57 protein-coding genes and 1 tRNA gene (2 of these 58 cut by a window edge) are annotated in these 57,671 nt (G+C 33.1%); 41 read left to right on the top strand and 17 right to left on the bottom strand.

The genetic code is table 11. The features are described from left to right. On the bottom strand, window positions 1-736 hold the 5' portion of the coding sequence (locus NQQ59_RS09405; protein WP_144217935.1) for an MFS transporter. Its footprint begins 431 nt before the window's first position; the window shows 736 of its 1,167 coding nt (coding positions 1-736); its start codon is at window positions 734-736; its stop codon lies beyond the left edge, outside the window. Window positions 737-839: 103 nt separating this feature from the next. Between NQQ59_RS09405 and NQQ59_RS09400 the strand changes: the two genes are divergently transcribed. From NQQ59_RS09400 to NQQ59_RS09355, 10 genes are all read left to right on the top strand, one after another. Beyond that, complete coding sequence (locus NQQ59_RS09400; RefSeq protein ID WP_144217933.1) at window positions 840-1,673, top strand: AraC family transcriptional regulator; 834 nt, start codon at window positions 840-842, stop codon at window positions 1,671-1,673. 70 nt (window positions 1,674-1,743) lie between these two features. Then, window positions 1,744-2,103, top strand: coding sequence for a hypothetical protein (locus NQQ59_RS09395; protein WP_257698179.1), 360 nt, complete (start codon window positions 1,744-1,746; stop codon window positions 2,101-2,103). A 98-nt stretch (window positions 2,104-2,201) separates the two neighbouring features. Then, window positions 2,202-2,732, top strand: a complete 531-nt coding sequence (locus tag NQQ59_RS09390; protein WP_144217931.1) for a DUF3347 domain-containing protein — start codon at window positions 2,202-2,204, stop codon at window positions 2,730-2,732. Between the two features lie 2 nt (window positions 2,733-2,734). After that, window positions 2,735-3,295: an AraC family transcriptional regulator gene (locus NQQ59_RS09385; RefSeq protein ID WP_144217929.1), complete on the top strand. Its 561-nt coding sequence runs from the start codon at window positions 2,735-2,737 to the stop codon at window positions 3,293-3,295. Window positions 3,296-3,652: 357 nt separating this feature from the next. Continuing rightward, entirely contained in the window at window positions 3,653-6,187 is a 2,535-nt protein-coding gene (locus tag NQQ59_RS09380) for a heavy metal translocating P-type ATPase (RefSeq protein ID WP_144217927.1), read from the top strand. A gap of 200 nt (window positions 6,188-6,387) precedes the next feature. After that, window positions 6,388-8,628 (top strand): multicopper oxidase family protein, encoded by a 2,241-nt coding sequence (locus NQQ59_RS09375; RefSeq protein ID WP_144217925.1) that lies wholly within the window; start codon window positions 6,388-6,390, stop codon window positions 8,626-8,628. A 463-nt stretch (window positions 8,629-9,091) separates the two neighbouring features. Then, complete coding sequence (locus tag NQQ59_RS09370; RefSeq protein WP_144217921.1) at window positions 9,092-9,514, top strand: hypothetical protein; 423 nt, start codon at window positions 9,092-9,094, stop codon at window positions 9,512-9,514. A gap of 11 nt (window positions 9,515-9,525) precedes the next feature. Beyond that, a complete protein-coding gene (locus NQQ59_RS09365; protein WP_144217919.1) occupies window positions 9,526-10,209 on the top strand; it encodes a hypothetical protein in 684 nt (227 codons plus the stop codon). A gap of 111 nt (window positions 10,210-10,320) precedes the next feature. Then, a complete protein-coding gene (locus tag NQQ59_RS09360; RefSeq protein WP_186296624.1) occupies window positions 10,321-10,476 on the top strand; it encodes a hypothetical protein in 156 nt (51 codons plus the stop codon). A gap of 222 nt (window positions 10,477-10,698) precedes the next feature. Continuing rightward, a complete protein-coding gene (locus NQQ59_RS09355; RefSeq protein ID WP_144217917.1) occupies window positions 10,699-12,516 on the top strand; it encodes a family 10 glycosylhydrolase in 1,818 nt (605 codons plus the stop codon). 44 nt (window positions 12,517-12,560) lie between these two features. Here the strand turns inward: NQQ59_RS09355 and NQQ59_RS09350 are convergent, their stop codons facing one another. Beyond that, window positions 12,561-13,013, bottom strand: coding sequence for a DUF4442 domain-containing protein (locus NQQ59_RS09350; RefSeq protein ID WP_144217915.1), 453 nt, complete (start codon window positions 13,011-13,013; stop codon window positions 12,561-12,563). Between the two features lie 231 nt (window positions 13,014-13,244). On the opposite strand from NQQ59_RS09350, the gene NQQ59_RS09345 reads away from it, so the two are divergent. From NQQ59_RS09345 to NQQ59_RS09325, 5 genes are all read left to right on the top strand, one after another. Beyond that, on the top strand, window positions 13,245-13,724 hold the full coding sequence (locus tag NQQ59_RS09345) for a DUF4870 domain-containing protein (RefSeq protein WP_257698178.1): 480 nt from the start codon (window positions 13,245-13,247) through the stop codon (window positions 13,722-13,724). A gap of 141 nt (window positions 13,725-13,865) precedes the next feature. Then, window positions 13,866-14,198, top strand: coding sequence for a PadR family transcriptional regulator (locus tag NQQ59_RS09340; RefSeq protein WP_008464689.1), 333 nt, complete (start codon window positions 13,866-13,868; stop codon window positions 14,196-14,198). Window positions 14,199-14,201: 3 nt separating this feature from the next. Continuing rightward, on the top strand, window positions 14,202-15,944 hold the full coding sequence (locus tag NQQ59_RS09335; RefSeq protein WP_144217913.1) for a PspC domain-containing protein: 1,743 nt from the start codon (window positions 14,202-14,204) through the stop codon (window positions 15,942-15,944). A gap of 3 nt (window positions 15,945-15,947) precedes the next feature. After that, a complete protein-coding gene (locus NQQ59_RS09330) occupies window positions 15,948-16,682 on the top strand; it encodes a head GIN domain-containing protein (protein ID WP_144217911.1) in 735 nt (244 codons plus the stop codon). 83 nt (window positions 16,683-16,765) lie between these two features. Further along, window positions 16,766-17,599, top strand: a complete 834-nt coding sequence (locus NQQ59_RS09325; RefSeq protein WP_257698177.1) for a DUF2807 domain-containing protein — start codon at window positions 16,766-16,768, stop codon at window positions 17,597-17,599. Between the two features lie 137 nt (window positions 17,600-17,736). Here NQQ59_RS09325 and trxB read toward each other — a convergent pair whose 3' ends face one another. Further along, the gene (gene trxB / locus NQQ59_RS09320; protein WP_144217907.1) at window positions 17,737-18,684 is read right to left on the bottom strand and encodes a thioredoxin-disulfide reductase; all 948 of its coding nucleotides are present in this window, start codon (window positions 18,682-18,684) and stop codon (window positions 17,737-17,739) included. A 177-nt stretch (window positions 18,685-18,861) separates the two neighbouring features. Here trxB and NQQ59_RS09315 point away from each other — a divergent pair. Beyond that, window positions 18,862-18,936 (top strand) — tRNA-Pro (locus NQQ59_RS09315). Window positions 18,937-19,186: 250 nt separating this feature from the next. Here the strand turns inward: NQQ59_RS09315 and NQQ59_RS09310 are convergent. After that, the gene (locus tag NQQ59_RS09310) at window positions 19,187-21,355 is read right to left on the bottom strand and encodes a hypothetical protein (protein WP_144217905.1); all 2,169 of its coding nucleotides are present in this window, start codon (window positions 21,353-21,355) and stop codon (window positions 19,187-19,189) included. Between the two features lie 525 nt (window positions 21,356-21,880). On the opposite strand from NQQ59_RS09310, the gene NQQ59_RS09305 reads away from it, so the two are divergent. From NQQ59_RS09305 to NQQ59_RS09280, 6 genes are all read left to right on the top strand, one after another. Further along, the gene (locus NQQ59_RS09305) at window positions 21,881-22,648 is read left to right on the top strand and encodes a ParA family protein (protein WP_125722644.1); all 768 of its coding nucleotides are present in this window, start codon (window positions 21,881-21,883) and stop codon (window positions 22,646-22,648) included. A gap of 5 nt (window positions 22,649-22,653) precedes the next feature. Continuing rightward, on the top strand, window positions 22,654-23,556 hold the full coding sequence (locus NQQ59_RS09300; RefSeq protein WP_144217903.1) for a ParB/RepB/Spo0J family partition protein: 903 nt from the start codon (window positions 22,654-22,656) through the stop codon (window positions 23,554-23,556). After that, a complete protein-coding gene (locus NQQ59_RS09295) occupies window positions 23,556-24,116 on the top strand; it encodes a DUF5683 domain-containing protein (RefSeq protein ID WP_144217901.1) in 561 nt (186 codons plus the stop codon). The genes NQQ59_RS09300 and NQQ59_RS09295 overlap by 1 nt, the downstream gene beginning before the upstream one ends. Window positions 24,117-24,156: 40 nt before the next feature. After that, window positions 24,157-24,858 carry a 4-hydroxy-tetrahydrodipicolinate reductase gene (gene dapB / locus NQQ59_RS09290; RefSeq protein ID WP_144217899.1) on the top strand — a complete coding sequence of 234 codons (702 nt, stop codon included), beginning with the start codon at window positions 24,157-24,159 and terminating at the stop codon, window positions 24,856-24,858. A gap of 56 nt (window positions 24,859-24,914) precedes the next feature. Further along, on the top strand, window positions 24,915-26,468 hold the full coding sequence (gene lepB / locus NQQ59_RS09285) for a signal peptidase I (RefSeq protein WP_144217897.1): 1,554 nt from the start codon (window positions 24,915-24,917) through the stop codon (window positions 26,466-26,468). 92 nt (window positions 26,469-26,560) lie between these two features. Further along, on the top strand, window positions 26,561-27,175 hold the full coding sequence (locus NQQ59_RS09280; protein ID WP_144217895.1) for a WbqC family protein: 615 nt from the start codon (window positions 26,561-26,563) through the stop codon (window positions 27,173-27,175). Window positions 27,176-27,244: 69 nt separating this feature from the next. Here the strand turns inward: NQQ59_RS09280 and NQQ59_RS09275 are convergent, their stop codons facing one another. From NQQ59_RS09275 to NQQ59_RS09250, 6 genes are all read right to left on the bottom strand, one after another. Continuing rightward, complete coding sequence (locus tag NQQ59_RS09275) at window positions 27,245-28,297, bottom strand: endonuclease/exonuclease/phosphatase family protein (protein WP_186296623.1); 1,053 nt, start codon at window positions 28,295-28,297, stop codon at window positions 27,245-27,247. A gap of 17 nt (window positions 28,298-28,314) precedes the next feature. After that, a complete protein-coding gene (locus NQQ59_RS09270) occupies window positions 28,315-29,178 on the bottom strand; it encodes a rhomboid family intramembrane serine protease (protein WP_144217893.1) in 864 nt (287 codons plus the stop codon). 42 nt (window positions 29,179-29,220) lie between these two features. After that, entirely contained in the window at window positions 29,221-30,033 is an 813-nt protein-coding gene (locus NQQ59_RS09265) for a rhomboid family intramembrane serine protease (RefSeq protein WP_186296622.1), read from the bottom strand. Then, entirely contained in the window at window positions 30,030-31,985 is a 1,956-nt protein-coding gene (mutL, locus tag NQQ59_RS09260) for a DNA mismatch repair endonuclease MutL (protein WP_144217891.1), read from the bottom strand. The genes NQQ59_RS09265 and mutL overlap by 4 nt, the downstream gene beginning before the upstream one ends. Before the next feature lie 164 nt (window positions 31,986-32,149). After that, window positions 32,150-32,722, bottom strand: a complete 573-nt coding sequence (ribH, locus tag NQQ59_RS09255; RefSeq protein ID WP_144217889.1) for a 6,7-dimethyl-8-ribityllumazine synthase — start codon at window positions 32,720-32,722, stop codon at window positions 32,150-32,152. 85 nt (window positions 32,723-32,807) lie between these two features. After that, entirely contained in the window at window positions 32,808-33,587 is a 780-nt protein-coding gene (locus tag NQQ59_RS09250; RefSeq protein ID WP_144217887.1) for a tetratricopeptide repeat protein, read from the bottom strand. Between the two features lie 242 nt (window positions 33,588-33,829). Between NQQ59_RS09250 and recF the strand changes: the two genes are divergently transcribed. The 11 genes from recF (at window position 33,830) to NQQ59_RS09195 (ending at window position 44,081) form a co-directional block, all read left to right on the top strand. After that, the gene (gene recF, locus NQQ59_RS09245) at window positions 33,830-34,909 is read left to right on the top strand and encodes a DNA replication/repair protein RecF (protein WP_144217885.1); all 1,080 of its coding nucleotides are present in this window, start codon (window positions 33,830-33,832) and stop codon (window positions 34,907-34,909) included. 186 nt (window positions 34,910-35,095) lie between these two features. Next, the gene (locus NQQ59_RS09240) at window positions 35,096-35,773 is read left to right on the top strand and encodes a DUF2461 domain-containing protein (RefSeq protein WP_144217883.1); all 678 of its coding nucleotides are present in this window, start codon (window positions 35,096-35,098) and stop codon (window positions 35,771-35,773) included. An 86-nt stretch (window positions 35,774-35,859) separates the two neighbouring features. Then, the gene (locus tag NQQ59_RS09235; RefSeq protein ID WP_144217881.1) at window positions 35,860-36,909 is read left to right on the top strand and encodes a glycosyltransferase; all 1,050 of its coding nucleotides are present in this window, start codon (window positions 35,860-35,862) and stop codon (window positions 36,907-36,909) included. 37 nt (window positions 36,910-36,946) lie between these two features. Next, complete coding sequence (locus NQQ59_RS09230) at window positions 36,947-37,852, top strand: hypothetical protein (protein WP_144217879.1); 906 nt, start codon at window positions 36,947-36,949, stop codon at window positions 37,850-37,852. A gap of 51 nt (window positions 37,853-37,903) precedes the next feature. Further along, window positions 37,904-39,007, top strand: coding sequence for a histidinol-phosphate transaminase (gene hisC, locus NQQ59_RS09225; RefSeq protein WP_144217877.1), 1,104 nt, complete (start codon window positions 37,904-37,906; stop codon window positions 39,005-39,007). A gap of 108 nt (window positions 39,008-39,115) precedes the next feature. Continuing rightward, window positions 39,116-40,129, top strand: a complete 1,014-nt coding sequence (murB, locus tag NQQ59_RS09220) for a UDP-N-acetylmuramate dehydrogenase (RefSeq protein WP_144217876.1) — start codon at window positions 39,116-39,118, stop codon at window positions 40,127-40,129. 75 nt (window positions 40,130-40,204) lie between these two features. Further along, window positions 40,205-40,819, top strand: a complete 615-nt coding sequence (locus NQQ59_RS09215) for an FMN-binding negative transcriptional regulator (RefSeq protein ID WP_144217874.1) — start codon at window positions 40,205-40,207, stop codon at window positions 40,817-40,819. Window positions 40,820-40,904: 85 nt separating this feature from the next. Beyond that, complete coding sequence (locus tag NQQ59_RS09210; protein WP_144217872.1) at window positions 40,905-42,011, top strand: glycosyltransferase; 1,107 nt, start codon at window positions 40,905-40,907, stop codon at window positions 42,009-42,011. Next, window positions 42,002-42,553, top strand: coding sequence for an RNA polymerase sigma factor (locus NQQ59_RS09205; RefSeq protein WP_144217870.1), 552 nt, complete (start codon window positions 42,002-42,004; stop codon window positions 42,551-42,553). The genes NQQ59_RS09210 and NQQ59_RS09205 overlap by 10 nt, the downstream gene beginning before the upstream one ends. A 159-nt stretch (window positions 42,554-42,712) precedes the next feature. After that, complete coding sequence (locus NQQ59_RS09200) at window positions 42,713-43,543, top strand: energy transducer TonB (RefSeq protein WP_144217868.1); 831 nt, start codon at window positions 42,713-42,715, stop codon at window positions 43,541-43,543. A 157-nt stretch (window positions 43,544-43,700) separates the two neighbouring features. Beyond that, window positions 43,701-44,081 carry a PH domain-containing protein gene (locus NQQ59_RS09195; RefSeq protein WP_144217866.1) on the top strand — a complete coding sequence of 127 codons (381 nt, stop codon included), beginning with the start codon at window positions 43,701-43,703 and terminating at the stop codon, window positions 44,079-44,081. Between the two features lie 49 nt (window positions 44,082-44,130). Here NQQ59_RS09195 and NQQ59_RS09190 read toward each other — a convergent pair whose 3' ends face one another. Then, the gene (locus tag NQQ59_RS09190) at window positions 44,131-45,006 is read right to left on the bottom strand and encodes a M48 family metalloprotease (protein WP_144217864.1); all 876 of its coding nucleotides are present in this window, start codon (window positions 45,004-45,006) and stop codon (window positions 44,131-44,133) included. 176 nt (window positions 45,007-45,182) lie between these two features. Then, a complete protein-coding gene (locus NQQ59_RS09185; RefSeq protein ID WP_144217862.1) occupies window positions 45,183-46,055 on the bottom strand; it encodes a M48 family metalloprotease in 873 nt (290 codons plus the stop codon). Window positions 46,056-46,227: 172 nt separating this feature from the next. On the opposite strand from NQQ59_RS09185, the gene lipA reads away from it, so the two are divergent. From lipA to NQQ59_RS09170, 3 genes are all read left to right on the top strand, one after another. After that, window positions 46,228-47,094, top strand: coding sequence for a lipoyl synthase (gene lipA, locus NQQ59_RS09180; RefSeq protein WP_144217860.1), 867 nt, complete (start codon window positions 46,228-46,230; stop codon window positions 47,092-47,094). A gap of 90 nt (window positions 47,095-47,184) precedes the next feature. Further along, entirely contained in the window at window positions 47,185-48,183 is a 999-nt protein-coding gene (gene gap / locus NQQ59_RS09175; protein ID WP_144217858.1) for a type I glyceraldehyde-3-phosphate dehydrogenase, read from the top strand. A 26-nt stretch (window positions 48,184-48,209) separates the two neighbouring features. Further along, the gene (locus NQQ59_RS09170; protein WP_144217856.1) at window positions 48,210-50,381 is read left to right on the top strand and encodes an ATP-binding protein; all 2,172 of its coding nucleotides are present in this window, start codon (window positions 48,210-48,212) and stop codon (window positions 50,379-50,381) included. 37 nt (window positions 50,382-50,418) lie between these two features. On the opposite strand, the gene lpxK is transcribed toward NQQ59_RS09170, so the two are convergent. The 3 genes from lpxK to NQQ59_RS09155 are packed head-to-tail and all read right to left on the bottom strand — an operon-like array spanning window position 50,419 to window position 51,945. After that, window positions 50,419-51,432: a tetraacyldisaccharide 4'-kinase gene (gene lpxK / locus NQQ59_RS09165; protein WP_144217854.1), complete on the bottom strand. Its 1,014-nt coding sequence runs from the start codon at window positions 51,430-51,432 to the stop codon at window positions 50,419-50,421. Between the two features lie 4 nt (window positions 51,433-51,436). Further along, the gene (locus NQQ59_RS09160; protein WP_144217852.1) at window positions 51,437-51,718 is read right to left on the bottom strand and encodes a Txe/YoeB family addiction module toxin; all 282 of its coding nucleotides are present in this window, start codon (window positions 51,716-51,718) and stop codon (window positions 51,437-51,439) included. After that, on the bottom strand, window positions 51,694-51,945 hold the full coding sequence (locus tag NQQ59_RS09155; protein WP_144217850.1) for a DUF2683 family protein: 252 nt from the start codon (window positions 51,943-51,945) through the stop codon (window positions 51,694-51,696). Before NQQ59_RS09155 ends, NQQ59_RS09160 begins: the two co-directional genes overlap by 25 nt. A 208-nt stretch (window positions 51,946-52,153) precedes the next feature. Here NQQ59_RS09155 and NQQ59_RS09150 point away from each other — a divergent pair, with 208 nt between their 5' ends. The 5 genes from NQQ59_RS09150 (at window position 52,154) to rluF (ending at window position 56,473) form a co-directional block, all read left to right on the top strand. After that, complete coding sequence (locus NQQ59_RS09150; RefSeq protein WP_144217848.1) at window positions 52,154-53,248, top strand: Nif3-like dinuclear metal center hexameric protein; 1,095 nt, start codon at window positions 52,154-52,156, stop codon at window positions 53,246-53,248. Window positions 53,249-53,251: 3 nt separating this feature from the next. Beyond that, window positions 53,252-54,031 carry a zinc ribbon domain-containing protein gene (locus NQQ59_RS09145; RefSeq protein ID WP_144217846.1) on the top strand — a complete coding sequence of 260 codons (780 nt, stop codon included), beginning with the start codon at window positions 53,252-53,254 and terminating at the stop codon, window positions 54,029-54,031. A 167-nt stretch (window positions 54,032-54,198) separates the two neighbouring features. Beyond that, a complete protein-coding gene (locus NQQ59_RS09140; RefSeq protein ID WP_144217844.1) occupies window positions 54,199-55,059 on the top strand; it encodes an alpha/beta fold hydrolase in 861 nt (286 codons plus the stop codon). A 135-nt stretch (window positions 55,060-55,194) separates the two neighbouring features. Beyond that, window positions 55,195-55,542, top strand: a complete 348-nt coding sequence (locus NQQ59_RS09135; RefSeq protein WP_144217842.1) for an antibiotic biosynthesis monooxygenase family protein — start codon at window positions 55,195-55,197, stop codon at window positions 55,540-55,542. Window positions 55,543-55,639: 97 nt separating this feature from the next. Next, entirely contained in the window at window positions 55,640-56,473 is an 834-nt protein-coding gene (gene rluF / locus NQQ59_RS09130; protein WP_144217840.1) for a 23S rRNA pseudouridine(2604) synthase RluF, read from the top strand. A gap of 19 nt (window positions 56,474-56,492) precedes the next feature. Here rluF and NQQ59_RS09125 read toward each other — a convergent pair whose 3' ends face one another. Together NQQ59_RS09125 and NQQ59_RS09120 are read right to left on the bottom strand one after the other, a co-directional pair. Continuing rightward, entirely contained in the window at window positions 56,493-56,729 is a 237-nt protein-coding gene (locus NQQ59_RS09125; protein ID WP_144217838.1) for a hypothetical protein, read from the bottom strand. Window positions 56,730-57,051: 322 nt separating this feature from the next. Further along, window positions 57,052-57,671: the end of a DUF4153 domain-containing protein gene (locus tag NQQ59_RS09120; protein WP_144217836.1), read on the bottom strand. It continues 769 nt past the right edge of the window; the window shows 620 of its 1,389 coding nt (coding positions 770-1,389); the start codon falls outside the window, past its right edge — the gene reads right to left on this strand; it ends in the stop codon at window positions 57,052-57,054.

Here is a 57,671-nt window from a genome sequence, read left to right as displayed (position 1 = left end):
ATCCAGCTAAGATCAAGATTGAAGAAACATCTTCTGGCGAAAATTTCGACACATTAATTAATAAAGGAGCAATATAACTGATCCAAGCAAAAAGACCTCCAAAACCAATGGCGGTAATTCCGATAATTAACCACGCTTCTGTTTTCTTGAAAAATTGAAGCTGAGTTTTCATATTAACACTTTCGCCTTTTTCCAGATTTGGCATCCATAAATAGATCGCTAAAAAGGTTAATAATCCAACAAAAGCAATTAGTACAAAGGTATAACGCCAAATAAAGTGGTGACCAATATAAGTTCCTATAGGCACACCTATTAAGTTAGCGATAGTTAAACCCGCAAACATGATTGAAATTGCCTGCGCTTCTTTTCCTTTATCTGCCAAACGGCTTGCGACTACCGCTCCCACTCCAAAAAATGCTCCGTGTGGCAATCCAGATAAAAATCGAGAAGCAAATAAAACATTATAATCAGGAGCAATAATGGATAGTGCATTAAAAACTGCCAACATTAAAGCTAAAATTAAAAGCATTTTTTTAGGCGCATAATTTCTTCCTGCGATTACTAACAAAGGGGCTCCAATAACAACTCCAAGGGCATAAGACGAAATTAAATATCCAGCAACCGGAATTGAAACTTTCATATCTGAAGCAATATCTGGGAGTAATCCCATCATTACAAATTCTGTAATACCAATAGTTAACCCTCCTAAAGAGAGTGCAATAAGACTTTTTTTCATTTTAATTTATTGTAGAAAGGAATAGATTTCTACGAGGCAAAATTAACACCGTTAAGCGAAAAATAAATTGTAAATTTGTGATATAAAATTGTACAATTAAGTTATGCCAAAATTAAATCAGTTTAAAACACTTGTACTTGATGAATTTGAAGAAGAGAAATTTCATCTTCCCCCGCATACTCATACCTATTACGAAATCATTTATATAAAGAAAGGAAGCGGCATTCATCATTTGAACAATAATCTGCTTCCATATAAAGCTGGAGATTTGTTTGTGATTTCGCCAGACGATGAACATTATTTTGACATCAAGAAAAGTACTGGATTCATTTTCATCAAATTCACTGATAATTATTTCAATTCCAAACAGAATCTGACATGTGATGAATTCCTAGTGAATACTCCAGAAAGTTTCATGCGAGATAAAATCTTGAAAGAAACCGTTTTGAAATTTGATGAACCTTGTAAAACGATTCTAAAAAATACCGTCGAAAACATTGTTACTTACGATAAATATATTGATGTGACTTCTTCTCCAATTGTTTTCTATCAAATTCTTTCGATTTTTGGTTTAATTAAAGAAACTATTCGTGGAATGAACCTTCAAATGAAATCAAATCATTTGGATAATGAACAAATTGCCAATTACATTCATCAGAATATTTATCAGCCAAAATTGGTTCAGGTAAAAGTCATTGCAGAACATTTTAATATCGCTCACACGTATTTTAGTGCTTATTTCAAAAGAACATTCAGCATCAGTTATCGCGAATACATTCACAATTTGAGAACGACTTTAATCGAAAAGAGATTTCACAACAATCAATTGCCGATTAAGCAGATTGCGTATGAATTTGGCTTTACCGATGAAAGTCATTTGACGAATTATTTCAAAAAACGTAAAAACATGAAACCGACAGATTTTAAGAAACTGTAGTTAGCGAAATCTTAAAAAGTAATTTCCTCGAACATTTTTAACTAAATTTGTACTTCAAAAAACAATTTCTTTGAAAAAGAAAATCCACATCATATTGCTTATTGTAACGCTTAGTTTCTTATTGAATCCGAGTTATACTTATGCATGCAATATGGAACATCACAAAGAAATGGCTTCTAAAAAAGAAAACAGCTGTTCTAAAAAATGCTGTGAAAACAAAACTTCAAAACAAGAAAAACACAATTGCGATGGAAAATGTCGCCATTCTGGCTGTACAACTTCTACCTTGCAATTCGTTATTTTGAATTCAAATGAATTTGATTTACAAAATGATGTTTTCAATTTTTCTTTAAAAAACACGATTTCATCTTACAGTAATTCTACTATTTCTTCTGGATTTACTTCTATTTGGCTGAAGCCGAAAATATAATTATCGCATTTATGACAGCCCATATTGGGTCTTTTCGGAATCAACTTTTTTAATTAATTTTAAAGGAAATTAAATCCTTTACTCAAACACTATATACAATGAAAAAATCAATCATAGCTTTAGCAACCGTACTAACCCTATTATTTAGTGCAAACCATATTCAGGCGAATACAGTAAAAGCAGAATCAGAAACAACAGAAATTGCTGATGCAAGTCAGTTACAATCTGTTTATGATGCTTATTTTAATGTGAAAGATGCACTTATTAAAAGTGACAGCAAATTGACTTCGGCGAAAGCTGCAACTTTACTGACAGCGATTACTGCAGTGAAAATGGACAAATTAAAAAGCAACGAACATACGGTTTGGATGAAAGTGGTTAAAAAATTAACTGCCGATGCTAAAAGTATTTCGTCTACAACAGACCTTAAAAAACAACGTGAGACTTTTAAATCTTTATCGAAAAGCACTTACGATTTAATAAAAGTTTCTAATCCGGAACAGCCAATCTACAAACAATATTGCCCAATGGCAGATGCTGATTGGTTAAGCAAAGAAAAAGCAGTTAAGAATCCATACTACGGTTCTTCGATGTTGACTTGTGGCAACGTGGTAGAAACGATCAAATAAATATGAAGCTTTACATCAAAAACATGGTGTGTGCGAGATGCAAAATGGTTGTGGAGTCTGAGTTGGAAAAACTCGGACTTCAAACTATTGCTGTTGAATTGGGCGAAGTGGAACTGGAAAAAGAAATCAGCGACGAGCAAAAAGAAGTTTTATTAGAAAATCTTCAAAATTTAGGTTTTGATTTAATTGATGATAAAAAGACAAAAACAGTTGAAAGAATAAAAAACCTGATTGTCGATTTGGTACATCATAAAAACAATGATCTTAAAATCAACTTATCAGATTATTTGGCTGAAAACTTAAATCAAGATTATAATTCGCTGAGCAATCTTTTTTCGGAAATTGAAAACACCACGATTGAAAAATATTTCATCAGCCAGAAAATTGAAAAAGTAAAAGAGTTATTGATTTACAATGAACTTTCGTTAAGTGAAATTGCCGATATTCTGAATTACAGCAACGTAGCACATTTGAGTAATCAATTCAAAAAAATCACAGGCTTTACTCCTACTTCTTTCAAACAATCAAAAGATAAAAAGCGTATTCAGATTGAGAATATATGATTTTGTTTCACGCAGATTTAAAATGATTTAAGCAGATTCAGCAGATATTTTTTAATTAAATCTGCTCAATCCGCAGAATCTGCGTGAAACAAAACTTTTATCCATTTGTAAATCTTACAAATCATTCTCAAAATATTTTGCGATATTAAAAATTATTCTCTCGCAGATTGGGCAGATTATTTTTATATCAGCTTAAATCATTTTAAATCTGCGTGAAACAAAAAAACTTTGCGACTTAGCGTCTTTGCAAGAACATTTTACCCATTTTGTAAATCTTACAAATCATTCACAAAATTATACAAACCGAACTCGTCGATAGTTCGGAAATTTGCATTGTAATACTTAAAAACCAATACAATGACTCATCAATATATAATTTCAGGAATGTCGTGCAACGGATGCCGAACTAAAGTCGAAAAAACTTTGAACGAAGTTGAAGGCGTTCAGGCAGAAGTAACTCTAAATCCGCCAACGGCTACCATTACAATGGAAAAACATGTTCCGACAGAAAAATTTCAAGAAATTTTATCTGCCGCAGGAAATTATACGATTGAAATGGATTCTCCTAAAAATCATGGCGAAGCACCAAAATCTTGCTGTTCTGGTCATAAAAAAGAGAATCACGACCATAATCATCACAAAACAGAAACTAAAAAAATACAGCACAGTGCAAATGGCGTCTATTATTGTCCAATGCATTGTGAAGGCGATAAAACATACAACAAACCCGGAGACTGTCCGGTTTGTGGAATGGACTTAGTACCGCAAGTTGCGATAACAGCAACACAATTTACTTGTCCGATGCATCCAGAAATCGTTTCAAACGAACCAGGCGATTGCCCGATTTGCGGAATGGATTTGGTTCCGATGCAGGCTTCTGAAAGCGAAGAAAACAAAACTTATTCTGATTTATTGAAAAAAATGAAAATCGCGATTTTGTTTACGCTTCCTATTTTCATTATTTCAATGTCAGAAATGATTCCGAATAATCCTTTATATAATATAATGTCTATCGAAAAATGGAATTGGGTTCAGTTTCTGTTTTCACTTCCCGTTTTATTTTATGCAGGTTGGATGTTTTTCGTTCGCGCTTACAAATCAATTGTGACATGGAATTTGAATATGTTCACACTAATCGGAATTGGAACTAGCGTTGCCTTCCTATTTAGTATTGTGGGAATGTTTTTCCCAGATATTTTCCCTTCCGAATTCAAATCGCATCACGGAACCATTCATTTGTATTTTGAAGCAGCAACTGTAATTATCACTTTGGTTTTATTAGGACAATTATTGGAAGCCAAAGCACACGGACAAACAAACGGCGCAATAAAAGAGCTTTTAAAACTTGCTCCAACCGAAGCTACTTTAGTAGAAAAAGGAATTGACAAAGTAATATCCATTCACAATATCAAAAAAGACGATTTATTACGCGTAAAACCGGGAGAAAAAATTCCTGTCGATGGAAAAATCTATTTTGGAGAAAGTAGTATCGACGAATCCATGATTACAGGAGAACCGATTCCTGTAGATAAAAAAGTGGGAGATTCTGTAATTTCTGGAACAATAAACGGAACAAAATCGTTTGTAATGGTTGCCGAAAAAGTCGGTTCAGAAACTATCCTTTCGCAAATTATTGAAATGGTAAATAATGCCAGCAGATCTCGTGCTCCAATTCAGAAATTGGCTGATCGTGTTTCTAAATATTTCGTTCCGACAGTTGTTTTTATTTCAATTTTGACATTTATTCTTTGGGCGAAATTCGGTCCAGAACCCGCCTATGTTTACGGATTAATTAATGCCATTGCTGTTTTAATTATTGCTTGTCCTTGCGCACTTGGATTAGCAACTCCTATGTCGGTTATGGTTGGTGTTGGAAAAGGCGCTCAAAACGGAATTTTAATAAAAAATGCCGAAGCATTAGAAAACATGAATAAAATTGATGTTTTAATTACCGATAAAACAGGAACAATTACCGAAGGAAAACCTTCTGTAGAAAAAATATATGCAGTTAATAATAACGAAGATTTTCTACTTCAGAACATTGCTTCTTTGAATCAACATAGTGAACATCCTTTGGCACAAGCTGTAGTCAATTTCGCGAAAGCAAAAAACAGCGAACTAAAAGAAGTCGAAGGTTTTGAAACGATTGCTGGAAAAGGCGTTTTTGGAACTATCGAAAGTAAAAAAGTCGCTTTAGGAAATAAAAAATTAATGGATGAAATCGGAGTTTCTATTTCTTCAGATTTAGAAAACAAAGTGACTGCTGAGCAAAATCTTGGAAAAACAATTTCCTATATTTCTATTGAAAAAGAAGTTTTAGGTTTTGTTGCCATTACCGATGCGATCAAAGAAAACAGCGCAAAAGCGATTAAAGAATTAATCGATCAAGGTGTTGAAGTGATTATGTTGACAGGAGATAATCACAACACAGCAAAAGCCGTTGCCGAGCAATTGCATTTGAGCTCTTTTAAAGCCGATTGCCTTCCTGAAGATAAATTGAAAGAAATCGAACGTCTTCAAGCACAAGGAAAAGTGGTAGCAATGGCAGGAGACGGAATCAATGATGCACCTGCTTTGGCGCAATCGAACATCGGAATTGCAATGGGAACTGGAACTGATGTTGCAATCGAAAGTGCTAAAATCACATTGGTAAAAGGCGATTTACACGGAATTGTAAAAGCGAAAAACTTGAGTCACGCTGTAATGTCAAACATCAAACAAAACTTATTCTTTGCTTTTATTTATAATACGTTGGGAGTACCAATTGCAGCAGGAATTTTATTTCCGTTTTTAGGAATCTTGCTTTCGCCAATGTTGGCAGCGGTTGCTATGAGTTTAAGTTCTGTTTCGGTAATCGTGAATGCTTTGCGATTAAGAAATCTAAAATTGTAAGTTGGGGCGAAATTATTTAAACACATAGAAACATAGTTTTGCATTGCGTGTAAAGGCGTTTCACTTGCATCAATACACATAGCGCTATGTGTGGAAACTAGTTTCTTTTATTCTCTTTTTAAGACAAAAAATCTATGTCTCTATGTGTTAAAAATAAATTGTGTTCAATGTAAACCAACGATTTAAAATTATAATTTATCATGAAAATCAAATACTTCTTTATACTTTTCTTAATCGCTTTTCAGCTGAAGGCACAAAAAGTAGTTCGTTACGATTTGCACGTTCGTGATACAATTGTCAATTTTTCTGGTAAAGAAAAACGTGCGATTGCTGTAAACGGACAAATTCCGATGCCTACTTTGACTTTTACTGAAGGTGATATTGCTGAAATTTATGTGCATAACGAATTGAAAAAAGAAACGACTTCGATGCATTGGCACGGATTGTTTCTTCCAAATAAAGAAGACGGAGTTCCATATTTGACTCAAATGCCAATTGAACCTGGAACAACTCATAAATATACTTTTCCAATTATTCAAAACGGAACGTATTGGTATCATAGTCATTCGGGTTTACAGGAACAAATTGGTTTGTACGGACTTTTTATCATCAACAAGAAAAAAGACGATCCAACTATCAGAAAAGGAATTGACGATTTACCAACCATTCCAGTTATTTTAAGCGAATGGTCGGATTTGAAACCAGAGAATATTCAGCGAATGCTTCACAATGCCAATGATTGGTTTGCTATAAAAAAAGGAACAACCCAAAGTTATGCTGAAGCCATAAAACAAGGACATTTTTCGACCAAAGTGACCAACGAATGGAAACGAATGAACGCAATGGATGTCAGTGATGTTTACTATGAAAAGTTTCTTCTTAATGGAAAAAACGAACAACAGCTTTCCGATCTTAAACCTGGTTCGAAAGTCCGTTTAAGAATTGCCAACGGAGGCGCTTCAAGTTATTTTTGGCTAACTTACGGAGGAGGAAAAATCACGGTTGTTGCCAGCGACGGAAATGATGTCGAACCCGTAGAAGTCGATCGTTTGATAATTGCCGTTTCTGAAACTTATGATGTTGTGGTTACTATTCCCGAAGACAATAAATCTTTTGTTTTTTTGGCTACAGCAGAAGATAGAACGGGATCTGCATCTTTGTTTTTAGGAAATGGCGAAAAACAGCCTGTTCATCATCTTTCAAAATTAAAATATTTTGAAGGGATGAAAATGATGAACGATATGATGAAAATGAATGGCGAAATGAACGATATGGGCATGAATATGTCGCTGAATAAAATGGACATGAATGCCGTAATGTATCCTGAAATTTCGGGCGAAGATGAAAATGCAAAACCCGCAATGGATCATTCCAATCATAACATGGAAGGAATGAAAATGGAAAGTGACAGCACTGAAACTTCTGAAATTGTGACTTTAAATTATGGAATGCTGAAATCTCCATTTAAAACTAATCTTCCAAAAGATGCGCCTGTTAAAGAATTACGTTTTACGCTTTCTGGAAATATGAACCGTTACGTTTGGAGTTTAGACAACAAAGTGGTTTCTGAAACGGATAAGATTTTAATTAAAAAAGGAGAAAACGTTCGAATTGTATTGTACAACGGTTCCATGATGCGCCACCCCATGCATTTACACGGTCATGATTTTAGAATTTTAAATGAACATGGTGATTATTCTCCGTTAAAAAATGTGATTGATATTATGCCAATGGAAACCGATACGATCGAATTTCAGGCAAATGCAGACGGTGACTGGTTTTTTCACTGCCATATTTTATATCACATGATGGCAGGAATGGGACGTATTTTCTCTTATGAAAATTCAGCTCCGAATCCGTTGATTCATCATCCTGAAATGGCGTATAAAATGCTGAAAATGGATGACCGAATGTTTCATTTTATGGCTGAAAATGATTTTGCATCCAACGGAAATGATGGTGAAGCGATGTTCAGCAACACCAGATGGAGCATTGGAACGGAATGGAGATTGGGCTATAACAACGAACACGGTTACGAAACGGAAACTCATATTGGAAGATATATCGGAAAAAATCAATGGTTAATGCCTTTTATTGGTTTTGACTGGAGATACCGAAGAATGGGAATGGATGAACAGGAACAAAATCTTTTCGGACAAAAAAACACCAAAGACAATCGTTCAGTTTTTAGCGCCGGTTTGGAATATACTTTGCCAATGCTAGTAAAAGCACAAGTTGAGGTTTATACCGATGGAAATGTACGAGTTCAATTTGAGCGAAAAGATATTCCACTTGCGAAACGTTTGCGAATGAATTTAATGTGGAATACTGATAAAGAATATATGGCTGGTTTGAAATATATTGTTGCCAGAAACTTCGGAATCACGACGCATTATGACAGTGATATGGGAATTGGATTTGGCGTTAATTTGAATTATTGATTTTTTTTGAACCATATAAGTGATAAAAGTTCATTTTATTGTGCGGATATGTCGACCTTATCTTCATCAAAAAAAGGAAAATTGATAAAATAGAAAGCTATGATTGCATAATGGCATCGATTTTGGAATGACAACAAGCATCAAAATTCAATTTAATTAAACTACGAAATGAATCCATTGTTATTACTAGTTCTTCCACCAATTTTTCAACTTATATTTGGAACAAAAGATCTTGCAGAAAGTATCAAGCTAAATTTTGTAAAAGTAAGTTTTATTAATTTTCTCTTACAAATCATCTTTTCTTGTTTAGTATTTAATATCATTGAAAATAGACTAACTGCTAACGGACCTCTAAGATGCGGCATGCCCTTAGTAGGATTAATTTTTATGGAATTACTACTTTTAGCTGTTTTATTGATCATAATATTAATTCAATTTCTAGTAAAGAGAAAGTATAAATAAAATGAGAAAACTATTTCTTCCCATATTTTTTATCGTCACTGTATGTCTAACAAGTTGCGATCCTTCACAAGGTATTTTGTTTACTAATAAAAGCGAAAGTAATGTCAAAGTAAAACTCATCATCAATTCGGAAGTTAAGAATGAGCAATTGGATGAAATGAAAAAGGGAGATTCTATCGTTTTTAAATTAATTCCTCATAATCCAGATGAGACAAGTGGGCACATTTATTTTGGAAGAGGAAGATGGAATGATCAGGAAATTATGAAAGTTTCTAAATCTATCAAAAGCATTGAAATTGAAAATGATAATTATAGAATTGTGTATAAATCACAAAAAGCAATACGGAATTTATTAAAAGATAATTACAAAGGCATAATTATGAAATCGTTAAACATAAAAATACAAGACGATTTAAAAAATTAAAATCAATTAACATGAGAATCTGCTTTTTCTTTCTATTACTTTTTAGCAATGCAATATTCGCGCAATTTGCAATCATAAAAGATAATGACGGTTATGTAAATATTAGAAGTGAAGCCCAGAAAGGCAATAATATTTCAGATAAATTAGAAAATGGTTTTGTCGTTTATGGTTTTCAGCCCGAAAATAACTGGATTGGAATTGATTATTCTAAAAACAATAAGGACAGAAGCGGTTATGTTTACAAAGACAGAATTAAGTATTTATCTGAATTCACAAAAATTCCTTTAATTAAAGAAACTTCTACAAAAGTCATTTTTAAAAAAGATAGTTTAACCATTGTTATAGAAAGTAAAAAATTTGATTCAAAAACAGCCAAATTAGCTTATTCTAAAAACGAAAAATCTTTTCTTGAAAAAATCAACGGAAAGAAAATCTGGGGGACAGATGGTAATATTCCTCGAACAACTTATAAATTGATAACAGTAACAATAGGCAAAAAAACTCTTGATCTTCCTAAAGATGCCTTTGACGATTTGTTTGAACCCAACTTTTCGTACACGCAAATAAATTATGATAGAAAGAACGACATTCTTTATATAGCCTCAAGTAATGGTGATGGCGCAGGAGGTTATGAATTGGTCTGGATTATAGAAAAAGGGCGATATAAAGAACGTAAAATCGCTTATGGATTTTAATATCTGATCACTTTTACCAAAACATTAACAAGAGAACTATTCTTACAAGCACAAATTCAATTTATATTTGACTCAATCAATTATACTTCTAACAAAAAACAATTAAACAAAATGACAAAAGTAATTACTATCGTTACAGTAGCCTTATTTTCAATCGGTGTTAATGCACAAGACACAAAACCTGCAGCAAAAGAAAAAGCTAAAAAAGAATCTTGCTGCAAAAAAACTACAGATAAAAAAGATAAAAAATGTTGCGCAAAAAAATAACCGTAACTTTTATAAAAACAAGAAGAGACCTCTAGCAATTGAGGTCTTTTTTTATATCCAGTTTTTAAATTCTACTGTTTTTTTTTATTTGTTTTGCGCTTTGTTGCGTTATTCATCTTTTAAAAGAAATTAAAAACGAAATAAAATGCAAAATAAACGAATACAATTGCGTTTTTTTAATATATTTATACTCAGATAATTATACCAAAAAACCAATTTACTATGAAAAAAACTACTCTTATTGCTTTTAAAACTGCAATCACAACATGCCTGCTGTTGAGTTTCTCTCTACTAGAAGCACAATGTATACAGGGACCAGAATTTAGCAAAACAACACCTAAAAGAGATTTGAGAGGTGTTTTTTTACCCTCTGTTTTCAATTTGACCTGGCCTACAAACAAAACAGCTTCTCCCGCTGTGCAACAGGCCGAATTACTTACAATTCTGGATAATCTGCAAAACAATGGATATAATACGGTATTTCTGCAGGTTCGTCCAGCAAGCGATGCACTTTATGTATCTGCTATAGAACCTTGGTCAAACTATTTAACAGGAACAGAAGGACTCGCTCCTAACCCTTTATGGGATCCTTTGACTTTTGCCATAACCGAATCGCATAAAAGAGGATTGGATCTTCATGCCTGGATAAATCCTTATAGGGCAAAGAATGGCACCTATGCAAATGCATCAAATCATCCGATAAGTAAAAATCCGTCATGGGTAATTACTGCCGCCAATAATGCCAATTTGAAAATATTAAATCCTGGCTTACCTGAAGTTCGGGACTATATTGTTTCTATCATTCAGGATATTGCCACACGATACGATGTTGATGGAATTCATTTTGATGATTATTTCTATCCAAGTGGTGCCATGGCTGCAGCTCCTGCCAATCAAGATAGTCAGGCATTTACTGACCATAATCCGAATGGCTTGACATTGGCAAATTGGAGGAGAGAAAACGGAAACATTATGATTGCAATGGTTTATGATGCCATTCAGGTTATTAATACTAATTTAAATAAAAATATTGTTTTTGGAGTAAGTCCTTCTGGTATATGGAAAAGTGGTGTGCCTACCGGAATTACAGGCGGATCATCTTTCAATGATTTATTTTACGATCCGATTGCATGGTTAGACGCTGGAAAAGTAGATTATCTGGCCCCACAATTGTATTGGAAAATCACTGGAGCGCAAGATTATGTAAAACTTTCGCAATGGTGGAATGATGAAATAAAAGCCCGAAACAAGCAATTATATGTAAGTCAGGCGTTTTACAAGATGGATGATACCAACAACTGGGCATCATCAGAATTACAAAATCAGACGATTCATAATAGAACAGCCTCCATGAATGCTACATTTGGTCAAATTGCCTATAGCTATGCTTCTATAAAAACGAATTCAAAATCAATAAATACAAATTTGAGTGGAGCAGAATACAAGTACAAATCTTTCGCTCCTCCTATTCTGGGAAAAGATGCCATTTGCCCAAACAAACCCGCAAACATTACAATTACAGGAACTGGTTTAACTTGGGAGACTCCTGCTCCCGCCTCTGATGGTGATTTACCAGTAAAATACGTAATTTATGCTTTTAATAATGCTGCCGAAGCCGTTACCAACAAAGATGACGGTTCTAAAATTATAGAAATAACAGCCGGAAACCAGTTTACGCTGACTCAGGATCAAGTTGATACTAAATTTATTGTGGTAACTTCCTTAGATAAAAATAATAACGAAGCTGGAACTTATGATCCGAGTTTAGGGAATGATGATTTTGAACTCGCAACAAACAAATCATTGAATGTTTACCCTAATCCTTTTAGTGACGTTTTTACAATAGAATCCACAAAGTCTTTGAGTGTTGCACAAATTACAATTTATGAAGGAAGCGGAAAACAAGTGTGGCACCAGAATAGTAATAATTCTGATTCACAAATAAAGATATCACCATCAAATTTAATGAGTGGTTTTTATTTTGTTAAAGTTAGTTTTGAAAACGGAAGCAGTGAAAGTTTTAAAATCATTAAAAAATAGCCGCAAGAGTTTTCTATAAAACAACCTCAGAGATGAGGTTGTTTTTATTTTAAGCGAACACTCCATTCAAAATCCATTTCAGAAACCTGAACACCTTCTTCATTTGTTCCTATCGATTTCATCCAGAATGTCTGTCCTTCTCCTGTTTCAATTGTTTTTTTGATCGCTTCGGCGATTAAATGCCCGTCTTTGCAAACAAATGTAATTCTTCCTGTTGCTTTTTTTGTGAAGTTCCCTTTGTTATTGGCTACTAACATGGAAATTTTTCTACCACTCTGTTGAATCTGCGAAATGACCAAAGCTCCGGTTGTCAATTCCGCTGCCATGGCTTGAACTGCAAAATACATAGAGTTAAACGGATTCTGATTGATCCATCTGTGCTTTACTGTCACTGTACAACTGCTATCGTTTATATCTTTTACACGTACTCCGCAAAAGTATGCAGAAGGCAATTTAAACAAGACGAATTTATTAAGTTTTGATACCGAAAGTGCCATAGGATATATTTTTTCATGTAAAAATACAAAAAAACTATGCGCGCACAATAAATACTTTAGATATCGTAAAGAAGCCTTTAAACATAGGGCACGCAAATGATTTTCAATATTTTAAACATTATTCTTACGAATTGCATTTGTTAATATTTTGTTAATATTTGGTACTATGCAAAACAAGATACTAGTTTTTAGACATATATTTGCATAAGAAATTACTATATACTTTTAATCATGGAAACAACAACACCACTCATCATGGAAAAAACATCAGAAAAAAATACAGCAGCATTTACTCATTTGAGTACTTTAAGTCAGTATATAATTCCGTTTGGGAACTATATTTTTCCGCTAATCATTTGGACGAACTATAAAGACAAATCTGAATTTGTAGATCATCACGGAAAACAGACATTGAACTTTCAGTTAAGCCTATTGCTTTATACTTTGATTTTAGCACTTATCGCAATACCAATTTTTATTACGGTTTTCTTGCAAAATCTTCCATTAGAAGCTGTTTTTAACGATCACGATTTTGTAATCAGAAACTTTAACTTTCAGGCACACATCGGAATGTTAAGTGTTGGAATTACAGCTGTTATTCTTTTTGGAGTGTTAAAATTTGTTGAATTCTTTTTAGTGATTTATGCTTCTATAAAAGCTTCAAACGGAGAATTATACAAATATCCGATTACGATTCCTTTTATAAAGTAATCTTAAAAAAGGTTAAAAGTTATATGCCATAAGAACTAATTCTAACAGAATTAATTCGAAAACAATCATCAATCATCATCATCATCATCAATCATCAATCAAAAAACGAATTGTTCAATCAAAAAAAAACAAAATGAAATTATGAACATTGAAAACACAAAAGCACAGATGCGCAAAGGTGTTCTTGAGTTTTGCATCTTATCAGTTCTAAAAGAAAAAGACGCATATACATCTGAAATATTAGACACTTTAAAAAACGCAAAATTACTAGTTGTAGAAGGAACCGTTTATCCGTTGTTAACCAGATTAAAAAATGACGGTTTACTAAATTATCGCTGGGAAGAATCGACCTCAGGTCCGCCACGAAAATATTATGGACTCACCGAAATAGGACAAACTTTTTTAAACGAACTTAGCGGCACCTGGACAGAATTATCTGATGCCGTAAATCTAATCACCAATCAAAATCAATAAGTCATGAACAAAACAGTAAATATTAACTTAGGCGGGATGTTTTTTCACATCGATGAAGATGCATACCTAAAATTAACACGCTACTTTGATGCTATTAAACGATCACTTAACAACTCATCTGGTCAGGATGAAATTATTAAAGACATCGAAATGCGTGTTTCTGAATTGTTGACAGAAAAACAAAAAAGTGAAAAACATGTTGTTGGACTAAAAGATGTTGACGAAGTGATTGCGGTAATGGGACAACCTGAAGATTACCGAATCGAAGACGAAGAAAGCACAAATAAATCTTTTAATGACTATGGTGCAAGAAAACACAAAAAACTATACCGTGATAAAGAAAAAGGTATGATTGGTGGTGTAGCAACAGGTTTGGGTCATTATTTTGGAATTGATGCTGTATGGATCAAAATCATATTCTTAATTTTCGTTTTTGCAGGTTTTGGAACTGGAATCTTAGCTTATTTCGTTCTTTGGATTGTAACTCCGGAAGCCGTTACCACTTCTGAAAAATTAGAAATGACGGGAGAACCAGTAACAATTTCAAACATCGAAAAAAAAGTTCGCGAAGAAATAGATTCGCTTTCTGATAAATTTAAAAATGCAGATTATGACAAAATGGGAAACCAGGTAAAGTCGGGAGCTGGGAGAATAAGTAGTTCATTTGGAGACTTTGTTATGACCGTTTTTAAAATCTTTGCTAAATTTTTAGGAGTAATTCTAATCATCTCAGGGATTTCTACCTTAATCATGTTATTGATCGGTGTTTTTACATTAGGAACTAACATTTTTATCGATTTTCCTTGGCAGAATTTTATTGAAGCAGGAAACTTTACAGAATATCCGCTTTGGTCATTTGGATTATTGATGTTCTTTGCTGTTGGAATTCCGTTTTTCTTCTTAACACTTTTAGGATTTAAATTGTTATCTCCAAACTTAAAATCGATTGGAAACATTACAAAATACACCCTTTTAGCCGTTTGGATTATTTCTATCGCAATTTTAGCAAGCATCGGAATCAAACAAGCAACTGAATTATCATACGATAACAAAGTAGTCGAGAAAAAAAGTTTTGCAATTAAACAGACTGATACCTTATTTATAAAATTCAAATACAGTGATTATTATACAAAAAGCTTAAATCATTACAGAGAATTTGAATTTGTACAGGATTCAGCTAATAATGAAATGATTTATTCAAATGATGTTCGCTTACATGTTTTACATACAGATCAAGCAGCTCCATTTATTCAGATCGAAAAAAGTGCAAGAGGAAATTCTTTTACTAACGCTAAAAAAAGAGCAGAAAAAATTAATTATAAGTTTCTACTTAACGGAAATCATTTAATTTTGGATAACTATTTTCTGACAGATGTAAAAAATAAATTCAGAGGACAAGAAGTAGACATTTACCTTTATTTACCAGAAGGACAATTAATTAAACCAGATTCTTCTGTAAGAGATTACTATAATTCAGATGACAATTTTCTTGAATTAAATCACAAAGGAAATTACAATTATAAAGTTATAGGTTCTAAAGTAAGATGTTTAAACTGTCCTACTGACGAGGATGATGAAAATGACTACGAGAATATAAACGAAGAAATTAATGATGTCAACATCGATACTGCTGACACTATAAAAGAAGTTTCAGTTAAAATTAACGGAAAAGAAGTTTTAAACGGAAAAAAAACCAAAGGAAGACTAACCACTGATAAAAACGGAGTGATAATCAAAATTAACTAAGCCATGATAAAAATAATCATTCATATTACAAAATTTGTAGTAGCAACTATAACAGCATTACTATTTGCTTCATGTAATTTCAACATGAATGCGGTTGAGGGAAGTGGAAACGTTACTACTGAAAAAAGAACTGTTCAAGGTGATTTTAAAAATATAAAAGTAAGCAACGCTATTGATGTAGTTATTGAACAATCTGATTCTGTAGAAATTACAGTTGAAGCTGACGACAATCTACAAAAAGAAATTGTTACTAAGGTAGAAAACGGAACACTTATTATTGAATGCAAATACAGTTCTTTCCGTAACATTACATCAAAAACTGTAACTGTAAAAATGCCTGCTCTTCATAAAATAGAAGCTTCCAGCGCTTCGAGCGTAGAAACTAATGGACTTGTTCTAAGCGAAGATGTAATTTTAGAAGCTTCAAGTGCAGCATCTATGGATCTAAAAATTGAATCTGACAGAATCTCAATAGACGCTGGAAGTGGAAGTTCGATAGATATTGAAGGAAAAGCTTTGAGTCTTACTACTTCCGTTTCAAGTGGAGGAAGTATTGATGCAGAAAAATTAATGGCAAACGATGTTCATGCAGATGCTTCTAGCGGCGGAACAGTTTCTGTACGACCAATTGTAAGTTTAAAAGCTGATGCTTCTAGCGGAGCTAATATTGAGTACAGCGGCAATCCAAAAACCGTTGAAAAATCAGCAAGTTCAGGAGGAAGCGTTAACAAAAGCTAAACAAGCAACTGTTAAATATAAAAGAAATCATTCACCCAAAGTGGATGATTTTTTTATATTTGTCAAAATCAAATCTAGAATTAATGAAAAAAAGTACAGCGCTGCTCCTATTATTATTTGTTACAACATTGACTTTCGCTCAAAAAAGAGAAAAAATTAGAGGTTCTAAAGTTGTAACGACTTCAGTAAAAGAAGTTGGCAGTTTTGATGCCATTGAAGTCGATGACAATCTGGAAGTTTATTTGGAACAAGGAGAAAAAAATGAAATTAAAATTGAAGCCGATGACAATCTACACGATATTATCGGAATGGATTTAAGAGAAAAAACGCTTCGATTATACACTAATAAAGAAACTGCAATTTTTAAAAAATTAGCAGTCAAAGTAACTTACACCAAATCACTAAATAAAGTGATCTCTAAAAATGATGCGGTTGTTTATGCGATTCAGGAATTACAATTAGACGATATTACAATGAATTGCTTAGATTTTTCTAAACTTTTTTTGAATGTCAATGCAAAAAAATTCAACTTAATTGCTGATGATAAGACCAGAACTGAGTTAAACCTAAAAGCTGAAGACGCAAATCTACAATTGAGTAAAAATGCAGTTGTTAAAACTTTAGTTTCTGCTGTAAAATTCAAATGTGATTTGTATCAAAGAGGAAATGCTGCCATTGAAGGTATTGCAGAAAAAGCGACTATTAGATTAGACAATAACGCTGTTTTTACTGGAACAAAATTCACTTTGAAAGACGCAACTGTAACTGCAGAAAATTTTGCTGTTGGAAGTATTTTGGCAGAAACAACCGTTTCTTTAGCCATTGGAGATAAAGCTGAAATTTCTCTTCTAGGAAATCCAGCAATACAACTGACACGTTTTTCTGAAGAAGCTAAGTTGCTTAAGAAGATTAAATAGTCGCAGTTTTCAGTCGCAGTTCACAGATTAAAGCATATATAAAATAAGAGTCCCAATCATCAAATGATTGGGACTCTTATTTTATAACGTTTTCAATATAAACCGAAAACTGTGACTGTAACTGAAAATTAAAAAAATTACTCTTTAGAAGCTAAATATCTTTCAGCATCCAAAGCGGCCATACATCCTGTACCTGCAGCAGTAATAGCCTGACGATATACATTATCAGCAGCATCTCCTGCTACGAATACACCTTCAACATTTGTTCTAGATGTTCCTGGAGTATTTACGATGTATCCCGTTTCGTCTAATGTGATGTAATCTTTAAAAATATCCGTGTTTGGTTTATGACCAATTGCTACGAAGAAACCAGTTGCTGGAATTTCGATAACTTCTCCACTAGTTTTGTTTAAAGCTTTGATAGCATGAACTACATTATTATCTCCAAGAACTTCAACAGTATCGTGGTTCATCAAGATCTCGATGTTTTCTGTTTTGCGAACTCTTTCTTCCATAATTTTAGAAGCTCTGAATTTCTCGCTTCTTACCAACATTGTTACTTTTTTACAAAGTTTAGATAAGTAATGTGCCTCTTCACATGCAGAATCTCCTGCTCCAACAATAACAACATCCTGATTTCTGTAGAAGAATCCGTCACAAACGGCACAAGCAGAAACTCCTCCACCCATATTTAAATAGTGTTGTTCTGATGGTAATCCTAAATATTTAGCCGAAGCACCTGTAGAAATAATTACAGTTTCACAGTGCAATTCGATGGAATCATTAATCCAAACTTTATGAATATCTCCTGAAAAATCAACTTTTGTAGCCCAGCCATCACGGATATCTGCACCGAAACGTTTTGCCTGTTCCTGTAACTGAATCATCATTTCTGGTCCAGTAACTCCATCAACGTATCCCGGAAAATTTTCTACTTCATTAGTTGTAGTTAACTGACCTCCTGGTTGCATACCCTGATATAAAACCGGATTCATGTTTGCTCTGGCTGCGTAAATAGCTGCTGTGTAACCTGCAGGACCAGAACCTATAATAAGGCATTTAATTTTTTCGATTGTATCTGACATAGTAATAGTATTTTTGAGTTGCAAATGTAAACTTTATTATAAAAAATAACGCCGAAAATAAATCTGAAATAGCTATGTTCAAATAAGTTTTATTTATTTTCATTTTTTTCTTTTACAAATCAAATTTATTTATATCTTTGCATCCGCTTTTGGGCACTACCATAACAAATACATCTTCGGGGTGTAGCGTAGCCCGGTTATCGCGCCTGCTTTGGGAGCAGGAGGCCGCAGGTTCGAATCCTGCCACCCCGACGAAAAAGTCTTTTCAATTGAAAAGACTTTTTTTTTTGCTTTAAACTTAAAACATACAACTTTTCGACTTTGCTAGCTATTTCCCAAACAAAATAGAAACGAAATAAAATTAGCCACGAATTCACGAATTTTCTTTTTAAACACTTGATCTAATATTATTCGAATTAATTCGAATAAATAATCACAAAGATTTGAAAAAAAATAATTCGTGAATTCGTGGCAAAAAAAAAAAAAAAAAAAATCGCTCTTATTATTTCTCCATACTTATATAAGAAGGATAAGATTGATTATTAGGCAAAGTAAATTCTTCATCAAAAGGCTGTGTACCTCCATCGTTATTATATAATGCCACACGTTTTACGCCAGTTGCTGTACTTCCGCCAGTATTATTAATAACATTCTGAATATTTCCCGAACCTGCAAAACGGGTAATACACATTTTCTCCAATTTCACATTTGGACTATTAGGAACTTCAAAACCATTTTTCTTATTGACATTCCCATCTGTTCCTGTAAAAACTGCATAAGACCCCATACCAATACTATGATGTTCTTTTACCGTATTAGCAACTTTAAAAGCGGCATAACCATCAACTCTACCTCCTTGGCTACTCCAACTTTTTTGATTTGGCGCATCATAAGGTGGTTCGTTTTGAAAGAAATAAGTTCTTCCTCGTTCTCCCAACCACAAAACTTCATATTCCTGATAGTGTTCTGTAAACAAAGCATATAGCGTAACATCATCACCAGTAACAATAAGTCCGTTTTTACATCTATCTCTAACCCAGCGTTCAGCACCACCTTTCTGCGAACCATGATCAGCACGCCATAACCAGAAATGATCTCCCACAACATTATTACTATTGATTTGCATTGAAACCTGAATCTGAATATTTTTTGATTGTACTCCGCCTACTCTACAAGTAATATCTGAAAACAGAATAGGATTTACAGCATGACTTGCATTTGCTCCTTCATTACCAATTCTGATTTGATAGGTTGTACTATTGAAAGAATCCATAAGCAATCCTGCGATTATAATTCCATCTTTATCATCAGCATAAATGCAACCCCAAGTATTTTTTTCAGTGGGTTCTAATGTCACAGAAGCAATTCCAGCCCCCAGAAGAATTGCATCTTTTCTGTTTACTTGAATTGGAGCATTTAATGCATAATGCCCTGGAGTGAAAAATATATTTTTACCTGCTTTCAATGCGGCATTAACTTCTACGTCAGTATCACCTTCTTTGGCAACATACCAGCTTGTAATCAAATCTTCAATTTTACCTTTTCCCATATCTGTCGCAGACCAAGAAACCCCAACTCTATCTTTTTGCCACGCAGGAACAAACACTTTATATTCTCTATCTTTATCTATAAACAGAAAAGGTTTTTCTCTAATAATTGGAGTTGTTGGAATTGGAGAATTACTATCATTTGCTTGCGGAGGATTCACACAACCTTGCCAAACCATATTGTACGAACCTCCCATATTTCCTGAGCCTGAAGGAAAAATAGTATTTCGAGTATACCATTGCTGTTGTCCACCCCAGTTTGGCCGGTCAGTTGTATAATGAGTATCGGCAATAAAGCCACCACTACCCCAGAAATTTGTATCTCCAATATCCGAAATGTATTTAGAAGTACTTTCAATCAGCAATCTTCTTGCGCTCGTTGACTGTGAAACTGTCCACGAAAAATCACGCATGACTTCAACATTTTCAACAGAACGCCAGAAAGTACAAGTAGCATTTGCTCCACCAGAAAGATGAGGTCTGGTAAATATCGCTCCCAATTTAACATCGGAAGGCAATTTCCCTAAACCTCCAATATGAGAATAAAACCCCAATTCAATTGCATTGGCTTCCGTCGATGATGCAGAACCCGATCCGCCAATATCGTAGGTTTGACCGTTAACATTTGGTTTAAAATAATACGCTTGGCGTTTTGTTGTCCACTCACCATTTGCACCACCCAAACCTACACTACTAAAATGTGAATTAATTTCCTTACGAGCTGTTTCTGCTTTCTCATATTTTCGATCGTAGAAATACATGTTGTCACCAAAAATCTGATTTTCTAGTGAAATTAATATGGTTATATCATTTCGAGTAACATAATAGTAATTCTCATATTTATCTGCGTTTGGCTTATTATCCGTAAATGTTAATTTAGCAGTAGATCCTACCGAAACAAATTCAGACGCTAAACGACTTCCTCCACGTGTAATTATATAATTTCCGGAAGAACCAAAAGGCGACCATGACAATGTTATACTTCGTTTGCTCTTATTATAGATAATTTTTCGCCCTATTTTGTTTTCTTGTGCTTTTTCATTCATCGAATAAGCAGAAACAAAACTGCATAGAATAAGTACACACACAAAAGATGTGAGCACATCAATCATTTTTTTACTCATAACATTTTTGATTTTGTGGTTTGATAGTTTGTAATTTCTGTAGTTTTTCAGGAAGTCTAAAATAGTAATAATCTCTAACCTTAATGGTAGTTTACATTTTCAATTTTCTTATCAAAAACTATACAAGACTCAGTTTTTCATACAAATAATATTACAAAAAAAACATCTTAAACAAAAAGATGGCTAATTAAAACAACCATGAATCAATCAAACTAGAACACGTAAACCACTTACTCATTTTTTTTATGAACAATCTTTTTTTAATAAAATCCATCTATTTTAAGTCTTCATTAAATTAAAAAACAAGGCACTTTTTTCAAGCCAAATTTTGCTTTCTGCCTTTTTATAGCAAGAATACTAACTAAACCAACTAGAATGTCTCTCATAATTTCATTTATAACTTAAATTATTTTATGCCAAACACCCACCAAACAACGATTGAGCAAACTTTCACAAATGTTAACAAAATAGATTTTCAAAAACCATAAATAATTGTATTTTTACGGTTCAAAATTCAGAAAATAAATGGGCAAAATCATTGCTATTGCTAATCAAAAAGGAGGCGTTGGAAAGACTACTACATCAGTAAATCTTGCAGCCTCATTAGGTGTTTTAGAAAAAAAAGTATTGTTGATCGACGCTGATCCACAGGCCAATGCTACATCTGGTCTTGGAATTGACGTAGAAACAGTTGAAACTGGAACTTACCAAATACTTGAGCATACTGTAACACCAAAAGAAGCCGTTTTAAAATGTACAGCTCCAAACGTAGATGTGATACCTGCTCACATTGACCTTGTTGCTATCGAAATTGAATTGGTTGACAAAGAAAACCGTGAATACATGCTTAAAAAAGCATTAGAAGAAGCTAAACAAGAATATGATTATATCATTATCGACTGTGCTCCGTCTCTAGGTTTGTTAACCCTGAATGCTTTAACAGCAGCAGATTCAGTAGTTATTCCTATTCAGTGTGAATATTTTGCACTTGAAGGATTAGGAAAATTATTGAACACTATTAAAAGTATTCAAAAAATACACAACCCAGATCTTGACATTGAAGGCTTATTATTAACAATGTACGATTCAAGATTACGTTTATCGAATCAGGTTGTAGAAGAGGTTCAAAAACACTTTAATGATATGGTTTTTGACACTGTAATTCAGCGAAATGTAAAATTAAGCGAAGCCCCAAGTTTTGGTGAAAGTATCATTAATTATGATGCAACAAGTAAAGGTGCCGTAAACTATATACACTTAGCTCAAGAGATTATAAAGAAAAACAGCAAATAGTTTTTATGACAAAAGTAATTAAAAAACAAGCCTTAGGAAGAGGATTATCAGCACTATTAAAAGATCCGGAAAACGACATTAAATCAGTAGAAGACAAAAATGCTGATAAGGTTGTTGGAAATATCATTGAACTTGAAATAGGTGCAATTGAAATAAATCCGTTTCAGCCTAGAAGCAATTTTAATGAAGAATCGTTACGCGAATTAGCCACTTCTATTAAAGAACTTGGTGTAATTCAACCTATTACTGTTCGTAAATTAGATTTCAACAAATATCAGTTAATCTCTGGAGAACGCCGTTTACGTGCTTCTACATTAGTAGGTCTTACTCACGTTCCTGCTTATATTCGTATTGCTAATGACAATGAATCATTAGTAATGGCGTTAGTAGAAAACATTCAACGTCATGATTTAGATCCAATTGAGATTGCTTTATCATACCAACGTTTGATTGACGAAATTCAATTAACTCAGGAACAAATGAGTGAAAGAGTTGGAAAAAAACGTTCTACAATTGCTAACTACCTACGTCTTTTAAAACTAGATCCGATCATTCAGACTGGAATTCGTGATGGTTTTATTAGCATGGGACATGGGAGAGCAATTATCAACATTGAAGATTTAGACGTTCAAACTGATATTTATCAAAAAATCGTAAGCCAGAATTTATCTGTTCGTGAAACAGAAGCTTTAGTTAAAAATTATCACGAAGGACAGCAACCTAAAGCAGATGGAAAACCAAAAGCTGATGCTGGATTTGTCGTTAGAGAAACACAAAAACATACTTTTAATGATTATTTTGGCTCAAAAGTTGATATAAAAGTCGCTGGCAACGGAAAAGGAAAAATTACAATTCCATTTAATTCTGAAGCTGACTTTAACAGAATTATAAAATTAATAAACGGATAGTGAATAAAATTGTCCCCATCAGTCTATTGTTCTTTCTAACAGGAACCGTTTCTCTTTTTGCCCAGGTAAAAAAAGACACGGTTTTGGTCGTAAAAGACACCACTGCATTACAAGAAATAGACCCGCTTACACCAGCAAAAGCAGCATTCTATTCTGCTATTCTACCTGGTTTAGGTCAAGCATACAATAAGAAATACTGGAAAATTCCATTGGTTTACGGAGCAATTGGAACAAGTTTGTATTTCTACATTGACAACAACAAAAAATACAGAGATTATCGAAATGCCTACAAACGAAGATTAGAAGGCTACAACGACGATAATTATCAATTTCTGGACGACAGTCGACTTATTGCTGGACAGAAATTCTATCAAAGAAACAGAGATTTATCTGCTTTATTTGTCGTTGGATTTTATGTCCTTAACATAATCGATGCCAATGTTGACGCCGCTTTGATTCAGTTTAACGTTAACGAAAGACTATCAATGCGTCCAGAAATCTATCCCGACGATGTAACATTTAAACCAAACGTTGGACTAACTTTTAATTACAAGTTTTAATAGATTCAATTCTATTTAAAAAATCAAAAAAATAATCATAATGAAAATTGCGCTTTTAGGATACGGAAAAATGGGTAAAGTAATTGAAAGAATTGCTTTGGAAAGAGGTCATGAAATAGTTTTAAAGAAAGATGAATTTAACACCTATGATGGACTTTCAACAGCCGATGTTGCCATAGATTTCAGTGTTCCTAGCGCAGCAGTAGATAACATTTCTGCGGCTTTTAATGCAAATGTCCCTGTAGTTTCTGGAACAACTGGTTGGCTAGAACATTATGATGACATGATTGCGCTTTGTAATGAAAAGAAAGGTGGCTTTATTTCAAGTTCTAACTTTAGTTTAGGTGTGAATATTTTCTTCGGATTGAATGAATATTTAGCTAAGATTATGAGACAATTCGACTCATATAAAGTTTCAATGGAAGAAATTCACCACATCCACAAACTTGATGCTCCAAGCGGAACAGCAATTTCTTTAGCACAAGGCGTTATTGAAAACAGCAACTACGCTAATTGGACTATGGAAGATGCCAAAACAAACGAAATTCGCATTGAAGCAAAAAGAATCGGAGAAGTTCCTGGTACTCACACTGTAAATTACGATTCTGCTATTGACAGTATTGAAATCAAACACACTGCTCACAATCGTGAAGGTTTTGCACTTGGTGCTGTTGTTGCTGCCGAATGGCTTGCAGGAAAGCAAGGAATTTTTACTATGAAAGATGTATTAAACTTACAATAATTGAATAAAATTCAGGATCAATTCAATCTGAATTTGAAATTTAAAAATACAAAATTATGACACTTTACTCTTGGTTCGTATTTTTCTTAGCTGTTCAAATCATTCATTTCCTTGGAACATGGAAATTGTATCAGGCAGCAGGAAGAAAAAGCTGGGAAGCAGCAATTCCGGTATACAATTCTATCGTTTTAATGAAGATTATCGGACGTCCTACATGGTGGACATTGCTACTTTTTATTCCAATTATCAACCTGATTATGTTTCCGGTTGTTTGGGTAGAAACATTAAGAACATTCAACAAAAGATCAACTTTAGACACAATCCTAGGTCTTTTCACACTGGGATTTTACATCTACTACATCAACTACACACAAAAATTAGAGTATCGCAAGGATCGTAGTTTAACCCCTGAAAACAAAACAGGAGACACTGTGAGCTCTTTACTTTTTGCTATTATAGTAGCTACATTAGTACACACTTATGTCGTACAACCTTATACAATTCCGACATCATCTTTAGAGAAATCTTTATTGATTGGGGATTTCTTATTTGTGAGCAAATTAAATTATGGACCAAGAGTTCCAATGACAACGGTAGCACTACCGATGGTTCACGACTCTATCCCATTAACTAAAAGCAAATCATATTTAAGCTGGCCACAATTACCGTATTTCAGACTTCCTGCTATTCAAAAGATAAAACGATCAGACATTGTCGTCTTCAACTGGCCTGTCGATACGGTTCATTATTTCTTTGAACCAAAAGGTCGTCCGGGCGTCATCAAACCTATTGATAAAAAATCGAATTATGTAAAAAGATGTGTTGGTATTCCTGGAGACAGTTTATCTATCAAAGATGGTTTTGTTTTCATCAACGGACAAAAATTAGTTTTACCAGAAAGAGCTAAACCACAATATTCTTATTCTGTGGCATTAGACGGAAAAACTCCAATTGATTTCGAAAGTTTATTCAAAGAATTAGACATCACTGATGCAGCAGGTTTTACATCTGAAAAGAGAGATACACTTTACTTAGGTGCATTAACAGAAGCTAGTGCAGAAAGATTCAAAAACACTCCTGGAGTCACAGCTGTAATTCGCAAAATTGACAGATCAAACGACAACAGAATATTTCCTCACATCAACAAATGGAGTCAGGATAACATGGGACCAATTTATATTCCTGAAGCTGGAAAAACGGTTGCTTTAACAAATGAATCTCTTCCATTTTACAAAGAAATCATTACCAATTATGAAGGAAACAAATTAGAGTTACAAGGTTCTAAATTTTTAATCAACGGACAACCTGCAACTACTTATACCTTCAAACAAAACTATTATTGGATGATGGGAGACAACCGTCATAATTCTGAAGACAGCCGTTATTGGGGTTATGTTCCGGAAAATCATATTGTTGGTAAACCGGTTTTTATCTGGATGAGCTGGGATACTAACGGAAAAGGTATCAATAAAATTCGCTGGAGTAGAGTTTTCACCACTGTAGATGGCGAAGGCCAACCACAATCATACTTTAAATATTTCTTAATTGCTCTTGCCTTATATTTTATCGGAGATTTTTTCTGGAGAAAAAGAAAAGAAAATAAAGCATAATTTAAAAATAAGTTATTTTTGTGTCAGGTTTCAAGTTTCAGGTTTAAAAAACTTGAAACTTGAAACCTGAAACTTTTAAACAAAACATAGAAATGAATTCCTTAATACTTCCAACTTATTTTCCATCTATAAGTCATTTTGCTGTAATTGCACAATCTGACAGTATTACTTTTGAAATGGAAGATAATTTTCAGAAACAGACTAATAGAAACAGAACTTACATCTATAGTCCGAACGGAATTCAGCTATTAAATATTCCTGTTAAACATTCTAAAGCCGCACATCAAAAAACAAAAGACATTTTGATCGAGAATGATTTTGATTGGCAGAAACAGCATTTTAAATCGCTTGAAGCAGCTTACAGAAGCTCTCCGTTCTTCGAGTACTTTGAAGACGATATCATTCCGCTATTCGAAAAAAAACACACTTTTTTAACGGATTTAAACTTCGAGGTCCTAGACATTGTAACTAAATGTATTCGAATGAAATTTGAATTTGGAAAAACAACAGAATATTTTCATGAAACTCCCGATTTCGCCGATTTCAGATATTTAGCAAACGGAAAAAAAGACACCAATTCATTCGAAAAATACACTCAGGTTTTTGATGACAAACATGGTTTTATCAACAATTTAAGTGTTTTAGATTTGATTTTTAATGAAGGGAAATTTGCTGTAGATTATTTGAAAACTCAGAAAATAATATAATTTATGAGTTATAAGTGATGAGTTATGAATTAATTCTATTCAAACTCTTTTACTTTTTATTCTCCTCAATTAAAATTGATCTATTGAAAGTCTTGTCATTATTGGGTAATGATCTGAATTTTCAAAATCAGGAAAACTTTCAAACTGTTTTACTTTCATTTTACTATCCGTAAAAATATAATCAATACGGGCAGGATAATATTTAAATTTATAAGTTGCTCCAAAGCCTTCTCCCGCCTCTTCGAAAGCATCTTTAAGTTTTCCTTTTATACTTCTATATATATAAGAAAACGGACTATTATTCATATCTCCACAAATAATAATTGGGTATTTACATTTTTTTATATGCTCTTTGAAGATTTCAGCTTGTTCTTGCTGCTGCTTAAAACTTTTACTGATTCGAGCATAAATACGTTGTGATTTCTTCTTATTTACATTGTCAATATCATCAGAAATCTCGCTTACATCAGGAGATATCTTAATAGATTGCAAATGCATATTATAAACACGGATAATATCTTTTCCACGCTTAATATCAGCATAGACTACATTATTATCTGATTTAGGAAATATAATATTCCCCTGATCAATAATAGGGAATTTAGAAAAAATAGCCTGTCCTGTTTTTACTTTTTTACCATCAATAAAAATATAGCGATGCGGATACACTTTTAAATCTAAATGCGCTGAATTTGAATATTCCTGAATACATAAAATATCTGGATCTTTCTCATCTATAAAAGATTTAATATTTCCAGGAATATCATCGCGATCCAACCATTTGAAAACATTAAAAAGACGTACATTATAACTCATTACAGAAAAATCCTTTTCGTCCTGAACGTATTCTTTTGCCGAAAATTTATAAAACTTATTAATAAATGTAATTCCCATTAACAATACCAAACCAGATAAAATAAGGCGTTTTTTAAACTGAATTGCCCAATAGATAAAGAACAGACCATTTGCCACAAAAAAAGCAGGCATAAACAAAGTAAGCACCGATAAAAGCGGAAAACTTTTAGGTGCTAAAAAAGGCAGAATATATACGCTAAATGTGAGCACAGTCAGCACTATATTCAGAAAGAACATTATTTTATTAAACCAGGAAAGGTTTTTCATAATTATCTCCTACAAGTTTATTTTCCAGCTTTAAATAGAAACTCTTTTTCTTCTTTGGTCAGACAATCATAACCAGACTGACTGATTTTATCTAAAATTTCATCAATCTGTTGCTGCGTTTTGTCTTTCGTCACAATTCTTGATGTTGATTTTTCTGTAGGTTTTTTGTAATTTTTATGAACTTTTTTAAATGGGGTCGAAGGAGATTTTCTAAAAAGATTTACAAAGAAATCTAATGTTCTGGAAACAACAGTACTTAAATCTGTACCATTTTGCAAGAGTTTAATATAAACAAATCCGAAGAAAGCACCTGCAAGATGAGAAATATGCCCGCCTGTATTATCCAGGCGAAACTGCATTAAATCTAAAATTAAAATAACAGCCGTAATATGCCAAAGCTTAACATTTCCGAACAAAAACAATCGAACATTCATTAACGGAGAATATGTCGTTGCCGCAACTAAAATCGCCATGATCGCTGCTGAAGCTCCAACTATAGAAGCAGCTGTTCCTAAAACATAAAAACTTAAAGCAAAAATAATTCCCGCGAAAATGGCACTTAGAAGATATAATCCTAAATATTGTTTTTGAGTAAAATAAGTCAGGAATAATGAACTAGCAAAATTAAGCACCATCATATTAAACAACAAATGAAAAAATCCGTCGTGAAAAAAAGCATAGGTTAAAAATGTCCATGGCTTGAACATAAAAACCTGAGGATCTGACGATAACGCAATCCAACTTGGAAAGTCAAACTGACCAATTGAATATTGATAAAAAAATATCAATGAGACAATAAAGCATGCGATATTCCAGTAAATAACGCGCATAGCAACACCTCCCAATCTATATTGTAATTTTAAATCGTCTAGAATATTCATAGAAACTTCTTTTGTTTTAGAATTTGAACTTAAAGTTAGAAATTAATTCCAACGATTGTTGTTAAACTGATTTTTTTTCCAGTACAACATCATTAAAAAACCAGCAATTGCTCCACCAACGTGTGCAAAATGCGCAATTCCTGTTCCGCCACTTCCAAACAAAGAACTTCCTTTAAATCCTAAAAACAAATCAATTGCTAAAATCCCTGGCACAAAATATTTCGCTTTAATAGGAATCGGAATAAACAACAATCCAAGTTGTGCATTTGGAAACATAAACGCAAAAGCGGTCAACAAACCATAAATCGCCCCCGAAGCTCCCAAAACTGGAGATTGCATAATCCCTCCCGCTTGCGCCAAAGCATTAAACTGTTCCTGAGTACAATGTGCATTATTTAATATTGTAGCAATTTCTCCCTGCATCATTTTACCATTTGCATCAAACAAAGACTGATAGTCTGCATTTAAAATCAAATGCAAGTCTGCTTTTGATAAGTTTAAATCAGAAACAGAACTTAAAAGTGATTGCAACTGTAGATAATTTACTCCAGTATGAAGCAAGGCCGCTCCTAGTCCGCAAGAGATATAGAAAAACAAGAATTTCTTTCCTCCCCAAAAATGTTCTAAAGCAGAACCAAAGCTATACAATGCAAACATATTAAAAAGAATATGTGCAAAATTCGGCAGTGGTGCATGCATAAACATATGCGTAATAATCTGCCATATCCTAAAGTGATCACTTTCTGGATAATACAACATTAAATAGTCATACGAAACTGGAACCAACTGAGAACCAATAAAAAATATAATATTAATAATAAGTAGTTGTTTAACTACCGGAGTCATATTCATCATACTGCAAACTTTTTATCTATATCTTCCACACGCATGGTAATGAAAGTAGGTTTTTGAAAAGGTGAAATATTTGGATCTTTACAAGCAAACAAACCGTTTACTAAATTATCTTGTTCTTTTTCGGTTAAATAAGACCCTGTTTTAACCGCCAAGCTTTTAGCCATTGATTTAGCAATCGTATCATTCTGACTATAGCTGTTTGCTGGAATTCCATCCTGCAAATCACTTAACAATTGTTCGATTACCAGAGAAACTTCACTTTCTGTAATATTTACAGGGATTCCAGAAACTACAATATGATCGGTTTTACTTTCGTCAAAAACAAAACCTGTTGTTTCCAGAGAAGGCTTTAATTCTTCTATCAATTCCATTTCAGAGGCAGAATAGAACAAATCTAATGGAAAAAGTAATTGCTGACTTGCCGCTTGATTTACCGTCATATTCAGCAAAAATTGCTCATACAAAATACGTTGATGCGCACGCTGTTGATCCACGATAACCATTCCTGATTTAATTGGCGAAACAATGTATTTTTTATGAATTTGATACGTTTTTTTAGTCGCCTGCTCTACCTCATCATCATTAAACAAAGAAGAGGTTACTTCTTCATTTTCGAATGTAAAAGGCGAACTTTCTATAGTCTCAGGGTTTTCCGTATCTAAACCAACATACAAACTTTCCCAACTCGCTGTTGGTTCAACACGTTTTGAGTATCCAGAATAAGAAGATCCTGAGAAAGACGAGCCAGAAGATGAAGAAGAGCCAGAACCAGAGCTATAACTCGATCCCGAACTATATCCAGATCCAGAACTTGTTTTACTGTAATGTTGATTCGTCTTATCATCTGTAAACGGATTAAAAGTTCCATCTACTTGAATAGTTGGCGTTTCTGCCTCCATATCTTTGTAATGATAGGGCGTATCTAAATTAGAATCTCTATCAAAATCTAAAACTGGAGCAACATTAAATTGTCCCAAACTATGTTTGATTGACGCTCTTAAAATAGCATATAATGCAGATTCATCATCAAACTTAATCTCTGTTTTAGTTGGATGAATATTAATATCAATTGTATTTGGCGGAACTTGTAGATAAAGAAAATAACTTGGCTGCGAACCATCTTTAAGCAATCCGTCATAAGCCGACATTACGGCGTGATGCAGATAACCACTTTTAATAAAACGATCGTTTACAAAAAAGAATTGTTCTCCTCTATTCTTCTTAGCAAATTCAGGTTTGCAAACAAATCCCTGAATACTGATAATATCTGTTTCTTCATTTACTGGCACCAATTTTTCATTGGTTTTACCAGACATAATACCCACAATTCTCTGACGATAACCAGCAGCAGGAAGATTATACATTTCACTTCCGTTATGGTAAAAACTGAAGTGAATATTTGGATGCGCTAACGCCACACGCTGAAATTCATCCATAACGTGGCGAAATTCGACTGTATCTGATTTTAAGAAATTACGGCGGGCCGGAATATTATAAAACAAGTTTTTAACCGCAAATGAAGTTCCTTTTGGCAAAACTGCCACTTCCTGCGAAACAAATTTACTTCCTTCAATTACAATATGAGTTCCAAGCTCGTCCTGATCTTGTTTGGTTTTCATTTCCATGTGCGCGATCGCAGCAATAGAAGCCAAAGCTTCTCCACGAAAACCTTTTGTTCCAAGCGAAAACAAATCTTCAGCCTGACGAATTTTTGAAGTAGCATGACGCGCAAAACACAAACGAGCATCTGTAACGGTCATTCCGACACCATTATCAATTACTTGCACTAATGATTTACCAGCATCTTTTATAATCAATTTAATGTCAGTTGCTTTTGCATCAACAGCATTTTCTAACAATTCTTTTACGACTGAAGCGGGTCTTTGAACCACTTCTCCAGCAGCAATTTGGTTAGCAACGTGATCAGGAAGCAATTGGATAATACTCGACATTAAGCAAAAATAGTTTTAAAGTTTAGATTAGTTTTTATAAACCAAGAAATACAAATTTAGTAAATTTTGGTTGGCTTTCAGAATAAGAGATATCATAAAAAAAACAAAAAACCTATACTATTGTGACACAGTATAGGTTTAAATATTTTTAAAACAAAAGTGTTTTATTCGTTCTCTATTTTTCGTGGAGAATCCTCAATTTGAAGCGCTCCCGAAGTCAATAATGGCTGATTGAAAGCGTGAGCAATAGAAGCCTGTTGACGAATATACGCCATTTTAATTGCAGCTATAGCAGCTTCGGTTCCTTTATTTCCATGAACTCCCCCACTTCTATCAATAGACTGCTGCATATTATTATCTGTTAAAACACAGAAAATAACAGGAATATCGGTTTGTACATTCAAATCTTTAATTCCTTGTGTAACGCCTTCGCATACAAAATCAAAATGTTTAGTTTCTCCCTGAATAACGCAACCAATTACGATAACAGCGTCTACATTTTGCGTCTGAAGCATTTTTTTTGCTCCATAAATCAACTCAAAACTCCCTGGAACATTCCAACGGATAATTTGTTGAGCAGGAACATCACAATCAACCAAAGCTTCAAAAGCTCCATTGTAAAGCCCTTCTGTTATAGTATCATTCCATTCAGAAACAACAATCCCAAATCGAAAGTCTTTCGCATTTGGGATTGTGTTTTTATCGTATTCTGATAGATTTTTATTTTCAGTAGCCATCTGTATATTTTAGATATTAGATTTATAAATTTCAGATTGCTAAATTACGAATCTAAAATCTAAAATCTTAACTCTACAATAATATTTATTGCGCTAATCCAATCAAAGCGTCAACTAATGCTGCTTCTGGAGCACTGTCGTAATTATCTTTGATATCATTAAAATATTTTAACGCATCTTCTTTCTGACCTAAAGCTAAAGCCGTTTTTCCAGCTTTTAACAAGAAACGAGGTGTAGTAAAATCGTTTTTGTTAGATTCAGCAGCTTTAATATAGAAAGACAAAGCTTCTTTTGGGTTATTTTTTTGAGAATAAGCATCTCCAGTTGCACCTTTCGCTAAAGCACTTAAAATTGCATCTTCAGATTTAAATTCACCTAAATATTTAATAGCTTCGTCAAATTTACCTGTATTTAAATAAGCCATACCAGCATAGTAGTTCGCTAAATTTCCAGCATCAGTTCCAGAATATTCATCAGCGATTTTAATAAATCCGAATTTACCTTCTGAACCGTTTAATGATAATTTGAACAATGAATCGCTAGAAACACCATTTACTGCTTTTTCAAAGTTTTGCTGAGCAACAAACATTTCGCTTGCAGCCTCATCTTGTTTTGGAGTTGCAATGAATTTTTGGTAACTTAAATATCCAATTGCAGCAACCGCAATACCAGCAACTAAACCAATAATGATTTTTTGATTCTTAGCCACCCAATCCTCAGTTTTAGAAGCCGTTTCATCTAATTTTGAGAAAACAGCAGCTGTTGTACTGTCTTTTTCGTCAATAATTACCTGTTGTTCTTCTGTAACTTCTTTAACTTCCTTTTCTTTTGGTGTCTTATATCCTCTTTTATTGTAAGTTGCCATTTAAAATTTATTTAGTGAACGGCAAAAATAAAATTTTTATTGAAAATGACGTAAAAAATTTCAATTTTATCACTATTTTAAAAGAAATATTTTTCTTATTCGCATCTTGTTTCTTTCAAGCAACAAAATAAATCGGCTGAGAATCGCTCTGAACTCAATTATATCGATAATTTTCGGTAATTTGCACCCTCAAATTTTTACTGATTCAAAACAGTAAATTTTACATCTGGAGTCCCTAAAAAATGCATTTAAACAAAATCTCTTTATTCAATTATAAAAACTTTTCTGAAGCTAGTTTTGATTTCGACATCAAAATCAACTGCTTTGTGGGTAAAAACGGCATTGGAAAAACCAACGTTCTAGATGCTATTTACCATTTGGCTTATGGAAAAAGCTATTTTAATCCGCTTGCCGTTCAAAATATCAAACACGGCGAAGAGTTTTTTGTAATTGATGCCGAGCTCGAAAAAAATGAAAGAACAGAACAGATTGTTTGCAGTTTAAAAAAAGGACAGAAAAAAGTATTAAAGCGAAACGGAAAAGCATACGATAAATTTTCTGATCATATTGGATTTATTCCACTTGTAATTATTTCACCAGCCGATAGAGATTTAATTGTGGAAGGAAGCGAAACACGCCGTAAATTTATGGACAGTGTAATTTCGCAGCTAGATTCTACTTATTTACATCAGCTTATTCAATACCAAAAAGTGATTGTACAGCGAAATGCTCTTTTGAAGTATTTTGCGCTCAATCATACATTTGACAACGACACTTTATCTATATATAATGAACAATTAAATGAATTCGGAAAATCAATCTTTGAAAAACGAAAAAATTTCTTAGAACAATTTATACCTATATTTAATGTACATCACCAAGCCATTACAGGATCTGAAGAATCTGTGCAACTGGTTTACGAAAGTCATTTGTTTGAAAAAGACTTATTAATACTTTTACAAGAAAACATCAACAAAGACAGGGCACTTCATTACACCACTGTCGGCATTCATAAAGATGACTTGTCTTTTGAAATTGATTCGCATCCGATAAAAAAATTCGGATCGCAAGGTCAGCAAAAATCATTTCTGATTGCTTTAAAGTTGGCACAATTTGAATTCTTGAAAAAACAAAGCGGCGTAAAACCTATTCTTTTGTTTGACGATATCTTTGATAAGTTAGATGAAACTCGTGTAGCCAAGATTGTAGAAATGGTAAACAGCGAAACATTTGGACAGCTTTTTATTTCTGATACTCATCCAGAAAGAACCGAAGCGATTGTAAAATCGACACATCAGAGCTATAAGATATTTAATTTATGATTTAGTTTTTTGCCACTAATTTCACGAATTCACACAAATTAAAACTTTGACAAAGCTTGAAACTTTGTCAAAATTTAACTTCAAGCAATTAAAAATTAGTGCAAATTCGTGAAATTCGTGGCAAACTTTTCCTTCAGAAATCAGTAAATTAGCCCAAACATTAACTGCAATAAAACAAAAAAGAATATGCTTACGAAAGAATCATTGCAATTTTTAGACGATTTAAGAAAAAACAACAATCGAGAATGGTTTCAGGAAAACAAAAAGAGATACGAAGTTTTCAAGAAAGATTACCATCAATTGGTGAGTGATTTTCTTGATGAAACGAAACCACTTGATCCTTCTTTAGAATTATTAGAAGTTAAAAACTGTACTTTTAGAATTAACCGAGATATTCGTTTTTCTAAAGATAAATCTCCATACAAAGCACATTTAGGCGTTTGGATGTCTACAGGAGCAAAAGGCGCGAACCGTGCCGGATATTATGTTCATATTGAAAAAGGTGCCAGTTTTATCGCCGGAGGATTTTATTCGCCTGAAGCGGAAGATTTAAAGAAAGTCCGTAAAGAAATTGCTTTTTTCTATGATGATTTACAGGAAATTTTAAATGATAAAAACTTTAAAAAAGAGTTTGGAAATTTAGACATCAACGAAAATAATTCTCTTAAAAGTATGCCCCGCGGTTACGAAAAAGACCATCCTGCAATTGAGTATTTAAAACTAAAAAGTTTCACAGCAACTCAAGTTTACAATGTTTCCGAAGTGTTGGAAAAAGATTTCGTAAAGAAAATGAGCCAAAAACTAATTGCTCTTAAACCTTTGAATGATTTTATCAATCGTGCTTTAGAAACTGAGGAATTTTAAAAAAGAAGGTTGCCACGAATTTCACGAATTGCCACGAATTAATTTGTGAAAATTCGTGAAATTCGTGGCAAAAAAAACACACTTGAATGAAAAGAAAAATACTTTTTCTTGGAGAATCTTATCGCGCCGACGCCATAACTTGGATGAAAGGCCTGAAAGAATTTGGCGATTTTGACATTATCACTTGGGAACTTCAAACACCAAACACTTCAAGATTCAAACGTATTTTAGAGTATTTTTTTGCCCCTATTACCATTCGAAAAATCATTAAAAAAGAAAAACCAGATATGGTTATTGCAGAAAGAACTACCAGTTACGGTTTTCTTGCTGCAATATCAGGATCTAAAACCATAGCGATCGCACAGCAAGGCCGAACCGATTTATGGCCGGAGGATTCTGCTTTATACCTTTATAAAAAAATCATTCAGAAATATGCTTTTAAAAAAGCGCATTTAATTCATGCTTGGGGACCTGTTATGGCAATTCACATGAAAGAAACGGGTGTTGATATGAATAAAGTTGTAATACTTCCAAAAGGAATTGATTTATCGCTTTTTACACCTTCAACAAATAACTCAAACAAAATTGAAGCTATTGTAACACGTTCGCTTCAACCAGAATATCGCCATGATTCTATTTTAAAAGCTTTTGGAATTTTAAACCAAAAAGGAATCGATTTTTCTTTGACCATTGTCGGAGACGGAACGAGATTGCAGTTTTTGAAAGATTTAACAAAAGAGCTTCAACTCGAAAATAAAGTAATTTTTACAGGAAGAATTCCGAACACAGAACTTCCTAAATTATTGCAGCAATCCAACATTTACATCAGCATGCCAATTACAGAAGGCGTTTCCGCCTCTTTGTTTGAAGCAATGGCTTGCAACTGCTTTCCTGTAGTTTCTGATATTCCTGGAAATCAAAGCTGGATTACGCATCGAGAAAATGGTCAATTAGTTGGAATAGATAACATCGAAATGCTTGCCGAAGAACTAGTTTGGTCTTTTGAAAATCCAGAAATACGAAATCAAGCCATTATTCAAAATAGGAAATTTGTGGAAGAAAACGCGAATTATGATCTTAACATGAAAATCATTTCACAGAAATATCATGAGTTGCTCAATTCCAAATTGAACTAATATTTAATAAAACCTACTAAATTATAGAATCCAAAGAATGAAAGATCTTTTAGAAAAAATCAAACTTATCTACCTTCCTTTTATTGCTGTTTCAATTAGTTTCATTCTTATCTATACCTTTTTAAACTGGCTTTTATTTATAAAACTCGAATTATTCTCTGTAAAAGAAACGCTTTTAAAATTCTTTCTCCCAATGGCATTGCCGTGGATATTTATTTATTTTTTTCTAAGTCCAAGATTACGATTTTTAAAATTTAAAGAAGATCGTAAATCTTATGGTTTTCAACTTTTGGCTGGTTTTACCATAGCAATATCAACAATTATTGCTCAAGAATATTTGAGCACAGCGACAGGAAAACTGACTTCGCTTAAAACAATTTCAGACATTCAGAAACACGAAAAAACAAAGTATTACACTTTACAAAAAAAATATATTGATAAAAAAAATTATGGTGCTGTAAGAGTCAGCGATGTATCGGGAAAAAATAATGAGCATTTCAATATGTCCATTTATGTTGCAATGCCCATTTTAGAAACAGCCAAAGACACCTCTAAATTCGAATGCGATTATTGGTTAGGAGAAAGATACTCATCTCAAATAAGCAATCGATTATCTATTGACGAAAAGAAGTTCAAATTCAAAGAATTGGCTGAAAGATCTGACGAAGAATTCAAAAGAACAGATTTTACACAATTTACCTATTTAGAATTACTTGGAAACACAGACAAACATGACAATTTTAACGATGCAATCGAAGAAAACACACATTACGATTTCAAGAAACCTATTTTATTAATTGCACATAACGAACCTTTTGAAAAAAGAAATGGCAAGAAATTACAATGGTTCTTTATGTCTTTAGGAGGAGGTTTTTTAATTTGGTTTCTTTTATTGGTTTTTATTCCGCTTCAACCGAAAAAAAAACCTCGTAACTTTTCTTGAATCTCAACGACATATTGTTCAATACACGATTTAATTTAATCTGAAAAAATTATGAACAATAGAAGAGATTGGCTCAAAAAAGTAAGTTTAGGCGCAATAGGATTAGGCTTTTGCCAATTTGAAGCATTTGCAAATACTCCACCTGAAAAGTATATTTTTTCAGATTTAGAAAGATCTCCTATTTTATTGCGATCAAATGAAAATCCGTACGGTCCTTCTCCGCTGGCGCGCATCGCCATGCAGAAAAGCATCAATAACAGCAATCGTTACGGCTGGGATCTTTCTGGTGAATTAATTTCGCTTATTGCTAAGAAAAACAATGTTTCAGATCGCAATATTCTTCTAGGAGCTGGTTCAACAGAAATTTTAGATTTAGTTCTCCAATATACTGCGTTACAAAAAGGCAATTTCGTACTAGCCGAAACCACTTTTGATTATTGGACATTTCCATCTGAAAAATTAGGACTTAAAAAAATCACAGTTCCACTAACTGCAGACAAAAAACATGATTTGGCTGCCATGTTAAAAGCAATTGACACAGATACTAAAATGGTTTACATCTGCAATCCTAATAATCCAACAGGAACGATATGCGATAGAAACGAATTGGTGTCTTTTGTAAAAGAAGCCTCAAAAAAAGCCATTGTTTTTGTTGACGAAGCCTATCTCGATTTCACAAAAGAAGAGTCGCTTAGCAACCTTGTATCGGAAAACAAAAATCTAATTGTTACCAAAACTTTTTCAAAAATGTATGGTTTGGCTGGCGCGAGAATTGGTTACGCTGTTGCATCTTCTTCAACAATTGACGAACTGAGCGCTTTAAAATCTGCTCCTAATTTATCGGTCAGTGTAGTTTCAATAGCAGCAGCAATAGCTTCTTTAAAAGATGATAAATTTGTTAAAGAAGTTCACTCATTAAATGAAGAAGTAAAAAAATACACCATCGAACAACTCACCAAACTCAATTTAACCTGTATTCCTTCTCACGCCAATTTTGTTTATTTCTCTTTAGATAATTACAAAAAAGATTATTTCAAACAATTGGAAAATCACAACATACAAGGAACCAAAATTTACGAAGAAAATGGAAAATGGACTAGAATCACGATTGGCACAATGAAAGAAATGCAACAATTTATTGAAGCCATAAAGTAAATTTTTGAAAAAAGTCTTTTTATAGAAAATCCACTCAAATAAATTATAATCGTTACTTTTGATCTCAGAATTTTTCCGAAGTTTCGGAACTTAAAAAGCCTTTTATTTATGGAAATCCAATCCAATTTTTCTTTAAAAAAACACAACACTTTTGGTATTGAAGCTAGTGCTAAACAATTTGTTGCCGTTCATTCTATTAGTGAATTAAAAACAGTTTTACAAGAAAACAAAGACGAGAAAAAATTCATTCTAGGAGGTGGGAGCAATATGCTTTTAACGAAAGACATTGACGCTTTGGTTATTCATATTGATTTAAAAGGAAAAAAAATCACAAAAGAAGACGACGATTTTGTCTGGGTTGAAAGTCAGGCCGGTGAAACTTGGCACGATTTCGTACTTTGGACCATCGACAATAATTTTGGCGGTTTAGAAAACATGTCGCTTATTCCTGGAAATGTAGGCACAACTCCAGTACAGAATATTGGCGCGTACGGAACTGAAATAAAAGATACTTTTGTTTCTTGCGAAGCGATGAATATTGCAACTCAGGAAATGAAAACTTTTACAAATGACGAATGTAATTTCGGCTATCGTGAAAGCATTTTCAAACATGAAGTAAAAAACCAATATATTATTACTTCGGTTATTTTTAAATTGACCAAACGCAATCATAAAATCAATACTTCTTACGGAGATATTTTAGCAGAATTGGCTAAAAACAATATTACAGAACCAACATTAAAAGATGTGAGTAATGCTGTAATTGCCATTAGACAAAGTAAATTACCCGATCCAAAAGAATTAGGAAACAGCGGAAGCTTCTTCAAAAATCCAATTATACCTAAATCTGATTTCGAAAAAATTCATCAAAAATTCCCAGAAATGAAATTTTACGAAGTTTCTGAAACCGAAGTAAAAGTCCCTGCAGGCTGGCTGATTGAACAAGCCGGTTTTAAAGGAAAACGTTTTGGTGACGCAGGAGTTCACAAAAATCAGGCTTTGGTTTTAGTAAATTACGGAAACGCGACTGGACAGGAAATTTTGGCGGTTTCAAAAGAAGTTCAGAAAACGGTTTTTGAAACTTTTGGCATTCAAATCGAAGCAGAAGTGAATGTGATTTAAAACACAAATTTCACTAATTAGCACAAATTTAATTCATGGAAATTTGTGAAATTCGTGACAGTAAAACAACACAAAATGCATACACCTGACTTATATAAAAATGAAAATCAGGAAGAGATCAGAGCTTTTTTAAAAGAAAATAGTTTTGGAATCCTGATAAATCAGACAAATGGAAAACTTACAGCAACACATATTCCGATAGAATTAGGATTGAATGCTGAAGGGAAAGAAATTTTGGAAGGGCACATTTCAAAACTAAATCCACAGGCAGAAGGTTTTAGAGAAAATGATGAGGTTTTAGCTGTTTTTACAGGTCCGCACAGTTACATTTCTTCTTCTTGGTACGATCACGAAAATGTTCCAACTTGGAATTACATAGCCGTACATGTTTACGGAAGAATCAAAATTGTTGACTACGAAACTTCTGTAGAACAATTGAAAAAATTAGTTGACAAGTATGAAGTAAACTCTGAAAACCCTGTTCGCGTAGAAGATTTGTCAGCCAAAACAATGCGTGAAGCGAGAGGAATCTTTGGTTTTGAAATTGAAATTGAAGAAATTCAGGCCACTAAAAAACTTTCTCAAAACCGAGACGACCACAATTACAAGAACATAATTTCAGAATTAGAAAAAACTGAAAACCCTCAGTCTATTGCTATTGCAAAAGAAATGTCAAAATGCCGAAAGTAAATCGGCTTTAGCTATTGAATTTAGCGAATTCATAAGTACATTTGCAGTCGCAGAGCGCAAAAATTAATAGAACCAAATAAATCAGATGCTTATATACATATTTTACTTTTTTATTGCTATTGTTGTTGTTCAACTATCTTATTATCTCGGAATTTTTGGAAAGTTTGCTTTTAGCAAACCGCAACATATTACACCTAAAAATCTTCCAATTTCTGTAATTGTATGTGCAAAAAATGAAGAAGAGAATGTAAAAAAGTACATTCCGCTTTTGGCACAGCAAAATTATCCAGATTTTGAAATCGTCTTAATTGATGATGCATCAAGTGATGAAACTCTTGAAGTTTTTGAAGAATTTGAAAAAGAATTCTCCAATATTCGTTTAGTAAAAGTAGAAAATAACGAAGCTTTTTGGGGAAATAAAAAATACGCTTTAACACTTGGAATCAAGGCAGCAAAAAAAGATTATTTATTATTTACAGATGCCGATTGTTACCCTACTTCTAAAGACTGGATTACAGCAATGTCTTCGCAGTTTACAATGAACAGAACAATTGTTTTAGGTTACGGCGGTTATGAAAAAGTAGAACGTTCGTTTTTAAATAAAGTCATTCGTTTTGAAACTGTTTTAACTGCTCTTCAATATTTTTCATGGGCAAAAGCTGGACTTCCGTACATGGGAGTTGGTCGAAATTTAGCCTACAAAAAAGAAGAATTTTTTAATGTAAATGGTTTTATTGATCACATTCAGATCCGTTCTGGCGATGATGATTTGTTTATCAATCAGGCAGCAAATAAAACAAATACTACTATTTCTTATACACCTGAAAGCTTTACGTATTCAAAACCTAAAAGAACTTTCAGAGAATGGTTTACACAAAAAAGAAGACATGTTTCTACCGCAGAACATTACAAGTTTTTTGACAAGATGCAGTTAGGATTGTTTTTCCTTTCACAATTATTTTTCTTTTTATTAGTTATCATTCTACTTGCTTTTCAATTTCAATGGATTGCAGTATTGGCAATTTTAGCAACACGTTACACTGTAGTTTGGACCATAATTGGATGTTCTGCAGGAAAACTGAAAGAAAATGATCTTAAAATATGGTTTCCAGTTGTTGAGATAGCGCTTATATTAACGCAAATTAATATCTTTATAACTAATATCTTTTCAAAACCAGTATATTGGAAATAAATTCTAAAATAGAAAAAGCAAAAAAAGGCGATCAGATCGCCTTTACTTTTTTATTAGATCATTATTGGAATGAGGTGTACGCTTTTATGCTCAAACGCACCGAAAACGAGACTACCGCAGAAGATGTTACCATAGAAACTTTTTCTAAAGCTTTTGACAAAATAGCTTCTTACAATCCTGAATTTCAATTCAATACTTGGCTTATTGCGATTGCAAAAAATGTCTATATAGATTTACTCCGCAAAAAGAAAACCAATCTTTTTATCGAAATCACAGACAACGAAGACCAGCAGGCGTACAACATCGCCGACCCTACTCCCTCTGCAGAAGATGCATTAATTAAAGAGCAGAATCTTTCTCGTCTGCTTTTATGCATTAAAGAACTCAAACCACACTACCAAGAAGTAATTCAACTTCGTTATTTTCAAGAAATGTCTTATCAAGAAATTGCTATTAAGATTGACGAACCTTTAAGCAGTGTAAAAGTCAAACTTTTACGTGCAAAAAAATTATTAGCAGAAATCATCGAACGTAACAGATAATTTCCTATCTTTAAAGAAAGAAAAATATACTATTCGTATTTTTATTCTTAAAAAATAATTATTATCACATACTAAAACTGCAATTTTCTCGTTGTAGCTCAAAACCCAAACCTTTTATGCGTATGATTTAAAGTTACTTAACCTTAAAACCCAAAAATTATGTCTAAATTGAACATTTATGAAAACAAGTGGAACGATCTTGTTTTCGAAAACAGAAACAAAGAGTATGGTGCTTATCAATTACGCCAGGAAAACCCTAGAACTACGGTTAATGCACTCTTTATGGGTTTATTGTTAATAACGGCTCTGGGAAGCATACCTGTATTGATTAGTAAATTTAAGCCACAAACTGTAGAGCCAGTAACAGAAGTTCCGACCTTTGATGACGAACATATTGTAACACCTTACAATCCAACCGTAACGCCACCACCACCCGCTCCACCAGCGCCTGTAGTTGAACAGACTGCAGCTACAAAAACGGAGTCAACACAGTTAGTTAATCCTGTAATCACAACTGCAGAAAATGCTGTAGAGAAAATTGCAGTAAACACAGACAATGCTCCTGTAGTAGAAAGTGTTCAAGGAACAGGAACTCCTAATGGCTCAACAACAGCTCCAGGAGGCGGAGGAAACGGAAGCGTAGTTTCTGCAGTGCCATCAACAGGCGAACCAGTTTCTACTGCTATCTTAGACAAACTTCCTGAATATCCAGGCGGAATCGGTGAGTTCTACAAATATGTTGGAAACAATTTCCGCAGACCAGAATTGGACATGGAAAAAACATTAAGAGTTTATCTTTCTTTTGTTGTTGAAAAAGACGGATCTATCACTGACATTATTGTTTTAAATGATCCTGGTTATGGAATGGGAAAAGAAGCGATCAGAGTTTTAAAATCTGTAAAAGCAAAATGGAGTCCTGGAATTCTTGACGGAAAAGCAGTACGTACAGCATATAAACTTCCAATTACAATCAAAACGGAAGTCGAATAATTAAAAAAAGCAGAACTTAGGTTCTGCTTTTTTTATGGAATAAATCAAACCTTAACTCTTCCTAATTTCTTAATCGTTAGAAATAAATTTTATTCTCTATTTTATTTACTTTTACTCCTTCAAAACGGAATTCATTTTAACTAATAAAAATAAAATAATGGGAATATTTTCAGCTCTTATGGGCAACGCAGGTTCTGTAAGTCAGGAAGATTTACTTAAAAAATACGGACAGCTTCTAACTACAAACGAAGAAATCGAAATGGGTTTCAAACTTATTCGCGATACTTTTATCTTCACCAACAAAAGATTGATTCTAGTTGATGTACAAGGAATTACCGGAAGCAAAACAGAATACAAATCGATTGCTTACAAAAACATCACAAGATTTAGCGTAGAGACAGCCGGAACTTTTGACCTTGATGCCGAATTGAAAATTTGGATTTCGAGCGAACAACAACCAAGTATTGTAAAACAGTTCAACAAATCGGTTAATGTTTACGAAGTACAGAAAGTTTTAGCTTTTCACGTTTTAGGATAAAAACAAAACCCGGCAAATGCCGGGTTTCTTATTGCATTAAAAACTACTATTATTTCTTTTTTGTAGTTGTTGTTTTCTTTGTAGTTGTCGCTTTTTTAGTTGTAGTTGCTGCTGGAGCAGTATTTACAATTTTTTGCTGCGCATAAACTTTATAAACTCCATCTTTTTCAGCTCTCTTTTTAGCATCATCAGCTCTTTTATTAGAATCTGGGTGAGAACTCATCATTTGATCAATAAATGAAGCTTGAGATCCTTCACTCATCTTAGCTAAAATTCTAAAAGCAGATTCTTCAGCGTTTACATTATAACCGTTTTTCTTCATAAAATTATAAGCAAACAAATCGGCTTCAGATTCTTGTTTACGGCTGTATTTACTATCAATAATAGCGCTTCCTATTTTCCCAAGCTGACTATCCGTAACTGATGCTACCGTAGCAGATTGAGAAGCTGCCCCATCCATCAAAGCTTCTTTTTGATAAGCAGCTCTAATTGCATCTCTCGAATCATTATTTACAACGTGTCCAATTTCATGTCCAATTACAGCAATCAACTCATTATCATCCATAATATCCATTAATCCAGAATATACACGAACACTTCCGTCTGCTGTTGCAAATGCATTTACTTCTTTAATTTTATATACTTTATAATTTAAAGTAAATCCGTCAGTAGTAGCATGTTTTCCAAAAACTCGGTTTAATCTCAAAGTATAACCATCAGTTGGGCCTGCAATTTCATGCTCGGCATCTAATTTGTCAACCGCTTCTTTAGACAATTTAGCGGCATCAGCATTACTAAAAGTGAAACCTGTTACTCCTTTTTGAACTGCCCCTATTGCTTTATCTCCAAAATTAATTTGAGCAGTCATTTTAGTTATACCAAATGCTGCAAATAAAAGTCCTGCTATTATAAATTTCTTTTTCATATTTTTTACAATTACAATTTAACAACAAATGTAAATAACAAAAATGCTATTTCATTTCACAAAAAATTTGTTTTTTCAACAATTAAAGATATAAAATTTCAAGTGATTCACGAATAGTCTAATAACCAAAAAAGGCGAATTCTTCAATTCGCCTTTTTTAAAGTTTTATATAAACACTACTTCTTTTTGGTTGTTGTCTTTTTAGTAGTAGTTTTTGTCGCTGCTTTTGTTGTAGTAACCGGAGCAGTATTTACAATTTTCTGTTGTTCGTATGCTTTATACAAACCATCTTTTGTAGCTCTTTTTTTAGCATCATCAGCTCTTTTTCCAGAATCAGGATGCGAACTCATCATTTTTGTCATAAAAGAAGAATCTGCCCCCTCACTCATTTTTTGCAAAATTCTAAAAGCCGATTCTACAGCATTAACATCGTAACCATTTTTTTTCATAAAATCATAAGAAAACAAGTCTGCTTGAGACTCTTGCTTTCTGCTGTGTTTACTATCAATCATTGCACTTCCTAATGCTCCTAATTGTGATTTTGAAATAGTCTCAAATTTACCTGATTGTGACGAAGCCGCATCTAACAATGCTTCTTTTTTATACGCAGCTTTAATCGCATCTCTTGTATCATGATTGGCAACGTGACCAATTTCATGACCAATAACAGCTAGCAATTCATTGTCATCCATAATATCCATTAAACCTGCAAATACACGAACACTACCGTCTGCACAAGCAAAAGCATTAATATCTTTTACCAAATAAACCTTGTAATTTAGAGTAACTCCCTCACTTGAAGCATGTTTCCCAAAAACACGATTTAAACGAATAGCGTAACCATCTGTTGGTCCTGCAACGGGATTATTAGCATCCATTTCATCGATCGCTTTTTTTGCCAAAGCAACCGCATCTGCATCGCTAAATGTAAATCCTGAAACGCCTTTTCCTAAAGCTCCCATAGCCTTATCTGAAAGTATTTGTGCGTTTGTTTCAACAAAACCTAAAATGGTAAACAAAATTCCTAAGACAATAAATTTTCTTTTCATATTTTCTAAAACTATTAAATGAACAACAAAATTAGTTTCGGAGAGATTTCTAAGTATCTGTTGAAGGTAAATTTGTAATAGATTAGGACAGAAATATGAAAAGTAAACGAAAAGTAAATTTAGTCCTCAAAATGAACTACATTCCGTATCTTTGTGCTTTGATTATTAATATATGGAAACATCCGCTGCTAATATAACTACTGCAAAACCTAAGTGGCTAAAAGTAAAACTGCCAATTGGACAAAAATATACTGAACTAAGAGGTTTAGTTGATAAATATAGTTTAAATACAATTTGTACTTCGGGAAGCTGTCCTAATATGGGAGAATGCTGGGGCGAAGGAACTGCAACTTTCATGATTTTAGGAAATGTCTGCACGCGTTCTTGTGGTTTTTGTGGTGTAAAAACCGGAAGACCAGAAACAGTAGATTGGGACGAACCTGAAAAAGTTTCTCGATCTATTAAAATCATGAACATCAAACACGCTGTCATTACAAGTGTTGACAGAGATGATTTAAAAGACGGAGGTTCTATTATTTGGATGGAAACTGTAAGAGCGATTCGTAGAATGAATCCTAATACGACTCTTGAAACTTTAATTCCGGATTTTCAAGGAATTGAAAGAAATCTAGATCGTATTGTAGAAGCAAATCCTGAAGTCGTTTCTCATAACATGGAAACTGTGAGACGTTTGACACGTGAGGTTCGTATTCAGGCTAAATATGACAGAAGTTTAGAAGTACTTCGTTATTTGAAAGAAAAAGGCATTAACAGAACCAAATCAGGAATTATGTTAGGTCTAGGAGAAACAGAAGAAGAAGTTTTTCAAACTATGACCGATTTAAGAAATGCAAATGTAGACGTTGTAACTATTGGTCAATATTTACAACCATCTAAAAAGCATCTTCCTGTAAAAGAATTCATTACTCCTGAACAATTTGCCCGTTATGAACAATTCGGAATTGATTTAGGTTTCAGACATGTAGAAAGTGGACCATTAGTTCGTTCTTCATACAAAGCACAAAAACATATTTTATAAAAAAGTTTAACTTTTTAATCGGTAAATCGTTTAACTGTATCATAGATTAAACGATTTACCGTTTTAACGATTAAACAAATAACCAAAAAATTGAAAACAAGAATTGCCATTAATGGATTTGGAAGAATTGGAAGGAATTTATTTCGTTTACTTTTAAATCATCCTGATATCGAAGTTGTTGCTATAAATGACATTGCCGATAACAAAACCATGTCACATTTAATCAAATACGACAGTATTCATGGGGTTTTGCCTTTTGAAGTAAGTCATGATGAAAATAGTATTATTGTAGACGGAAGGCATTTTTTCTTTTTTCACGAAAAAAACATTTTAGATATCGATTGGAAATCGCATTCCATTGACATTGTCATCGAATCGACTGGAAAATACAAAACGCATGAAGAATTAAACAGACACCTGGAAGCAGGCGCAAAAAAAGTAATTCTTTCTGCTCCGTCTGAAGTAGACACTATAAAAACTGTAGTTCTTGGAGTAAATGAGACTATTTTAGATGGAAATGAAGATATCGTTTCTAATGCAAGTTGCACCACAAACAATGCTGCTCCGATGATTAAAATTATCGAAGAATTGTGTGGTATTGAGCAAGCTTACATTACAACTATACATTCTTTTACTACAGATCAAAGTCTTCATGACCAGCCACATAAGGATTTACGCCGTGCAAGAGGTGCAAGTCAGTCAATTGTTCCAACAACTACTGGCGCAGCTAAGGCATTAACAAAAATTTTTCCTAAATTGCATGACAAAATGGGAGGTTGTGGAATAAGAGTTCCCGTACCCGATGGTTCATTAACCGACATCACTTTCAATGTTAAACGTGCTGTTAGCATTGAAGAAATAAATAAAGCATTTAAAGAAGCCTCAAAAACAAATTTAAAAGGAATATTAGATTATACCGAAGATCCAATTGTCTCGGTAGATGTAATTGGCAATACACATTCTTGTTTGTTTGACGCACAACTTACTTCGGTTATCGATAAAATGGTAAAAGTAGTAGGCTGGTACGATAATGAGATTGGCTATTCATCAAGATTGATCGATTTAATTTTACTAATAAGAAAAAAATAAGATTCATTGTAAAAGCATTGCCATACATGAAATACTGTCTTTTTATTGTTGTTTGTTTTCTTAACTCGTTTTTGTATTCTCAAACCAAAAAGAATACAGATAGCGTTGCCTATTACAACAAACTAGCCAACAGTAATCTTGATAGTAAAAAGTACGGTCAGGCAGCTGCTTACACACAAAAATCAATCAGTTTTTGCGAAGTTCATGGCCAAAAAGAAAATGTAGCGAATCAAACCCTGAAATTGGGCAAAATTTTTTACAACCAAGGAAAGTTTGAAGAGGCGCTAAAGAATTTCCACAAAACCGTTTCTTTGTACGATACATTAAAACCAAGCTGTATAAAGGCTTTGGCTTTGTATTATATAGGTGTAGCCAATACTGCTAAAGGCGACTACAAAACAGCTGATGTTTATTATGCGAAAGCTCAGAATTTACTAAAAGAGCTTAATATCACGGATCATGTAGAAGCTCTTAGCTATCAAAAAGCATTAGCACAAAAAAAGAATAACGATCTTTCGTTGGCTGCAAAAACTTTTAAAAGCATTACTCAAAAACCTAACAATCCCGGTATTATTAGAACAAAAGTAGATTCTTATTACCAGCTTGGACTGATTGAAACACAACTTCAAAGAAACGATTCTGCTATAATTTACTTTGACAAAGCACTGGAATACAACGAAAAAAGCAATGACTTACCAAAAAAGTCAAAGATAGTTTTGGCCATAAGTCAATATTATAAACTGAACAAAAATTATGATATGGCTTATTCTTTTTTAGATGAGCATTATCAGCTTGAAAATTATCTTTTAAGATTAAAAAATGCTAAAGTTGATTTAAATGAATTCGAAAAATTCAAAAAAAATCAATCTTTAAACAATACTATCAAAAGAGAAAGCGAAGAAAAAATTCAGCTTAAAACTTATCGTTATTCTAAGTTAGTCAGCATTTTAGCCATTGCTTTAATTTCGATTTTATCTCTTTTGAGTTTGGCTTTATACAAAAACAATATTATTAGAAATCAGAACAACTTATTACTTCGCGAAAAAAACAAGGAACTGATTTTAGCCAAAAACAAAGCCGAAAAAGCTTCAAAAGCAAGATCCGAATTTTTATCTACCGTAAGTCATGAGTTGCGAACTCCATTAAATGCCATTAATGGAATCACTCATATTTTACTTGAAGATAATCCGAAGAAAAAGCAACTAAAATATCTGGAATCTTTAAAGTTTTCTGGAAATTATCTCACCACTTTTATCAACGAAATCTTAGAAATCAATAAAATAGATTCAACCAAAGTTGAGGTAGAAACGATCAGCTTTAACTTGAAAGAACTTTTATTCAATATTCAGAGTTCATTAAAGGAATTGGCTACCGCTAATAAAAATTATTTTAACTTAGAAATAGACAAATCGATTCCGGACAGTTTAATGGGAGATCCGACAAAACTATCTCAAATTATCCTGAACCTAATCAACAACGCTTTAAAATTCACTCAAAACGGACATGTAAGCGTTATTGCTAAACTTTATTCTCAAGAAGACGACACGGCTACGATTTACTTTGAAATTGTAGATACGGGAATCGGAATTCCAGAAGACAAACTTCAAACTGTTTTTGAAAGTTTCTCACAGGGATCTATTGAAGTAAACCGAAAATACGGAGGAACCGGACTTGGTCTTACCATTGTAAAAAAACTTATTGAACTATTAGGAGGCGAAATAAAACTAAAAAGCGAAGTAGGTAAAGGCTCTACTTTTACCTTCAAATTAAATTTTAAAATTAACAACGAACCATTGGAAGTAGTAGAAGAAGTAAAACCTTATAGTGACACACAATTGAAACACAAATCTATTTTACTGATTGAGGACAACAAAATCAATCAAATGATTACTCGAAAAATGCTTGAAAACAAAAACATTAACTGTGAAATCATAGATAATGGAGAAGATGCTGTTGAGCTTTTAAAAGTCAAACGTTTTGATATGGTTTTAATGGATGTTCACCTTCCTGGCATCAACGGAACAACGGCTACCAAATTGATTCGCGAATTTGATAAGACAACTCCGATTATCGCTTTGACTGCTATTTCGCTTGACGAAAACCGCGATATGCTTCTTTCTTTCGGAATGGATGATGTTATTACTAAACCATTTGTTCCAGACGAATTCTATACCACTATTGCTAAATTTTTTGATTAATTCTTTTAAGATTCTAAGTTGCTGAGCTGCTAAGATTCTAAGTTTGATATACATACTCTAAAATTGTAGCATCAAAGTTTTGCTGGTGATTGATGAAGGTACTTTTTATTGGAAGATAATACAATTGAGAAACCAGTTTAGAATCTTTTAAACGGACATAATCTTTTTCGGTTGTAATTATTTTTCTTCCGTTTGCCTTATTTTGAATGGCATCTAAATCAGCGTCCGAAAAATGATGATGGTCCGGAAACGTTAAACATTCATCATGATCATTTTTTAAATAATCGAAAAATGGTTTGGGCTTTGCAATTCCAGCCAAAAGCAATTTAGATTCTGATTTAATTTCACTGACAGCCATTTTTTCTGAAGCACCAAAAATTACTTCATCGTAATCTATAAAAGTAAAAAAGATTTGTTGTGAACAATTCAACTTTAATTTCAGCCGAATTTCAGCTTGTTCTTCATCAGATAAAACGTTGGGACATTTGGTCACTACAACAATATTGGCTCTTTCTGCTCCGCTTCTACTTTCTCTTAGATTTCCAGTCGGAAGCATAAAATCATCTGCATACAAATCGCCATAAGAAGTTAGTAGAATATAAAAACCAGCTTTTACTTTTCGGTGCTGAAAGGCATCGTCTAGTAAAATAATTTCCGGCTTTTCATTTTGTGAAAGTAATTGTTGAATTCCGTTTGTACGATTCGCATCCACTGCAACCATAACATTTGGAAATTTTTGATAAAACTGAAAGGGTTCATCCCCCAGAATTTCAGCATTCGATTTTTGATCAGCCAAAACAAAACCTTCCGATTTTCTTTTATAACCACGACTCAATGTTGCTACTTTATATTTATCAGATAATAATCGAATTAAATATTCTATTTGAGGTGTTTTCCCAGTTCCGCCAACACTAAGATTTCCCACAGCAATTACAGGAACATCAAATGAAATTGATTTTAAAACTCCTTTATCAAAAAGAAAATTTCGGATTGAAGTAATGAATCCGTATAAAATGGCGAAAGGGAAAAGTAATTTTCGAAGTAAGTTCATATAGTTATTTATCTGAGTAATGACCTTTTGCAGAAACGACAAAAATTGTCACAGTACTATCTTCCAGATAATATATCATTCTGTCTTTTTGATTTATTCGTCTCGACCAAAAACCTGTAAGTTCATACTTTAAGGGTTCAGGATTTCCAATTCCCTCAAAAGGAGTTTCTGAAAGCTCTAAAAGAATCTTTTCAATATTTTTTATACTCTTTTTATCTCCAGATTTATAATGTTGAATAATTTGTTTTTTCGCTAGTTCCTTTATTTCAATCCTAAACTTCCCCATACATCTTTAGGATCAATTTCTGTACTTTTTTTATCCTTAGCAGATTTCAAAACCATATCTACAAACTCAGGATTATAAGTGCTTCTTTCCTTATTAACCTGTCCATAATCATCTGTTTCAACAATTTCAACAATTTCAATACCTTCAACACCTTTAAAAAAAGCTTCAAACATTTCCATAAATGCTTTTCCTGTCTTTGTGTTTTCATTAATTTTTATTGTAGTCATGACTTCTAATTTAGAATTACAAATATACGAAAAGTCAGCAATTTAGTTGACATAATATAAACTACTCATTTATAATCCATAAATATAGACAGCTTGTTTCTGGTATTAATTTCATTTTACTACAAGTATATTTTTTTTCGTTAATTTGTTTATGGTTTTGAAACAAACAAAAGAACTTGAAACCTAAAACTTGAAACAAAACAAAAAAATGAAAATCAAAAATATTACATCAGTTTTAGAAGAAATGGCTCCTCTTGCCTATGCAGAAGATTTTGATAATGTTGGACTTCTAGTAGGAGATTCAGAAACAGATTGTACTGGAGTTTTGGTCTGCCATGATGCTTTGGAAAATGTAATTAACGAAGCTATCACCAAAAACTGTAATCTTGTGGTTTGTTTCCATCCTATATTATTTTCAGGAATCAAAAAAATTACTGGTAAAAATTATGTAGAACGTGCTATTTTAAAAGCAATCAAAAATGACATTGCCATTTATGCCGTTCATACTGCACTCGACAATCATGCACAAGGCGTAAATAAAATTTTCTGTGACGCACTAGGTTTAACAAATACTAAAGTTTTGATTCCGAAGCAAAATTTCATTCAAAAATTAGTCACTTTCACTGTTCCAGATAATGCTGATAAAGTTCGAAATGCACTATTTGAAGCCGGTGCAGGAACCATTGGAAACTATGACAATTGCAGTTTTAATTCGCAGGGATTTTTTACTTTTCAGGGAAATGAAGATAGTAATCCTGTAATTGGAGAAAAAGGAAAATTACATACAGGAGAAGAAATCAAAATCGAAGTTGTTTTCGAAAAACATTTGCAGTCTAGAATTTTAAAAGCACTTTTCGCTAATCATATTTATGAAGAAGTCGCTTATGAAATTTACGATTTGAAAAATGCGCACCAGAATATTGGTTTAGGAATGGTTGGAGAATTCGAAAATGAAATGGATGAAAAAGATTTTCTTCATTTGGTAAAAGAAAAAATGATTGCCGACGGAATTCGTCATTCTGCTTTTTTAGAAAAAAAAATAAAAAAAGTGGCTGTTTTAGGAGGATCAGGAAGTTTTGCTATAAAAAACGCAATTCAGTCTGGAGCCGATGCTTTTTTGACCTCAGATTTGAAGTATCACCAGTTTTATGAAGCTGAAAACAAGTTACTTTTGGCAGATATTGGTCATTTTGAGAGCGAACGCTATACAAAAAATTATATTGTTGATTTTCTTCGAAAAAAAATTCTTAATTTTGCAATCATTTTATCGGAAGAAAATACAAATCCAGTTAAGTACTTATAGAATATGACGAATACGAAAGAATTAAGTGTTGAGGACAAGTTAAGAGCAATATACGATTTACAGCTTATTGACTCTAGAATTGACGAAATCAGAAACGTTAGAGGAGAACTTCCTTTAGAGGTTGAAGATTTAGAAGATGAAGTTGCAGGTTTGAGCACTCGTTCAGAGAAACTGAAAGGTGAACTTGAAGTGATTGAAGAGCAAATCAAAGCAAAGAAAATTGCTATTGAGGAGCATAAAGAAGTGATCAAGAAGTACACAAAACAACAAGAATCAGTACGTAACAACAGAGAATTTAATTCTTTGACTAAAGAAGTTGAATTTCAAGAATTAGAAATTCAATTGGCTGAAAAGCAAATCAAAGAAATGAAAGCTTCTATCGAGCACAAAAAAGAAGTTATTTCTAATTTAAAAGAAAAACTTGATGCTAAAAGCTCTCATTTAAAACATAAAAAATCTGAATTGGATGCTATTATGGCTGAAACTCAAAAAGAAGAAATCTTCTTGACTGAGAAATCTGCTGAATATGCTGCACAAATCGAAGACAGATTATTAGCTGCTTACAACAGAATCAGAAGCAGTGTTCGTAACGGATTGGCTGTAGTTTCTATCGAAAGAGGAGCTTCTGCTGGATCTTTCTTTACAATTCCACCACAAACTCAGGTTGAAATTGCTTCAAGAAAGAAAATCATCACTGATGAGCACTCTGGAAGAATCTTAGTTGATACGCAATTAGCTGAAGAAGAAAAAGAAAAAATGGAACAATTGTTCTCAAAATTCTAAATATCAAGTCCCGATTAAATCGGGACTTTTTTTTTGCTTTTTTTGCCACGAATTTCACGAATTTCCACTAATTATCTTTTTCTGTCTGTAACAATGTGAATAAAAAATTCGTGTTAATTTGTGCAATTCGTGGCAGACCTTTTTTTACCTTTAGAAAAAAATAAGTTTTGAAAATTAAAAAAGGAATCCGTTTTGTTACCTTAAAATCGGTTGGATCATATATAAACTTCTTGAGTTATGTTCGTCCCCAAAAAGCGATGGAACTTTCATATGCACTTTTTAGTCAACCAAGAGTGGGAAGATTACAAAAAGAAACGCTTCCTAAAGTTTTAAAAAACACAGAAACAGAAACTTTTCATCATAACGAGCATCATTTTCAAACTTACATTTGGAAAGGAAATGCAACCAAAATTCTATTGGTTCACGGCTGGGAAAGCAATGCTGCACGCTGGAAAAAAACGTTACCACATTTACAAAAATCTGGAAGTACTATTATCGCACTTGATGCTCCCGCTCATGGACAAAGTAGCGGAAAAGAGTTTAATGTACCTCTTTATGCCGAATTTATTAATAAAGCAGTAGAAAAGTATCAGCCAGAAATTATCATCGGACATTCGATTGGTGGCGCTGCCTGTGTTTATCATCAATATTTATTTCCGAATACGAGCATTAATAAAATGGTGATTTTAGGAGCTCCTTCAGATTTAAAAACTTTGATTGATAATTACATTTCAATGTTAAGTCTAAACAGAAAAATGCTTCCTCTTCTAGAAAATAAATTCGTAAATCGTTTCAATTTTAAACTGGCAGATTTTTCAGGCCAAAAATTTGCATCTGAATTTACTATTCCTGGATTGATTGCTCATGATACTTCTGATAAAATTGTGGCTTTCGCCGAAGGAAAAAAAATAGCCAGTAACTGGAAAAATAGTCAATTCATAGAAACCAGCGGCTTAGGTCACGGAATGCATGATGACGATTTGTATGATAAAGTGATTGAGTTTCTTTTTAACGAGCAAAGCTCTTAGATACAAAGCTCTTAGATACAAAGCTCTTAGATACAAAGCTCTTAGATACAAAGTGACAAAGTTTCAAAGAGACAAAGTTTTTCACACATAACTCATAACTCATAACTTATAATTCATAACTTATAACTCAAAAAGATGATCGCCGTAATTTTTGAAGTCATTCCTAACGAAGGTAAAAAAGAAGAATATCTGGATATTGCCGCAAGTCTAAAACCAGAATTAAATCATATTGATGGATTTATTTCTATTGAACGTTTTCAGAGTTTGAGTGATTCTGGAAAAATTTTGTCTTTGTCTTTTTGGAGAGATGAGGAAAGTATTCAACAATGGCGAAATCTTGAAATGCATCGTCTCGCTCAGCAAAAAGGCAGAAATGGCATTTTTAGAGATTATCATTTAAGAATTGCAACGGTAGTTCGTGATTACGGAATGTTTGAAAGAAAAGAAACTCCTGAAGATAGTATTGATTTTCATCACTCTTAAAAGAGATGCTAAGATTCTAAGTTGCTAAGGTTCTAAGTTTTTTCTGAAACCAAATAAATCTAAAGTCTAAAATTTATTTTTTGCCTATTTTTGCAGTATGGAAGAAAATTTAAAACGTCTTAATAAATTTATTGGAGAAACGGGATATTGTTCTCGTCGTGAGGCTGATAAACTAATTGAAGAAGGACGCGTAACAATAAATGGCGCTGTTCCGGAAATGGGAACTAAAGTTTCGCCAAATGACGAAGTGCGAATTGACGGAAAATTAATCGTTGAGAAAAACGAAAAATTAATTTATTTAGCATTCAATAAACCGGTTGGAATTGAGTGTACGACTAATTTAGAAGTTCAAAATAATATTGTGGATTACATTAATTATCCAAAACGTATTTTTCCAATCGGAAGACTGGATAAAGCCAGTGAAGGATTAATTTTTATGACCAATGATGGTGATATCGTAAATAAAATTCTTCGTGCAAGAAACAACCACGAAAAAGAATATACAGTTACCGTAAACAAACCTATTACAGAACGCTTTATTCAAAGAATGGGAAATGGGGTTCCGATTTTGGATACTGTTACCAAGAAGTGCAAAGTTGAACAAATCAGTAAATATACTTTCAAGATTATTTTAACGCAAGGACTAAACCGTCAGATCAGAAGAATGTCTGAATATTTGGGTTATGAAGTTACTGCGCTTAAACGTATCCGAATTATCAATATTTCTTTGGATGTTCCTGTCGGAAGATATAGAGATTTAACTGATGCTGAAATAAAAGAACTAAATCAGTTGATTGAGCCTTCTAGTAAAACAGAAGAAGCAAGTTTTCCTAAAGTGGAAAGTTCAACGTCAAGTGGTACAACTCCAACCAGAAGAAAAAATTTCATCTCAAAACATGATCCTCGATTTAAGAAAAGAGGAGATAAATAAAAAAATTAAAAGGCTGCTATTAGCCTTTTAATTTTTTATCAAAAGACTGAGACTTTCCTGTAAATTGCTCAGCTAAACTAATCTCTTGTAGATGTCTTTTCATATCTTCCGGAACATCCATATTCATGGTTAAATTACAAGACGGACAGACTATGCTCTTTTTCATCAAAAGATCCATCATATTAAATTTAATTTTGAATCTACAAACCGGGCATTCTAGTCCCGATTTTTCATCACTTGCGATTGTTTTTTTCATACGGCGATTTTTTAAATTTTATTAATTTATTCCAAAAAGACGTTCAATTAGTATATTTATTCATACTAGTTGCTACGATTTTAGCTGATTAACATATTGGATTTAAAATTTGTATTAACCAAAATCAATCAGGCAAAAAAAAAATTAATCTATGATTCTCGCGAAAGCACATTGTAGTAAAAATTTTATTATTTTTAAAATTCCGCAAATCAAATATAATAAATATTCTTCCAACAAACACTTTAAACATCTAATATAGAGACAAATAAAAAGCCCTATAGTTAATACAAATAAGGCTTTTAAAATAATAAATCAGAATAGTTTATTTCTTCTTATCCAAAAACTCATAATACAACGCTTTAGATAAAAAACTAGCATCTTGATAATTCGAAATCATTTCTTCTCTCACAGCTTCTGAATATTTTCCGTCTAAATTGTTCTTTTTAAAATATTCTCTTCGCGCTTCATCATTAAAATTTAATCCGCTTAAAAAAACAGGCTCTACTCCTTTGTTTACAGAAATATTATAATTGGTAATTAAACTTCCCCAGTTTACATAACTGCATAGAATAATTGTTCCGTAGAAATACCAAACCATTTGATTAAAAAGATAGGCGTTTGTTTTCTGTTTTTGGATTTTCTGAAAAGATACAATCAAACCAATGATGGCTAAAATCAGAAAAGCATAAACTCCAAGTCGTTTATAAGTTAAGCCATAAAAAGAAACATATTCTGTATTTTTAATCATCGTACTTACAATCAAAACTACATTTAAAACTAACCAAGCTTTCGCCAGTTTCTTCAAAGTTGTAGCTTTTTCATCAAAATTAAACCCTCCTTTAAAGTAAAACAGGATTACCCCCACTGCCATCAAGATTGAAAAAATTACGGCATTTACGCGTTCGTGTGTATCTGAACTCAGATTTGCTTTTTCTATAACTT

This window comes from Flavobacterium panacis (genome assembly GCF_024649945.1).
GTDB classification, from domain to species: Bacteria; Bacteroidota; Bacteroidia; order Flavobacteriales; family Flavobacteriaceae; genus Flavobacterium; species Flavobacterium panacis.
This window is presented reverse-complemented; position numbering and strand designations above follow the sequence as displayed.

Bases quoted from the DNA above. Each gene is read 5' to 3' on its own strand.
- NQQ59_RS09400 (WP_144217933.1), top strand. From the start codon at position 840: ATGCCAAAATTAAATCAGTTTAAAACACTTGTACTTGATGAATTTGAA.
- NQQ59_RS09390 (WP_144217931.1), top strand. From the start codon at position 2,202: ATGAAAAAATCAATCATAGCTTTAGCAACCGTACTAACCCTATTATTT.
- NQQ59_RS09385 (WP_144217929.1), top strand. From the start codon at position 2,735: ATGAAGCTTTACATCAAAAACATGGTGTGTGCGAGATGCAAAATGGTT.
- NQQ59_RS09380 (WP_144217927.1), top strand. From the start codon at position 3,653: ATGACTCATCAATATATAATTTCAGGAATGTCGTGCAACGGATGCCGA.
- NQQ59_RS09375 (WP_144217925.1), top strand. From the start codon at position 6,388: ATGAAAATCAAATACTTCTTTATACTTTTCTTAATCGCTTTTCAGCTG.
- NQQ59_RS09370 (WP_144217921.1), top strand. From the start codon at position 9,092: ATGAGAAAACTATTTCTTCCCATATTTTTTATCGTCACTGTATGTCTA.
- NQQ59_RS09365 (WP_144217919.1), top strand. From the start codon at position 9,526: ATGAGAATCTGCTTTTTCTTTCTATTACTTTTTAGCAATGCAATATTC.
- NQQ59_RS09360 (WP_186296624.1), top strand. From the start codon at position 10,321: ATGACAAAAGTAATTACTATCGTTACAGTAGCCTTATTTTCAATCGGT.
- NQQ59_RS09355 (WP_144217917.1), top strand. From the start codon at position 10,699: ATGAAAAAAACTACTCTTATTGCTTTTAAAACTGCAATCACAACATGC.
- NQQ59_RS09350 (WP_144217915.1), bottom strand. From the start codon at position 13,013: ATGGCACTTTCGGTATCAAAACTTAATAAATTCGTCTTGTTTAAATTG.
- NQQ59_RS09345 (WP_257698178.1), top strand. From the start codon at position 13,245: ATGGAAACAACAACACCACTCATCATGGAAAAAACATCAGAAAAAAAT.
- NQQ59_RS09340 (WP_008464689.1), top strand. From the start codon at position 13,866: ATGAACATTGAAAACACAAAAGCACAGATGCGCAAAGGTGTTCTTGAG.
- NQQ59_RS09335 (WP_144217913.1), top strand. From the start codon at position 14,202: ATGAACAAAACAGTAAATATTAACTTAGGCGGGATGTTTTTTCACATC.
- NQQ59_RS09330 (WP_144217911.1), top strand. From the start codon at position 15,948: ATGATAAAAATAATCATTCATATTACAAAATTTGTAGTAGCAACTATA.
- NQQ59_RS09325 (WP_257698177.1), top strand. From the start codon at position 16,766: ATGAAAAAAAGTACAGCGCTGCTCCTATTATTATTTGTTACAACATTG.
- trxB (WP_144217907.1), bottom strand. From the start codon at position 18,684: ATGTCAGATACAATCGAAAAAATTAAATGCCTTATTATAGGTTCTGGT.
- NQQ59_RS09310 (WP_144217905.1), bottom strand. From the start codon at position 21,355: ATGAGTAAAAAAATGATTGATGTGCTCACATCTTTTGTGTGTGTACTT.
- NQQ59_RS09305 (WP_125722644.1), top strand. From the start codon at position 21,881: ATGGGCAAAATCATTGCTATTGCTAATCAAAAAGGAGGCGTTGGAAAG.
- NQQ59_RS09300 (WP_144217903.1), top strand. From the start codon at position 22,654: ATGACAAAAGTAATTAAAAAACAAGCCTTAGGAAGAGGATTATCAGCA.
- dapB (WP_144217899.1), top strand. From the start codon at position 24,157: ATGAAAATTGCGCTTTTAGGATACGGAAAAATGGGTAAAGTAATTGAA.
- lepB (WP_144217897.1), top strand. From the start codon at position 24,915: ATGACACTTTACTCTTGGTTCGTATTTTTCTTAGCTGTTCAAATCATT.
- NQQ59_RS09280 (WP_144217895.1), top strand. From the start codon at position 26,561: ATGAATTCCTTAATACTTCCAACTTATTTTCCATCTATAAGTCATTTT.
- NQQ59_RS09275 (WP_186296623.1), bottom strand. From the start codon at position 28,297: ATGAAAAACCTTTCCTGGTTTAATAAAATAATGTTCTTTCTGAATATA.
- NQQ59_RS09270 (WP_144217893.1), bottom strand. From the start codon at position 29,178: ATGAATATTCTAGACGATTTAAAATTACAATATAGATTGGGAGGTGTT.
- NQQ59_RS09265 (WP_186296622.1), bottom strand. From the start codon at position 30,033: ATGATGAATATGACTCCGGTAGTTAAACAACTACTTATTATTAATATT.
- mutL (WP_144217891.1), bottom strand. From the start codon at position 31,985: ATGTCGAGTATTATCCAATTGCTTCCTGATCACGTTGCTAACCAAATT.
- ribH (WP_144217889.1), bottom strand. From the start codon at position 32,722: ATGGCTACTGAAAATAAAAATCTATCAGAATACGATAAAAACACAATC.
- NQQ59_RS09250 (WP_144217887.1), bottom strand. From the start codon at position 33,587: ATGGCAACTTACAATAAAAGAGGATATAAGACACCAAAAGAAAAGGAA.
- recF (WP_144217885.1), top strand. From the start codon at position 33,830: ATGCATTTAAACAAAATCTCTTTATTCAATTATAAAAACTTTTCTGAA.
- NQQ59_RS09240 (WP_144217883.1), top strand. From the start codon at position 35,096: ATGCTTACGAAAGAATCATTGCAATTTTTAGACGATTTAAGAAAAAAC.
- NQQ59_RS09235 (WP_144217881.1), top strand. From the start codon at position 35,860: ATGAAAAGAAAAATACTTTTTCTTGGAGAATCTTATCGCGCCGACGCC.
- NQQ59_RS09230 (WP_144217879.1), top strand. From the start codon at position 36,947: ATGAAAGATCTTTTAGAAAAAATCAAACTTATCTACCTTCCTTTTATT.
- hisC (WP_144217877.1), top strand. From the start codon at position 37,904: ATGAACAATAGAAGAGATTGGCTCAAAAAAGTAAGTTTAGGCGCAATA.
- murB (WP_144217876.1), top strand. From the start codon at position 39,116: ATGGAAATCCAATCCAATTTTTCTTTAAAAAAACACAACACTTTTGGT.
- NQQ59_RS09215 (WP_144217874.1), top strand. From the start codon at position 40,205: ATGCATACACCTGACTTATATAAAAATGAAAATCAGGAAGAGATCAGA.
- NQQ59_RS09210 (WP_144217872.1), top strand. From the start codon at position 40,905: ATGCTTATATACATATTTTACTTTTTTATTGCTATTGTTGTTGTTCAA.
- NQQ59_RS09200 (WP_144217868.1), top strand. From the start codon at position 42,713: ATGTCTAAATTGAACATTTATGAAAACAAGTGGAACGATCTTGTTTTC.
- NQQ59_RS09195 (WP_144217866.1), top strand. From the start codon at position 43,701: ATGGGAATATTTTCAGCTCTTATGGGCAACGCAGGTTCTGTAAGTCAG.
- NQQ59_RS09190 (WP_144217864.1), bottom strand. From the start codon at position 45,006: ATGAAAAAGAAATTTATAATAGCAGGACTTTTATTTGCAGCATTTGGT.
- NQQ59_RS09185 (WP_144217862.1), bottom strand. From the start codon at position 46,055: ATGAAAAGAAAATTTATTGTCTTAGGAATTTTGTTTACCATTTTAGGT.
- lipA (WP_144217860.1), top strand. From the start codon at position 46,228: ATGGAAACATCCGCTGCTAATATAACTACTGCAAAACCTAAGTGGCTA.
- NQQ59_RS09170 (WP_144217856.1), top strand. From the start codon at position 48,210: ATGAAATACTGTCTTTTTATTGTTGTTTGTTTTCTTAACTCGTTTTTG.
- lpxK (WP_144217854.1), bottom strand. From the start codon at position 51,432: ATGAACTTACTTCGAAAATTACTTTTCCCTTTCGCCATTTTATACGGA.
- NQQ59_RS09160 (WP_144217852.1), bottom strand. From the start codon at position 51,718: ATGGGGAAGTTTAGGATTGAAATAAAGGAACTAGCGAAAAAACAAATT.
- NQQ59_RS09155 (WP_144217850.1), bottom strand. From the start codon at position 51,945: ATGACTACAATAAAAATTAATGAAAACACAAAGACAGGAAAAGCATTT.
- NQQ59_RS09150 (WP_144217848.1), top strand. From the start codon at position 52,154: ATGAAAATCAAAAATATTACATCAGTTTTAGAAGAAATGGCTCCTCTT.
- NQQ59_RS09145 (WP_144217846.1), top strand. From the start codon at position 53,252: ATGACGAATACGAAAGAATTAAGTGTTGAGGACAAGTTAAGAGCAATA.
- NQQ59_RS09135 (WP_144217842.1), top strand. From the start codon at position 55,195: ATGATCGCCGTAATTTTTGAAGTCATTCCTAACGAAGGTAAAAAAGAA.
- rluF (WP_144217840.1), top strand. From the start codon at position 55,640: ATGGAAGAAAATTTAAAACGTCTTAATAAATTTATTGGAGAAACGGGA.
- NQQ59_RS09125 (WP_144217838.1), bottom strand. From the start codon at position 56,729: ATGAAAAAAACAATCGCAAGTGATGAAAAATCGGGACTAGAATGCCCG.